Consider the following 57,671-nt stretch of genomic DNA (forward strand, 5'->3'; position numbering starts at 1 on the left):
GTTGGTGCTGTTAAACTTGTCACTTCACATTCCGCTGTGATATCTGATAAACTCACTGCATCTGGTGTTGGTGCTGTCGTATCATCGATAATCACATTCTGATCTTGTGTACTTGTATTTCCATTGCCATCGTCATAAGTCCACGTCACTATCGTTGTTGTGCCTTCGCCTGAAATTGGAAGTGTTGCATTATGACTTACAGTTACTGTACCTCCACAGTTATCTGTGGCCGTTGGTGCTGTTAAACTTGTCACTTCACATTCCGCTGTGATATCTGATAAACTCACTGCATCTGGTGTTGGTGCTGTGGTATCATCTATAATCACATTCTGATCTTGTGTGCTTGTGTTTCCGTTACCATCATCATAAGTCCAAGTTACTATCGTTGTTGTGCCTTCGCCTGAAATCGGAAGTGTTGCATTATGACTTACAGTTACTGTACCTCCGCAATTATCTGTAGCCGTTGGTGCTGTTAAACTTGTCACTTCACATTCCGCTGTGATATCTGATAAACTTACGGCATCTGGTGTTGGTGCTGTCGTATCATCTATAATCACATTTTGATCTTGTGTGCTTGTGTTTCCGTTGCCATCATCATAAGTCCAAGTCACTATCGTTGTTGTCCCTTCTCCTGAAATTGGAAGTGTTGCATTATGACTTACAGTTACTGTACCTCCACAATTATCTGTAGCCGTTGGCGCTGTTAAACTTGTCACTTCACATTCCGCTGTGATATCTGATAAACTCACTGCATCTGGTGTTGGTGCTGTCGTGTCATCTATAATCACATTCTGATCTTGTGTACTTGTATTTCCGTTACCATCATCATAAGTCCAAGTTACTATTGTGGTTGTCCCTTCTCCTGAAATTGGAAGTGTTGCATTATGACTTACAGTTACTGTGCCTCCACAGTTATCTGTGGCTGTTGGTGCTGTTAAACTTGTGACTTCACATTCTGCTGTGATATCCGATAAACTTACCGCATCTGGTGTTGGTGCTGTGGTGTCATCTATAATCACATTTTGATCTTGTGTACTTGTATTTCCATTGCCATCATCATAAGTCCAAGTCACTATCGTTGTTGTGCCTTCGCCTGAAATCGGAAGTGTTGCATTATGACTTACAGTTACTGTGCCTCCACAATTATCTGTAGCTGTTGGCGCTGTTAAACTTGTCACTTCACATTCTGCTGTGATATCCGATAAACTTACCGCATCTGGTGTTGGTGCTGTCGTGTCATCTATAATCACATTCTGATCTTGTGTGCTTGTATTTCCATTTCCATCATCATAAGTCCAAGTCACTATCGTTGTTGTCCCTTCTCCTGAAATCGGAAGTGTTGCATTATGACTTACAGTTACTGTACCTCCACAATTATCTGTAGCTGTTGGTGCTGTTAAACTTGTCACTTCACATTCTGCTGTGATATCTGATAAACTTACGGCATCTGGTGTTGGTGCTGTGGTGTCATCTATAATCACATTCTGATCTTGCGTGCTTGTGTTTCCATTGCCATCATCATAAGTCCACGTCACTATTGTTGTTGTGCCTTCTCCTGAAATCGGAAGTGTTGCATTATGACTTACAGTTACTGTGCCTCCACAGTTATCTGTAGCTGTTGGTGCTGTTAAACTTGTCACTTCACATTCCGCTGTGATATCTGATAAACTCACTGCATCTGGTGTTGGTGCTGTCGTGTCATCTATAATCACATTCTGATCTTGTGTGCTCGTATTTCCGTTACCATCATCATAAGTCCACGTTACTATTGTAGTTGTCCCTTCCCCTGAGATTGGTAATGTTGCATTATGACTTACAGTTACTGTGCCTCCACAGTTATCTGTGGCCGTTGGTGCTGTTAAACTTGTCACTTCACATTCTGCTGTGATATCCGATAAACTTACCGCATCTGGTGTTGGTGCTGTCGTGTCATCTATAATCACATTCTGATCTTGTGTGCTTGTATTTCCATTGCCATCATCATAAGTCCAAGTCACTATCGTTGTTGTCCCTTCTCCTGAAATCGGAAGTGTTGCATTATGACTTACAGTTACTGTACCTCCACAATTATCTGTAGCTGTTGGCGCTGTTAAACTTGTCACTTCACATTCTGCTGTGATATCTGATAAACTTACGGCATCTGGTGTTGGTGCTGTGGTGTCATCTATAATCACATTCTGATCTTGCGTGCTTGTGTTTCCATTGCCATCATCATAAGTCCACGTCACTATTGTTGTTGTGCCTTCTCCTGAAATCGGAAGTGTTGCATTATGACTTACAGTTACTGTGCCTCCACAGTTATCTGTAGCTGTTGGTGCTGTTAAACTTGTCACTTCACATTCTGCTGTGATATCTGATAAACTCACTGCATCTGGTGTTGGTGCTGTGGTGTCATCAATACTAAAGGTTGTGCTGTAATTCGCTCCTCCGTTGTTTGCATAATGCGTACCACTACCTGATGTATATGTAAAATCGGCATGTGTAAACACTTCAATAACATAAGTTGTATTGACACTTAGGCCTGCTAAAACATTAATATTAGCACCTGTAGTTTGCCACGTTTGATCATTACTTGTTCCTCCGCAATGCAGCGCTGTTAAATCATCACTTGTATAAAATATTTGTGTTGTAGTAAATACAGGTGGCGTTGTACCTTGTTCGTAAATTCTATAGCTTAACCAACCATTAGTGATATTATCTGTACCACATTTGTAGGTCTTATTTTCTGCACCATTTAGAATCAAAGTGCTACTACAGTCAAAAGTACCTAAAGCACTTGGCGCATTAAAATCTGGATTTGCGGTAGTGGCTTGCAAATCATAAAATACATTTCCTGAATTATCCTTATTTAAAACGAGGTAACTCTCAAAAATTCCAGATTGTGCATTTGAGGCTATATTTCCGAAGGCAAAAAGCGCAATTGCGCTCAATATTAAACGTACTCCTTTCATCGTTAATATCTTTTAATAGGTTAAGCAACACACATAACAGTATTAATCATAAAAGGATTAAACCATCATGAATGTAAATTTGGTTACTAATTTTGGGCTATTAATCAATGGAGGGATAATTAAAATTAAGGATAAGTGCATCATTTGTACTATTTATTCGCCAAAATGCCAAAATTCACTTTTAACGTTGATTTTCAGACATATAATACACAAAACAGCGGTAAAATGCCATTTAGACTTTTTTCAGTTTCCAGCGTCCTTTTTTAAACCAGATAATGGCAATTATGGAGATTAATACTTCGGCCAGAACAATGGCTAAAAAGACACCCATTGGCCCGAAATCGAAAGTCAGTGCCATGAGATAAGCAAAAGGAAGTTGAAACAACCAGAAGCAAATAAAATTAATTGCCGTTGGCGTCAAAGTATCGCCTGCACCATTAAACGAATTAATGACCACCATACCATAAGCATAGAAAATATAACCTGCTGCGATTACTCTTAAACAGAGGCTTCCATTTTCAACAACATTAGGTTCCTGCGTAAACCAAGAAATAATTTCGGGTGCAAAAACCAAATAAGCAATAGAAACGATTCCCATAAAATAAGCGCAGTACTTCCCTGTTTTCCAAACCGATTGCTCTGCACGTTCTGGCTGTCCAGCACCAAGGTTTTGTCCGACCAGTGTGGCCGCGGCATTGCTCATTCCCCAAGCAGGCATAAACGTAAACATCATCACACGAATGGCAATAGTATATCCAGCAAGTACTTCGCTACCAAATTCGCTCATAATTCGCATTAAAAACACCCACGACGATGTTCCTATAAGAAATTGGCCAATACCACCTAAAGAGACCTTGATAAGATTGAGCATAACCCCGACTCTCAGAACGATATCTTTGAGTCTGACTTTAATTTTACTCCATCCATAAAAGAGCACGAAAAGCTGGAAAATCACTGCTGATCCTCTACCAATAGTGGTTGCAATGGCGGCCCCTTCTACGCCATAAGCAGGAATTGGTCCGAAGCCAAAAATAAACATGGGATCCAATATGATGTTCAGTCCGTTAGATACAATCAAAGTCCACATAGCAATAGACGCATCACCAGCGCCTCTAAATACGGCATTGATTAAAAAGAGTAACATAATCGTCACATTTCCACCTAAAAGCACCTGAGTATAACCGTAACCTTCAGCGATAAGATCGGGTTCGCCTCCCATGAGCGCTAAAATTTCCTTCGGAAATAGGATACCCACTACACTAATAATGGCAGACACCGCGACTCCTAAAATAATCACTTGAACCGCTGCTTGTGACGCACCTTCTTTATCTTTTTCTCCTATACGACGAGCGACAATTGCAGTTGCGGCCATACTGAGACCAATGGCAACGGCATAAACAAGGGTCACTACCGATTCGGTTAGCCCAATTGTAGCGACCGCATTGACACTCACTTTAGAGACATAGAAAATATCGACTACAGCGAAAATGGATTCCATGAGCATTTCAAGAATCATAGGAATAGAAAGCATAAAGACTGCTTTTCGGATGCTTCCAGTAGTGAATTCTTGTTCTTTACCTGAAACGGCTTGTTTGAGGTAACTAAAAAATTGTTTAATTGATATGTTTGATTTTGACATGATTGTTGGTTGTAAAAGTAAATACTACCAAAAGCCTAACAGCTGATGGTTAAAAAAATCACTGATTAAGTGATGTATGGCGAAGTGTGAGCTTAAACAATCATAAGTCAAAGGTGCGGAATTATTTTTAGATTTCAAAATTTGACCTTTTAATGCTATTTCGAATAGGCTTCATGTGTTCATAAAACAGTTTTTTATCAAAAATCACATTTCGTCGAACATAAATGCGGGTCAACCCTTTACTTCTACATTTCTGGTCTGAAAGTATTGATTATCAATATGTATTTATATATATTCGTAATGCTAATTAATTCAACATGTTCAAAGCCGCCTTATTTGATATGGACGGAGTCATTGTCGATTCTGAACCATTACATCATAAAGCCTACTACCAAATGTTTGACGATGTCAACATCCAAGTCTCAGACGAGCTCTACGCCTCATTTACGGGTCAGTCTACCTTAGAGATTTGCAAACAACTCATCGCTCATTTTAAATTACCCTTGGGTCCACAAACCTTAGTAGATATAAAGCGCTATCATTTTAAACAACTGTTTGATACGGATACCTCTTTAGAATTACTAGATGGTGTTTTAGACCTTATCAAGGATTACCACAGTCATGGTATGGCATTGGTGCTCGCTTCATCGGCGTCTATGGTTAATATCAATCGTATTTTTGAACGCTTTGATCTTGATCAATACTTTGTTGCCAAAATTTCGGGTGCTGATCTTAAAAAGTCAAAACCACACCCTGAGATTTTTGAGAAAGCCGCTGAGCTTTCTGGTCATATGTCTAAAGACTGTTTTGTTATAGAAGACTCTACCAACGGTATTGCTGCGGCTAAAGCGGCAGGTATTTATTGCATTGGTTACGATAGCCTTCATAGTGAAGATCAAGATTACACTAAAGCCGATTTGGTGGTGTCTGATTTTGCTGATATCGCTTATGCTCGGTTAAAAATGATTTCTGCCACAACCAATGCTTAACTTATGTCAAAGCAAAACGCTATAGCAAAGGAGATACAAAAACTTATTGAAGCCATCCTTAAAGCCTTAGGCTATGGTAGCTCTAGAAAACGTACATGGCATCAACATGTCGTTCCTTATGAGGACGGCTGGGCTGTACGTCGAGAAGGCAATAAACGAATAACGTCTAAACACCGAAAACAAAGTACAGCTATTACTAAAGCCAAAGTTTTAGCCAAACGCCATAAGACCGATGTGATTATTCATCGCGAAAGTGGTGGGATTCGTGAGCGGTTGAGTTATGGGGATTGATGAACTTACTAATCTGAATTCAATAAAGGACATTCTTTTTTCCATTGATGAAAAAAGAAACAAAAAAATCTAGGCTGCATTTTTAGTTCTTGAAAACCTGTCTACAAGGTTTTATCATGCACATGGCAAACGCTTCGCTAGGCCATGTTCCTCTGCCCTAAACCAACCTTGTCTTGGTTTTACTACGAACTAAAACTGAGGCCATTTAAGCAACTGAATAGTAATTCTTTGATAAACAAGGCTTATGTGATTATTCATCGCGAAAGTGGTGGGATTCGTGAGCGGTTGAGTTATGGGGATTGATGAACTATTAAGAACTACAACGACAATGTCGCATTCCTAATTCTTTTGCGCGCTCAACAGTTAACTTATACACTTTTGATTTACAATTTTTAAAGGAACCATGGGATAAGGTTGGATGGTATATTTTACTTTGTCCGCAACGAAACACAGTGTCTTTAGGTTCTAACCTAACTTGTATATTGTTAGGTGTATAAAACAAACTTTCAGTCCCTACTTGAGAGTTATTAAATGAATTTGGAATGTGAGAGCTGGGAATATATTGCTTTGGCGCTACATTTTTTGATTCCCTTCCTAAAAAGAAAGAAAGGGTTATAGCCAACACCACTATAGAATATTTCATGTGCTTTTGTTTCATTTGGGATTAATAAAATTCAACAGTACTCAGAAGTTCTTCTTCAAATTGATAAATGTCATCGATAGATTTAATCGGTTTTCTAGTCTCATTCTTTTTTTCATCAAATATCCCAATATACTTCGTCCCTCCATTTAAATGTAGCCTGCATAATGGCTTTCGGTTATTGTTTTTAACTGTGTTTGGAGTTCCATATCAATTCCAATTCTCATTACAATTATTATCTCTTTCCCATTCCATTGCGGCTTGTCTTGTAGTTACATTTCCAACTTGAGTTATATGTCCATTACTCCAATAATATCTACTACCATTATAAACAGTATATCTTCCTGAGTTCCTATGCTGTTGTTCTCTAATTCTTAAAGTATTAGTAATTCCACAATGAACTTTTAAATTTCCAACTTTGAAAACATATTTATATGTATCTCTCATTTAATAAACTTGTTTTTGATTTATTTATCAAACTTATACCTATTTAAAAACAAAACCTTACGGGATTCCGTAAGGTTATATTTTCTGATTGTAAAAAACCTTCATATGATTTTCTACTTTATTTATCATATTTTATAATTTTCATAGAATTAACACAAATATTATTCCTAGAAATCGTAAATCAAAAAATGCATAACGATAGTCTATCTACAATATGCTTTATTTTAACTCTTCAATTTTTGTTTTTCCTAAATGAAATGCGATTTCAACAGTCTCAAAATCCTTAAAAAAAATGGTATTATCACTTCCGTACTTTTCCAATGAAGCGTACCATCTAATCTTACCTTTATTTATATAATAACCTATTTGGAAACCATCTTCAGTGACAAATTTATTTTCTAAATAATCGGAAATAGTATTAATATCAATTTCTGATTGCTGACTTAAATTCTTTAAAGCTTTTTGAATCTCAATTATATCCTCGTATGCAATAGATGCTGTTTTAGTATCATATTTTCCTTTCTTTGAAATTTGTAGAAAGTACTGTGCTTCATCTCCTACAATAATTTTCCTTATTTCTGATTCTGCCATGCCATAAGTTAGCCTAATATTATCTAACTTATAATTTTCAAACTTTATTATTGTGCCCTTTTTTGAAGCAAACTCTTGAATCTTGGAATTTTCTTTTTTTTGTTCTTGACCATAAGTATTAAATATCATAAGTAATGATATTATCACTATTAAACTAGTTATTTTTTTCATTTCTCTATATATTTTAATTGCTTTTTGAAGCAGCTATCATGGCCATATTCCTTGAATGCATTTCTTCCTTTTCATTCTTTTCTAGTTCTGCAATTTGATTTGTTATTAACATATTATGGGTATTAACTTTTGATGGAATATGAAACAAATCAACAATCATCCAAATACCAAATCCACCCAAAGTAAACCAATACAATAATTGCAATCCCCATTTTCCTAAATATGCATAGTGACAACCGATAAAGAACCAACATAAATAAGCTGTTCCTGTTGATTTAATTTTTGAGAGTAAATAATGCTTATTCATTTTAATTAATTTTTTATAAAATTCGTGAATATCCTTTTTTAACATATTTGTTGATATAACTATTCAATCCTTGGCCATTTTGAGCTAAGACTTTCATATTCTCAATATGATCTACTGTAGTACTTGAATAAGTATATTCGTAAGAAATATTTGAAGAAAATGTAACTACAATTCTATCTTTTCCGATTTCATAAGAACTCACTCCTGAATTACCTCCTAGATTTCTATATCTTCTCATATTTATAAATTCAATGTTTTACACTTCAAACATAAGCCCATTAAAAAACAAAACCTTACGGGATTCCGTAAAGGCTATACATCAATCTGAAGCTAATTCAATAGTTTACAATTTTACTATCCTCATATGAATCAATTGTATAATAAGTGTATTCATCATCATACTTATACCATTTATAATTTACTCTTTTGAATCGAAAATCTTCAAACCTTTGAAATATTGTTGAATGAAAATCTTTAACATTTTTATTAGCAGCAAAAACCCCTCCGACAAATTGTAAAGTAGATTTGGTCTTTCCATATATTGATACGTCAATATCACTTTCCCATAGTTTTTTATCTAATATTCTTGAAAAACTAGCTCTAATTTTAGGGAACTCTTTTATTTGCAATTGCTTTAAATTCTTAATAATATCTTTTCCCAAATCACTTATTTCTTTATTCGAATTAATCTTCGCCTCATTTCCCATTTTTCCCCATGTCAAAAAAAGAGCTACTTCAATTGTAAGTGATGATACCTCATTCTGATATTCTTTGCCATTAAATGATTTAATACTATTAAGCTCATTTGCAAGTCTCTTTATCTCTTTTTCCAGTTTCTCTCTTTCTATAGCTTCATTTGCGACGCTATCATTTATTCTTTCCTTAAATTCTTTATCTTTTAAAAGGCTATCCAATCGAGGTAATATCAATTTTACATTTGAAAAATTCTCATCTTCAATGTCAACTTTCTTAAATTCTTCAATTGCTTGCCTATAGTTTTCATTTTTATAGAAAGACATGCCATTTTCGTAATGACTTTCTTTTTTACATGAAATTAACAAGACTAAAACAGATGTAATAATTCCTTTATAAATTTTCATTTTGACGTACTTAATATTAATAATTCATCAAACCTAAAAACAAAACACATTTAATCCTTACGGCTTCCCTTAGCCACAAAAAAAAAGCACACGCTTAAGTAAGCATGTGCCTCAATTCTCCCTATTAATTAAACGAATAATTAATACAGTACAAATGTATTTTTAAAAGGCGGTTTTGAGTTACGGTTTTCCTTAATGCAGGGTTAAATTAAATCTAAGTCTTTAACGATACTTACCAAATGTGTTGCATTATTGGCCTTAAATTGAATAAAGAGTTTATTCTGTCGTTTTTCAATAGAGCTCAAGCTACTTGGAACAATACTATTTTGTTTGAATGACTCACTTATTTGCTCTTTAGAATAACCAAGGGACAATTGCTTTAATAGCTGAATATCATAGTTATCTATTTCCAAATCATTTTTAGGATGTAAGGCCTGAGTTACTTGTGGAGATAAATATTGTTCATTATTAGATACCGCTTTTATGGCTTTCTCCAATTGAGTGGAGCCATGACGATCTTTACATACATAGGCATTTACATTATACTCATTTATAAGCAATCTTACCTTTTGAAGATAGTCTTTCATAGAATACACTATAATTGGTAAAGCAGTATTGATTTTTCGTAAAGTTTCAATGAGTTCTTCTCCAGAAGATAAATTACAATCACGATGGTCTTTTTTAAAAGATAAATCTGTAATTACTAAATCAAAAGGTTCATGATCTAATTCGGCTCTTTTCACCTTTAAATAGGCATCATCACAATATTGCGAATTAATTATATTTTCAATATGAAGCGATTTAAGAACATGTAATACGCTCTTATTTATATCGTCATGATCATCAACTATTAGTACTTTTTTAAACATCATTACACAGTAAGTTTTGCCTTGAATCCTTTGTCTATTTTAGATTCAAAAGTAATGCTCCCGTTTATAGATGCCATACGGTTTTCCACATTCTGTAAACCCGATCCTTTTTTAAGATCACATCCTACACCATTGTCATTATAGTTAATTTGAATGGTCTTACGATTGTTTTTAAAAGTAAGTACTACAACTGAAGCAGCGCTATGCTTTTTCATATTGATTAAAAGCTCTTGTAAAATTTTATAAATGGCTATTCGCTTTAAATCTGAAATAGCATTCCAATTAACATCTGAAATTCCTTTTGCTATCACATTTGTTTCAGGACTATTAAAACTCAATATGAGATCGCTCAAAACATCTTCAAAATCACCTTTTAAATCTAAAACACTATGTTCCTTAGAAATATCTCTAGTCTTGTTATAGATCTCTTCTAAATCGTCAATTAATTGCTCTTTTGAATTTGGTTCTCTCTGTAATTTAGTCATAAACTGAAACACATCATTTGCGACTTCATCATGTACTTTTTTAGAAATCCGAGATTCGGCTGTAAATACTTGTTGGAGTTTGTCTTTTTTGTGTTTGGATTTTAAAAAGAAGTATAGGAATATAGATATCAAAATAAATAAAATAAGGAAATAGGTCTTACGTTCATTATTTATTTTACTTTTTTGAAGATCTCTATCTTTTTTATCGAATCGATAAGCATAGTAATTAAAATTACTCCTATCTGTATCTCTGATATCATCTATACTATCACGAACCTTTATATATTCATTGATGAATTTTTGGTCTCCAAATTCTATTTTCAACCTCAATGCACTTGTCAAAGCTTTTATGTTTCGAATTGATTTAGCCAATTCAAGTGCCTTATTGGAATAAAATTCGGTTTGTTCAAGTTCCCCTCTATCATAATAATATTTTGACAAATGCTCATAACTTGTATATATTCCGAGCGAATGATTTTTCTCTTTCTTTAACTTTAATGCATCCTCCATATTCTTTAAACCGCTCTCAATATTCAATTTAGTCTTGGTAAAACCTAAATTATCTAAAGATCTAGCAATTAAAATAACACTGTCAATTTCCAATGCTTTTCTGTAAGCTAATTGAAATTGCTGGCGAGCTAATTCATACTTTTTAAGTTTTAGGTAAACTACTCCTATATTATTTTGAATTGTGCTGATTTCATTTTTCTTAATTGACAATTTCAATACATTGTCATAAATTTTTAATGCTTCATTATAATCTTTCTTCTCTCTATAAATCTTACCCAAATCATTTAAAATTTTCACCCTTACACTTCTTGTCCATTCATCTTCATCAAGCAAATCAAGTAAATCAATGCTTTCAATATTTAATCTTTCACTATCATCTATATAAACTAGATTCTTTTGAATATCTGCAATATTAAGAGTAGCGTAAATTTCATTTTTAATTAATTTCTTATCAGCATATTCTTCTCTCTTTTTTATAAAAAAATTATATGCTTTTGCTAAATCACTGTCATTTTCAGGGTTCCGTATTACCCCAGAATAGTATGCAACGCTATCATTTGATTGGCAAAACATATTTGTCAATACCAAAGCAAAAAAGCAAAAAAAGAGGAGTGTTATCTTGGTTGATTTCATTCCTCTAAAATACTAACTATTCTTCAGTTAATAATCATCCTCCAGTAACCCCATCATCTCCTGGTGGCGGTGGTGGTGGCGGTGGTGGTATTGTCCCTTCTTCATCACAACAAGCTTGTGGTGCAATTTCGTCAATGATATTTTCAGGTGTACAAGATGTGTAATTTGCTCCAATAAATAACAGAGCCAATAAGTATGCTAATTTTCGCATGATTTTAAATTTTGCAAAAGGATGACTATCCGAGAGTTCTCAGAGAATTGTAAATGCCATCCTTTCTGGTTTTACTTCAGTTATTTTGGGAAGTGGGAAAGTGTAATACAACAGCCAAAAAATCGCTTCCCTTTCAATAATGAAGCTGTTGTTTTACGGCTTTCCGTAACAATCAATTTCGTACTTTAGTTATGTTAGCTAGCACACAACTGTAATTGATTCTGAAGCAAATGTATAATGAGGCTAGAGTTAATCTGATAAGAGAATCCGAACATTCCGAAGAATCCGAAATATTCCAAGATAATCCACTAAATTCTTGATATGAAAACCACCAAAACCTATTCTGAAGCGATAAGACTTAAGTACATATCAGATAAAAAATCTGATAAACTTAGAGGGGAAATCTATAGATTGACTCCAGCCAATATCCGTAAACTATTCCTTAATTTAATTAATAATGAATTATCAGAAGCTGATAAGATTATAATGAAGAACAATTTTGATGCAAGAAATTATGATAGCATAAGAAAAGAAATAAATTCTTATGATATTGATAAATTTAAACCCATATGTAAATTTTTAAAAAAAGAAAATGAATCCATGTCATCTCATGAATTGTTAGAGTTAACCGCAATCTTAGTAGATTTTTCTCCTAGACCATATTCGCACTACAGAAATGAAGACATTAATCTAAGCTCTAAAAACATACAAAAAAAAGAGCCTAACGAAACAATCGAAGATTTAGAAGAAAAACAGGAGAATAAGAGTGATAATGCAATCATTTTCTTACCCGATGATACCAGCAATCGTAAAACTTCTAAAAAAGAAGAAAATGAAAAAGGAAACTCTAAAGATGGAAGCGTAATTATTAATAATTATCAAAGAATAATTATTTACATAAAAAATAATACCATAAAATTAATCTTATCGACTCTTCTAATCGCTAGTATTTTTGTAATAATATCTATAAATCAAAAACGTTGGATGGTATGGCAAAATGACCATTACATAGAAGTAAAATTTGATATCGAAAAGTATGATCTTAATCAGCTTAAATTATACAAAAAAGAACGTATCTTAAATTTTAAGAAGATAACTCCAGATTGTAGCACAGATTTTTTTAAAAGTGATGGTACAGAAAATCTGTGGTATGGAAAAAACATAGATGGAAAATTAGAATATTTCACTGATTTAGGTTTACATCCAGAAACTGGAACTACTTTAAAAAAAATAACAAACCATATGATTAAAAAGTATATTTGTGATACATATTAAACCATATGCCAAAATCCAAAGAACAGAAACCCAAAAAACCAGACCAGGTCGTCTTTAATGAAGACACGCAACGTTATGATGCGGCTTTAAAACCTTACGCCACAAATGTTGGCTCACCAGCGATTCAGGTTACTGATAATTCGACATGGAAAAATAGAAATATCAATAAGGCCAATAAACAAATTGAAGCCAAGTATTTAGAGCTTAAAGCCGAGTACGATAAAATGATACAGGAGCTAGAGTACAACAACTTGGTCTATAATTCACGCTATAATTTTGAACCGCTTGTTGGTGAAACTTATCACCTCTATCGCGATAAAGATGAAAAGCCTTTTTTGTCAATTATTGCGCCATCCGATTGTAATTTTGACTTTATTGGTAGCTTTACTTTGAATAGTGAGTTTGTTTGGAAAAAGGTTGATGATTAATTTTTTTATTCTATTTTCTTTTTTCCATTGATGAAAAAAGAAACAAAAAAATCTAGCCTCAACTTTAAATCTTACCTAATACCGAATTAAAAGCTAAACAAAAAGAACTCAATTTTGCTACTCGCAAAACCTCAAACAGCTTTTTGCTTTTAACGTTTTCTGCTTCGATTGGGTCCCAAGTTTTAAACTTAGGGCACTTTTTAGATTGTTAGACTTTTAAAACAACCGTTTTCAGAAATAGTGAGCAAATAAATAAGCTAAATTAGATTGCACTAGGAAATCTTTCCTACAGAAATATTGACACGCTATCTATTAATCAAATAAAAGCGAGCGTCACGCAGTGATTTCCTAATAAACGGTTTTGATCTTTTGATTCGTTTATTCTTATGCTCATATTTTATAGAACTCATGATGTGCTTCGCAGTTTGTATCAAGACAAAATGAATGAATAAAAAGAAAAACTACTTCCCTTTCAACAACGCATTTTGCTCCTCCATTAAATCGGTAAGTTTCGACAATAACTCAATATCTTTAGGTGTCGCCACGACCTCATCTTTAGGATCTTGAGCTCTTGTTCTTAGTTTATTCATTGCTTTTACCACAAGAAACACGGTTAAACCTACAATAAGAAAATCTAAAGCTGTTTCAAATAAAACGCCATATTCTATAGCAACCTCCTGCGCTGTCACCTCACCTTGCCCATTGGTTATCGCATCTCTTAGAACAAACTTCTGATCCTGAAAATTAAGTCCGTCGGTCATTAACGACAATGGCGGCATAAACACTTTTTTTACAAGTACATCAATCACTTTATTAAATGCGGCTCCTATGATAATACCTATGGCCATATCCATCATATTGCCTTTAACTGCAAACTCTTTAAACTCCTTTAAAATCTTCATCCTTTTGTATTTTTGGTTACTCGATGTCAAAGGTATTTGAATTAGGTATGAGATACAATACCTCAATGTGCTTTGTAAAACAAAAGTGTTAATTCATAGGATACGTTTCCATTTTAAACTTATAGTTGTATTTTTAAATTGCAGTTTCTCAAGATTAGTTAATGGCAACAAAGCAACAGTTTTTAAAACGACTCAACCAATTCCTTCTATGGTATGTCATAGGCGTCATTATCTTAATCATTTTTGTAGTGATTGTCATTCTTATCAATGATATTGAACGTGGCAAACAGACCAGCGTTTTTTTTCAAATACTAGGACGCTTTTTTAAATTCATACCCACATATTTTGCACTTGTTATTCCTTATCTTTTATTCCTCCTCATACGTTCTATAGTTAGAGATTTTAAAAAACGTAGGTTCTTAGGGTTATTAAAAGGTGTAGGCTTAAAGATTGTACTTCCTGTTTTAATATTTTGGATGGGAAAGGCAGGCATTGATCACTACCGATTAACAGAAAACTTCGATTATACTTGGGATTACAGCATTGAAAACAAAGATTCTAGTGTTAGAAATTTATATGCTAAAGACAAGAAACAACGCGGATTTCATATTTTCGGAAGTTCAAATGATTCTATTTCGTTTGAAATTTTAAAAACTAACAATGTCGAATGGCTTACCTATGTTCCTTTTATATCTCAGGAACACTACGATAAACCTACATTAAGAAAACGATCTGTGCTTGATGACTCTACGGGAAGGTACCAGCATTGGAAACACAGAAAGGAACGTGCCCAAGCCTACGGATTTAAAATCATGCTTAAACCACATATCTGGCTTCAAAACAGAGAGAATGGTGCTTGGCGCTCAGATATTAATATGGCTACTGAAGACGAATGGGATCAATGGTTTGAAGATTATAGTCAATATATATTGGACTATGCTGTTCTTGCTGAAACTTTAAACATTGAACTATTTTGCATTGGTACCGAATTACACAAAACTGTTTTAGAGCAGCCCGAACGCTGGGAAAGGCTTATTTCTGAAATTAGAAACGTCTACTCTGGAAAGCTAACATATGGTGCCAATTGGAATCAAGAGGTTGATGACATCCCTTTTTGGGATGCGCTAGATTTTATTGGCATTCAGGCGTATTATCCTATTGCAACAAATGAAAACCCTGAATTATTAGAGCTCGAAAACGGCTGGAATCAGCATATAGCTTATTTAGAGGAACTTCATAAAAAATATCAGAAGCCTATTCTATTTACCGAATTAGGCTATAAGTCAACCGCAGATGCTGGTATCAAACCTTGGGAATGGAATAACTTAAGCAATTCATTTCATAAAAAGATTTCCAAACGTACACAAGCCTTATGTTACCAGGCATTTTTTAATACAATATGGCAAAAGCCTTGGTTTGAAGGTGCGCATTTGTGGGAATGGCAATCATCTAGAAATGATAGTGATGGTAACAATAATGCTTTTGTGGTACAAGGTAAACCAGCACTTAATGTCATTGCCAAAGGGTTTAAAAAAGTAACCGATTAATAAATCGACATTAGACTATACCACGACCTTACTTTCTATAATACTTCGCATATTTAAGATAAGCTAGAAATCCAAGAACTGCTATTATTCCTAAGGCGATAGCAATATATTGGTAGCTCAAAATCTGCTGACCAGACTGATACGAATGTAATCCTGAAAGGTAAAAATTCACACCAAAATAGGTAAATAGAATGCTCGCAAACGCAATGATTGATGCAAAGTTAAATCCGTAACGACCACGAAGCCCAGGAATTAATCGCATATGAATCACGAAAGCATAAACCATAATACTAATGAGTGCCCAAGTTTCTTTAGGATCCCAACCCCAATAACGTCCCCAACTTTCATTAGCCCACATACCACCAAGGAAATTCCCTATAGTAAGCATCACTAAACCAACCGTTAATGCCATTTCGTTAATCACAGTAAGTTCTTTAATATTGAGTAGCATTTTATCCTTGTTTTTGCTTGTTGTAAATGTCATAAGCAATAACACAGTTATTCCTAAAATCATACCTAGAGCGAATGGTCCATAACTCGCTACAATTACAGCAACATGAATCATAAGCCAATAACTATCTAATACAGGTTGTAGGTTGGCAATAGCAGGATCCATCCAGTTCCAATGTGCAACCATTAAAATCATAGAGGTTACAAAAGCTCCTGCAGCAGTAGTTAAATATGAAGTGCTCTTCCCTCCTAGTATTCCTGATATAATTGATAGGATGTTTGAACTTATAGAATTGGAAAGTAATAGTCCAAAAAGCATCGTTGCCCAAGCCACATAAATCATAGATTCATAAGCATCACTCCAAGGTGCATGACCAGAAATGTACCAACGTACAACTAGACCAGCAGTATGCAATAAAAACAGTCCTAAAATCACATATCCCAAAACCTTGACACTTACATCGACAAACTTACTCTTACTACTAAATATCTGCACGATTAACAGGATAAACAACACCGTTCCTGCGTACATATACCAGCTAAAGAGTTTTTTAAAGATATCGTACTTATTATAGAGGATTTCAGTTTTTATCTTATCGTCGCTAAGCATCACTTCGCTACCTAACTTGGCTTGACTACTTTTAAATCCGTTTAATAACTTATTGGCCAATTCATAATTTCCTGTTTCTTTGGCTTTATACAGTTCGCTTAAATAGAAGCCAAAACTACTCTGAATAAACTTTCCGTAGATAGAATCTTTAATTTGAGGTTTATAAGATTCGTTATACTCTACAGGAGAAATCCATGTGTTCTTTTCATCGTTAGGCACAGGGAATATTTTAATAGAACGACCATCCAAAGTATTAAATAACAAACTCATACGATCATAAGCCTCTTTAAATTCCTTCTGAAAACCATTAGGTATTTCGGCAGCATAGGCTTCCTCTAGGTAAGGGCCTAACTTATTACGACCATCATCTGTTAGAAAATCTGTGATAGATACATATTTTTTATCTTTTGAAACACCAATAATTTTTCGAATGGAATCTCCTTTTCGTTTTGGTAAATAAATGATAGGAACGTTATACCAAAATAAAGGGCTCTCCTGCATTGAGAGTAATACCTGATTGGCATCAAATTCTTCGTAATGATCCTGTTTACTTAGCTTACGTAATACTTCTGAAGCAAACGTATTCATTGGCATCATTCGTCCGCTATAATCTTGTATCACCAACTCTCCAAACTGATCGGAATGTGCTTTGGGTGTAATATTAGCACGAATCACAGAGTCGATTGTCGTTTTTGACGGACGCTCGATTTTTACTTTCGGACTGCTCGTATGATCATGTCCATCGTGTTCAGAATGTTCCTCTTGAGCAAAACCAAATAACCCAAAACATAATAAGACTACAGTGAGTGCTTTTGATTTCTTATCCTTTAATTTTTTCAGCATCCTTTTTAAATCTGCAAATCGCGTATTACGATCAAATAAAATGGCCATTAAACCTAAGTATAAAAGCATATATCCGAAATAGGTTACCCAAGTTCCCCATTGATCGTGATTTACAGAAAGTTTAGTTCCCTTTTCGTCAGGATAGAAACTTGCCTGAAAGAAACGATAGCCACTTTCATCTAAAATATTATTCATAAAAATGCGATAATCGTAGGCTTCTTCATTAGGTTTTATAACAGTAACTTCACTCGCAAATGCCGAAAAATTATCTTCTGTACCTGGATAACGTTCAGCAATAAAATCGTTGAGTTTTATACTAAATGGCAATTCTTTAACGATAGAACCATACTTAACTGCAATATCTAAACCGCCAACATTAATTTGTTCAAATCGCCCATTAACGTACTGTCCTCCTAAAAGATTAACTGTTTTAGTTTCACCATTAACAGTGACATTAGCTTCAATACCATCTTCCCTACTTCTTAGTAATTGCGATTTTTTAACAACACCAAAAGTTCCTTGCATAACAGGCTTAGGAAATACCATAGCCATGTTGCCAATTTGATATCTAGAGCGCAACGCTAAGGGCTGAATGGAATCTTTAACCAATACTCCAGTGGCCTGTGTTGCCATGGTCATATAATCCCCTTCAAATGGAGATTCTATAAATAACTGACGTTCTTTTGTAGTAATATTTATCGCGCCCTTTTTAGGATTGTTAAGTGTAAAAACTATATTGTGAATAAGGGCTTCTTGTCCATCTTTTATAAAATGACTGTGAGATCCATCATCACCAGCTTCAACCAATTTTAAATAACGATCACCTTTGTCACCAGGAATAATATCGAGTTCGGCGTCCTTTACAAACTTCTTAACTTCTATCGAAACAGGAGTTCCGTTATATTCGGTATTAATTTTAAAATCGTTGTCTAGGCGTTCAGAAAAATCTACACGTTTTTGAACCACGCGACGTTGCTGCTCACCATTAACAACTAAATCGCCATCAATAAAAGCCGTCACATAAATATCTCTAGTGAGATAGGTATTTTGAGTTTCTCCCTCACGAATAGGCATCCAACCCTCAAAACCTATGTAGCGCGTAATTCCGGCACCTATAAGAATAAAAATGAAAGCTAAGTGTAAAATAAGCGTTGCCCATTTTTCTTTTCTGAGCAATCTATATCTGAAGATATTTCCGATGAAATTAATCATAAAAAGGATCATAATGGCTTCAAACCACCAAGCGTTATAGATGTAATGTCTTGTGTAAGGTGTTGGCGAAGTTTCTTGACCAGCGTCCAAAAACGTACCCGTTATCATCGCAATAGCGTAAACAATAAATAAAATACCAGTAAGACGTGTAGAAAAGAGAAAGTTAGCAAGTTTCTTTTGCATAGCAAGAAGGCTTATTTTTTTGTTGTGCAAAGATAACCAATTTAGTTTGTTTAGACTTGGACATTTTACATCAAAATGTGTTAAATAGCATCAACAGCGCATACGGTTCGATTTAATTATGAAAAACAACCGTTAATTAGCCTGTCTGGCTTCAAAAATTTTAAGGTACATAAAGGTTCCCATCTTACGAGATCTACGTTTAGCATTTTCAGTAACCTCACCGCTAAATAATTCATCTAAAGTTTCATACCAAAGGTTAAGCCATAGCCCAAAATGCAATTCTGTTATGCTATTATCAAACTGTCTATCAACCTTTACATGTGCCTCTAGCGGATTGCCATAGTATTTTTGCTCAAGTTTTCTGGTCATAAACAAACTGGTTTCCCAAAACGTCGTTAAACGTTGTAAATGCGCATCCCAGTCTTTAATGGTCTCATTAAAAAAAGGGCCTAAAATATCATGAGCTCTTACTTTGGCGTAGAAGTTACTTACCAGTAAAAAGATATCGTCTCTATGTTGAATATCATGTTTCATTATAATCAAAGATACTATTTATCACAAAGGATATGTGGCAATTAATAAAATGTTAGTGACTAAGCTAATAATAAGCAAATTGAACACCCATTGTTTCTTTAATTGTGCCATGATAGAGGCATTATAAAACATGCATACAATAGTACATAGGGTTACCCTAATGAACGAACTTGTGCTATAAGGCAATTCTGTTAAATAAAAAATAGAGATAGAGCCCAAACAACTCTGCAAAATGATGCTAAGCGGCACATACAGGATAAAGTGCTTTTTAAAATCTGCCAACCATTTATTATAAAGTGTCATAATTAAGTGCTTAAAATTTCTGACACAAAATTGTTACAATTATCTTTGTTCTTTTATGATTCAAATCATAAGCCTATGATTCCTATAGAACTGTTAGAAACTTATAATGCCAAACTCAGGACATACGATAAAAACACTACTGTTTTTGAAGAATTAGACACGCCCAGATTTTATTATCAAATTGCATCGGGTAGCGTTAAAATGATTAATATTTCCGAAGATGGAAAAGAATTCGCACAAGGTATTTTCTATGATGGTAATGCTTTTGGAGAACCACCATTATTTGGAGATTCTAAATATCCAGCCACAGCGCTTTGCGTTCAGGATTCTAGTATTTACATTTTGCCCAAATCGGTTTTTTTTGATTTGCTTCTAGCACATCCTGATCTTCATTTGAAGTTTACAAAATTATTAAGCAAGCGTATGATTTACAAAGCTAAAATAATGAAAGAGGTTTCTATTCATCCACCAGAACATCGCATAATGACACTACTCCAGCATTTAAAAATTAACTTTGGAACAGCAACCGATGAATATGAAGTTGCCTTAACGAGACAAGAGATTTCTAACCTCACTGGATTGCGGGTTGAAACGGTAATCAGGTCTATAAAAAATTTAGAAAAAAACAACAAATTAAGTATTAGAGATCGAAAAGTATATCTCTAAATAATCCTTATTTTAGCAGCATGATTTCAGTAGTGATTTTAGGAGCCGGTAATGTTGCTCATCATTTATATAAAGCATTTTCTTCTTCGGAAAAAGTAACAATTAAACAATGGTATAATAGAAGTCTCTCGACTATCGAGTCATTTAAAAATGAAGTCGATATCACAGATGACATTAATAATCTTGTGCAAGCCGACATCTATCTCATTGCAGTAAGCGATGACGCAATAGGAGAACTTTCTAGTCAACTGCCATTTGAAAATCGCTTTGTAGTTCATACCTCGGGAAGCGTAAGTGCTTATGATCTTGACAAAAAAAATAGACGCGGCGTATTTTATCCGTTACAAACCTTTTCTAAGTCGGCAACAGTAGATTTTTCTCAAGTTCCAATTTGCTTAGAAACCTTAATGAGAAAAGACTATTCCCAGTTAAAAGAGGTAGCCACAGCAATAAGCTCGATAACAAAACGTGTAAATAGTGACCAACGTGCTGCATTACATTTAGCAGCTGTTTTTGTAAATAATTTCACCAATCAATTGTATCGTGTAGCTCATGAAATCACCGAATCTCAAGGTGCAGAATTTGATTTACTTAAACCACTAATTCTAGAAACAGCAAACAAAGTACAAGAACACTCACCTTACAAGGCGCAAACTGGTCCTGCAAAACGAAACGATAAAAAAACGATCAAACGTCATTTAAAGTTACTTGATAACGATCACCATAAAGAACTATACAAGTTATTAACCTCATCAATAAAAAACACACATGGACGATAAAAGCTATAAAGAGTACCTAGAACATATTAGTACCTTCATTTTTGATGTTGATGGTGTTCTTACGGACGGAACAGTAACCGTTATGACCAATGGAGATATGCTACGACGTATGAACATTAAAGATGGTTATGCCCTCAAAACTGCTAAAGATGCTGGTTTTAATATTTGCATTATATCTGGAGGCAGCAATTTAGGTGTTCAGAAACGTCTGGAAGGTTTAGGAATTACAGACATTTATTTAGGTGCACATCAAAAGGTAAACCAATTTAATGAATACTTGTCTCATAACAATATCGATGCTAAAAATGTGTTGTATATGGGAGATGATATTCCTGATATTCCAGTTATGAAATTAGTTGGTCTTCCTTGTTGCCCTCAAGATGCGGCAATCGAGGTAAAAGCAACGAGTAAATACATTTCGCATAAAGATGGTGGAAAAGGAGCTGTACGTGATATCATTGAACAAATTATGAAAGTTCAAGGAAAATGGGAAGGGAATTTCGACGCAAAATACGATTAATAACACGGCAACATAAGCTCAACTAACTATAACTATACTCTGAAATGCAACCCTTTTTTAATCTCATTCGTTGGAAAAACTTGGTCATGATTATCATCGCGCAAGTTTTAATTAAATATGCCTTTTTTGAGCACTTTCAGACCTTTACAACCTTAAGTAACTTAGGATTTCTCTTTTTAATATTGGCCACAGTATGTCTTGCTGTAGCTGGAAATATCATCAACGACATTTACGATGTAGAAACCGACACCATTAATAAGCCTGACCGCGTTTTAATTGGAAAACAGATCTCAGAAAAAGCAGCATATAATCTGTTTTTTGCTTTTAATATTATTGGAATAATCCTCGGGTTTTGCTTGTCTTATATGATAGGAAAAAGTTCATATTTTACTATTTTTGTTTTCATCTCCATTTCGCTTTATATCTATGCCTCATACTTAAAAGGCACTGTTCTTTTTGGTAATATTCTTATTTCTCTTTTAGTTGCCATGAGCTTACTTATTGTGGCGATATTTGATTTGTTACCAGTTATGATTACAGAGAATAGAGCCTTTCAACTTGTCTTTTTTGATAAAATTTTTGACTATGCCATATTCGCATTTTTGATTAATTTAGTTAGAGAGGTGATCAAAGACATTCAAGATGTAGATGGTGACTATAAAGCAGGAATGCATACACTGCCAATTGTATTAGGTCGAGAACGTGCTACTAAAATTGCCTTTGCCCTTAGTATGATTCCTATTGGAGCAGTCATTTATTTTATGGCAACTTATTTGTATCAAGATGTATTGGCTATTAGCTATTTTTTACTCTGTATTATAGCTCCATTAATTTATGCCACAATTAAAATCTTTGGAGCCGAACATATGAAGGACTACAAGCACATAAGTTCTATTTACAAACTCATTATGTTCTTAGGTATCTTATCTTTGTTACTCTATCCTTTCATATTTAAACTAAGTACAAATGTTTAACACCAAACTAAATAACTTTAATATCATCTTGGCTTCAGGATCTCCTAGACGTCAACAATTTTTTAAAGATTTAGGGTTAACATTTGAGATTAGACTAAAACCTGTTAAAGAGGAATATCCAAATAGGTTACATCATTTTGAGATTAGCGATTATTTAGCTCAATTGAAATCTTTACCTTTTAAAGACGAATTAACCGATAACGATATTCTTATCACTAGTGATACCATTGTTTGGCATGATAACAAAGCACTAGGTAAACCAACAGATTACGATGATGCGTTTAACATGTTGTCGTCTATGAGTGGTAAAACGCACGAAGTGATTACCTCCGTTTGTTTTACAAGAAAGATGTCGCAAAAAACCGTGAATGCCATTACCCAGGTCACATTCAAAACACTAAGTGAAACAGAAATCAACTACTATATAGATACCTGCAAACCATTTGATAAAGCTGGAGCCTATGGTATTCAAGAATGGATTGGTCAAATTGCAATTACCAATATTAATGGCTCTTATACCAATGTTGTAGGCTTACCTACACACCTCGTTTATAAAACGTTAAACAGTATGGTTTTATAAAATTTCGGTTGTAATTTTATATAAAATTAGAGCCATGATTAAGATATCCAATTTCAAACGTCTCACAATAGTATCTGTTTTTTTCTTCGGACTATTACTGTCTTGCAATGAATCTCAAACAGATAAACACCAAGTTTTACATACCAATACAGATATAGCATTAAAAGAAAATAAGGTTTTAAAACCATCTTTTAAGCAATCTGAAGATTTTAAAAACTACTGGTATTCTGGAACTGCCGAAATTACATCATATCAACTGGAGCAAGCGCGTTATGGAGAGCTTCGTGATGGTCATGCTGTTTTAGTATTTGTAACCGAAGATTTTCTTCCAGAAAAACAAGTTAAGGCAGATAACTACAATAAAGCAAACACGTCCATTTTAAAACTAAATGCTACCAAAACATTTAATACTGGAGTCTACCCCTATTCTATTATGCAATCAACGTTCTATCCTGTTAGTAATACTGAGCATGCGATAAAATTAAGTTGCTCGGTTCAAGAATGGTGTGGTCATGTGTACTCTCAATTGAACAATAGAGATCAGTTTGAAATTACCTCTCACAGTTATTTTGAACGTGAGGCCGATCAGGATTTAAAGTTGGATAAAGCTATTCTTGAAAATGAACTATGGCCTCAACTTAGGCTCGATCCAAAAAGTTTACCTGTAGGTGATTTGGAAATTATTCCTTCGCTAGAATATGTGCGATTAAAACATATTGAACTTAAAGCGTATCCTGCAAACGCACAACTTGAAAACGGTGTATATACTATTACATATCCAGATTTAAATAGACAAATTGCCATTCATTTTAATGCTCAATTTCCTTTTGATATTTCTGGTTGGGAAGAAACTTATAAAGATGGTTATGGCATTAACGCTAAAACCTTAACCACCAAGGCAACGAAGCTCAAAACGATCAAATCGCCTTACTGGAGTAAAAATTCAAATGATGATGAAGTTCTTAGAAAAGAACTTGGTTTAGAATAGTAATTACCATTTTAACTATTATATCTTTGTATTGGTAAAACAAGAATTATGTCAGAGTTTTTTTCTACCTACCATACTCAAATCATAAACTCCACTATTGTATTTGGAGTGTTCTTTGTTATTCAATTAATAGCAAGGCTTATCGTTAGGATTATTGGAAATTCTAAAAAAATTCATGTTGGACGTGCTAAAATAGTAGGACGCTATGTTACCATTACATTTTTATTTTTAGCAGCTTTGATAGAGGCCTTTATTTTAGGTGTTAGCACTAGTGATTTAGCCTTAGTTTTTTCTTCTGTATTTGCTGTAATAGGAATTGCCCTATTCGCCATTTGGTCTATCTTAAGTAATGTAACATCAGGAATAATAATGTTCTTCTCATTTCCGTATAAAATTGGAGATAAGATTAAAATACATGACAAAGATTATGAAATTGAAGCCGTTATCGAAGATATTCGTTCTTTTCAAATTCATTTAAGAAAAGATAATGGTAACCTCGTCACTTACCCTAATAATTTACTTTTACAAAAAGCCATTACTTTAGTTCAGAAGGATGCTTTTGAAACTATAGAAGACAGTTGAAATAATTTTATATTAAAATCGATGCAGCCACAAAACAACCACATTAACTATATCGAATTCAAAGCCAATGACTTAGAACTAGTAAAGGCGTTTTATATTAATACGTTTGGTTGGCAATTTACAGATTATGGTCCTGGCTATACTGCATTTTCAGATAGCGGACTTGAAGGTGGTTTTGAAAAAACAGATGACAACATCACAAATGGAGTCTTAGTGGTTCTATACCATAATAATCTAGAAGTTATACAAACTAAAGTTGAAGCGTTTGGCGGACGTATTTCTAAGGAGATTTTCTCGTTTCCTGGCGGACGCCGATTTCAGTTTATCGATCCCTCAGGAAATGAGCTAGCGGTCTGGTGTGAAACTCATCCTGAATGATATGGCAACTATTGATTTCAACAATAAGACATTTTCATTAATAGATAATTCGGAAAACGGTAAAGTTAATGCTGATACTATTTTTGAATATAAACAACAAGGGCATGTTGTTACTGCCGATTATTATGGAGGCACTGTGACCTATGGAAAAATAATAGCCATACTTAAAGGTGATATTCTTGATATGCGTTACCAGTGCATTACAAGTGATAATCAATTAAAAACAGGTAAGGCTATTGCTACTATTTCCACTTTGGAGAATGGTAAAATAAAACTCGCCCTCAATTGGGAATGGTTAGACGACAGTAATGCCAAAGGAACTTCTGTGTATTTAGAACATTAAAAATGAAGGCTCAAGCTCAAATAGGTGTTTTAGGTATTGGAGCTATTGGAACTGTAATTGCATATCATTTACAGCGTAATAACTCAAATGTATTGTCCTATTTCAGTAGGACCAAAAAATCAAACTTACAATTAGTTTCTGAAGGCCAAAGCATTCAACTTCCTATAGCGGTAAAAACAAGCATAACCTACCCTATTGCTTTAGATTGGTTAGTTATATGCCTTAAAGAACATCAATTTAAGAATGCAACACCTTGGTTTTCTAAACTCATAGATAAGCAAACGCAAATTGTCGTCATTAGAAACGGACTTCAACTGAAGAAGCCCCTTTTAGAGTTTGCAGAAGACCATCGCATTTTAGAATGCCTCATTGATTGTCCTACGCAATGCAATGACAACGGGTTTTACCAGTGTTATGACACACCAAAACTTAGTGTAGCAAAAAGTGAATTGGCAACTCGTTTTACTTCCTTATTGTCTCATACAAACATTGTGATTAATCAAGTGGCTGATTTTAAAACCGAAAGTTGGAAAAAACTATGCGAAAGTGCTACACTTGGCGCCATATTATGTTTGCATGATGATACGTGCAAAATTTTTAAAAATCAGGACATTGTAGCACACTATAAAGCGCTTCTAACCGAAAGCATTGGGGTTGCAAGAGCAGACGGAGCTCTTATAGAACCAGGTTTTACTGATAAAATGTTAGACAAGTTATTGAACTATCCAGAAACTAAAGGGAGCTCTATGCTTTTTGATATGCGCCAAGGAAAACCTTTAGAACTAGGTGCAAAAAATAAGGTTATCTCTAAACTTGGAAAACAATACCAACTGCATACACCTCTTAATGATTTCATAATTAATCGACTTGACTAAATTTATCACAGTTATAGGCTTTTAAGCACTAGCCATTTTAATTTTGATTGTAACAATAATTTTGTTGATATTGTATGCTCATTTAATACTAGTAACACCATAGAATGTTTGGATTATTTAAAAAGAACAAGCCCAATCGGAAAGAAAGAACAGAACAGTTTCTAAAAAAGAAAGGCATAAAAATAAATTACAATCTGCCGCATATTGAATCTGATGAAGACACTACAATAAAAACACCTAGAGAAATTGCCCAGAGGGTTACAGTTTTAGCAATCACTAATTTTGTAGCATTTAATGGAATGTCTGGAGATCAAGCCATAGATTATCTCAAAAAATATAATTTATGGGACTACGTCACTCCAGATGAAGTTGATTTTTTGAATGATCCTACCGACGAGAAAAAAAACAGTGAATCTTGGAAATGTGAATGTATTTGGGTGTTGTTATGGTCTTTAAATATTATAGAAGATCTCGAATTTCCAAAGGACATGTGCGACCTAAACCAAATTCCGTTAGAAAAATATCCCGTTCAACCTAGTATTGATCCGAACACATTTATTAATGCGACTAAAACGTCGCGATCTAAAACCGAAATCTTAGATGCTAATGATCTGTATTATCGATTAGATTGGACATGTACTGATGCCAGAATAAATGGTTATGTCATAAAAAACATGCATCCTGGTGTGGTGTATGAAAGGCATTATGCCTTAAATTGGCTTATTAATTATATGAATCAAGATTGGGATGATATCTCTTGTGATACCTAAAAACTAAATACTATTTATAGATGAAAATTATTGCTTACATTTTCGGAGCATTGCTCTTAATGATTATCATTAGAAGATTTTCTAAAAAGGGAACCTCTGAAACCACAGAAGAGCAACCTGAAAGAAAAACGATAGCGTCCAATCCAAATATTGAAGACGACATACGCAAGGAGTTGGCACACGAAGACAAAAAAAAGATTATGCTTTGTGAGGTTAAGACCTATATGACGGGACACCAAGGAGCCGATAATTACAATGCCTTTAAAGCAGCTGGAATAGAAGACGAACAATTAATTAAAACCATTTTAAAAGATTATACTTGGCACTATTTAGATGACATTGATGAGAACTTACAATGTACTATGCAACTTGTACTCACTGAAGTTTTAGAACAAACGAAACCATTTACAGACAGTAGAGCTATTTATGAAGAAATTATGGGACTAACCTATAAAGGTTTTGATTTATAAACATTTAAACTGGTTCAATACCAAATTGTTACAATAAAACACTTTATCATAAGTTATAGTTAAGACTTAACTAACCACTAATGATAAAAAAAGGCATTGCATTACTATTTGTTTTAACGTTATTATCGTTTATCACTACACTGAGTTTTAAAGAAGCACAATTAAAATATCCTAGAGTCAAAAAAGCATATTCCGACCGATTCAAATGTGTGGACCAATTACTCAAGACGTCCGACATAAAAACTCTAGACGTCTATTTGAGAGCTTTCAAACTTGAAGAGCAATTAGAGGTTTGGGGAAAAAACAAGAACGATTCAACTTATAAATTAATTACATCATATCCGTTTTGCTTTAGTTCAGGAAACTTAGGCCCTAAAAGAAGACGAGGCGATTATCAGATTCCAGAAGGTTTTTATCAAATAGACCGGTTTAATCCAGAAAGTAAGTTCCATTTATCATTAGGAATAAACTACCCCAACCAATCAGACAAAATAAAATCCAAACACAGTAATTTAGGAGGAGATATTTTCATTCATGGTTCTTGTTACTCTATTGGATGTATTCCTATTACGGATGATTGGATTGAAGAATTATATATTTTTGCCGTAGAAGCTATAAACAATGGACAATTGGCAATTCCTGTTCATATTTTCCCATCACATCTCGATACTGAGACCTATGAAAACATCATCAAAGATTCCACCTTCACCATCAACAATTCAAAATTTTGGAAGAATCTAAAAGAAGGATATGACTATTTCGAAGCACATCAAAAACTTCCAAGAATTGATATTTCCGAAGAAGGGAATTATATTTTCAACTAATCAAAAAAGATATTATCTAGAATAATTTGGAGCTTCTTTGGTAATGGTTACATCATGAGGATGACTCTCATTAATACCAGATGATGTGATTTTCACGAAGCGTCCTGTATCCTTTAAAGTCTCAATGTCTTTGGCTCCACAATAACCCATTCCTGCTCTTAATCCACCAACAAATTGGTGAATACTTTCAAATAATTCGCCTTTATATGGAACACGACCTACAATACCTTCAGGGACTAATTTTTTGATATCATCTTCAACATCCTGAAAATAACGATCCTTACTTCCTTGTTTCATCGCTTCTACAGATCCCATTCCGCGATACGACTTAAATTTACGACCTTCATATATAATCGTTTCTCCAGGGCTTTCTTTTGTTCCTGCCAATAATGACCCAAGCATAACACTATCTGCTCCAGCTGCAATAGCTTTTGGAATATCTCCTGTATAGCGAATACCTCCATCTGCAATCACCGGAACACCAGAGCCTTTAATCGCTGCTGCCACTTCTAGCACTGCCGAAAATTGTGGGAATCCAACACCTGCAACGACTCTAGTTGTACAAATAGATCCAGGACCAATTCCAACTTTTACCGCATCTGCTCCAGCTTCAACTAAATATTTAGCTGCTTCTCCAGTTGCAATATTCCCAACGATAACTTCGAGATTTGGGAATTTTTCTTTGATCGACTTCAACACCATAACTACGCCTTTTGTATGTCCGTGAGCAGTATCTATAATCACAGCGTCCACTCCTGCTTTAACTAAGGCTGAAGCCCTTTCTACAGCATCACCTGTAACCCCAATTGCTGCAGCTACACGCAATCTTCCGTAAGTATCTTTATTAGCTATTGGTTTTTGAGTGACTTTGGTAATATCTCTAAACGTAATAAGTCCAACTAATTTATAGTCATCATCTACGATTAATAATTTTTCAATTTTATTCTTTTGAAGAATCTCTTCAGCATCCTTCAAAGATGTCCCAACAGCAGAAGTTACTAAGTTTTCACTCGTCATTACCTCAACAATTGGTCTTTCGTTAGCATGTTCAAAACGTAAATCACGATTGGTAACAATTCCTTTTAATGTGCCACTATCATCTACAATAGGAATACCTCCAATTTTGTGCTCGGCCATACTCTGTTTTGCATCTATAACTTTGGCCGTTAATGGTAAGGTTACTGGATCGATAATCATACCGCTTTCGGCACGTTTTACGCGACGTACCTTTTTGGCTTGTTGCTCAATGGTCATGTTTTTATGAAGTACACCAATACCGCCTTCTTGCGCCATAGCAATAGCCATTTTACTTTCGGTAACCGTATCCATAGCAGCAGAAACCACAGGGATATTAATTGTAATGTTACGCGTGAATTTGGTTTGAATATTTACTTCTCTAGGTAAAACCTCTGAAAATGCTGGAACTAATAGTACGTCGTCATAAGTAAGACCTTCTCCAACAATTTTATTTTCGTGTGCTGTCATGATGCAATTACAGTTATAATTGCATGCAAATATACAACTTAAATAGAGAATTATATTAAGACTTTATTAAATCTTAATGAAAAGTACTTCAATTATATTCTAGGGCAACGTCTGCAGTTTGTTTTGCCCTTTTTCTTATACTTTTTACAGCATTTTGATTTCTTATTAACCTCACAATACATGATACATGAAGTGATAATAATAGGAGAACTATCTATAGTTAATTCGTCTTGCATTATTTTAATTTATTCTAAATAAATACAAAATTACAAAAAAAAGACGCCTAAAAAGGCATCTCATTTCATTAAGTTATTAACAGATAGTGCTATTCATTTTCTTGAGCAGCAGCGATGGCATTTATATCGCGATCAAACAGATAATGGCCAGATTTATCATTACCAATAATATTAAGTTTATCGAGCAAAGTTCTTGCCATAGCCTCCTCTTCAAGCTGTTCAGTAACATACCATTGCATAAAATTATGAACGTTATAATCTTTATGCTGTAGACATTCGTAAATAACGTGATTGATTTGCTCGGTTACAAACATTTCACTCTTTAAAAATTGCTCGAAAAGTTCGTTGAGTCCATCATAAGATGCTTTAGGAACATCCAGTGCCGGAATAATGACATTGCCACTTCTTTCATTGACAAATTTCACAAGTTTGGTCATGTGTACGCGTTCTTCTTCAGATTGACTGTAAAAGAAATCTGCTACACCATTATAACCTTTAGCATCTGCCCAAGATGCCATTGCTAAATATTGCATTGAAGCCTGCGCTTCGTATTTAATTTGATTGTTTAATAAGTTTTCTATCGTCGTATTCATTTTGAAAGCTATTTTTTACGAAGATAGCTATTTAAGTTTGAAGTACGGACTTAGATCTGGCCAACTGATAAAGAATAATTAATACTGAAACGCTAAATGTTAATGTCATGAGGGTTCCAGAAATCATAACAATATATTTCATCCATATAATGTCTTTCCATAAAAAATAAAGACCTCCAAATGTTAGCACGACAGAAATAAAAGGTTCCACAATTAAGAACATTTTTAATCGTTTTGACAATTTTGCAGTACTCAAAATGAGACCAAGTAAAAAGAAAATAATGGACATTGATAAAATATGGCCATGTACAAGTGTTAGCATTTGCTGTTCATTCTTTTTGAACTTCATCACAGTGGCATCATCATCATCTTCATTACCCAAATACTGTTCTTCAATACCATTGGGATTTGCAGACGATGTTTCTCCAACAAACAACAATCCTGTATAGAAACCAATACTTAACACCACAACAAACGCAGTAATAAGTAATTTAATTTCTTTTGGAAAAGTTGAAAGTATTCCGTTGAGTTGCATTAAAGAATATTTTTAGATTGAAGAATATGTAATGAGCGTAACAAATCGTTAATTGCAGATGTCATTGATCGAACAGAAATAGTGGCTCCAGAAATGGCTACAATATCTTGTTCATATTTTAATTCGTCTTTTGGCGTTTTACCAACAAATTGTCTTAGCCAACGTTTACTTCCAATCTCTCCGCCATATTCTTCTCTATAGATAAGAACTTTAGCTTTTTTTACTGTTAAATCAGGATCTAATAAAATAAGATAATCAAATTGAGCCGTTTTACTTGGCGCTTTTGCTACATAAGCATAGCCAACTATTTTAGCGTCTGATGTAATTGTAAAAAAATTGTCGTCTTCAAATTTCGACGGCAATTCTTTTGCAACCGCTTCATCAATTTGAAATGGTGTAAACTCAAACGTCTCAACATCATAGGTTGACTTTATTTGTTTAAACACCTTTTTTTGAATTTTTTCAGATAATCCAAAAGACAAAAAAAGTGTTGCACATAGCACTATAAAAACCTGTCTCAATTTCATTCTACAAAAGTATTAATTATATATTCTATTTAAGCAACTAAAATGCCAAATAGCTAATGCGAAAAAAGTTTTCGGCATTAGCTATTAGACACTCAAATATTATGTTCTATTTAGAACCATACTCCAATTCCGAAGTTAAGTCTGTTATCAACATCACTATTATCTAAAGCGTTACTTCTAAATTGGTAATCTCCTTTTAATACGACTCCTGGTGCAATATGATAGCTTAAACCAGTTGTTATATCTGTTCTATTGTAAGCATCATTTCTTACCAAATCACCATCTGTATCAGCATGCGTATCATAGTTTTCATAACGAGCAAAAGCAAATAAACGCTGTGCCTTTGTTAAAGGCAATAAGTTATAGGCTACTTCTGCATAATATCCCATCAAAGCACTTCCTAAATCTTTATTTGTTAAGTTGTTATAATCTTCAGTATCACTTAAAGACGCGTAGATAAATTGTCCTCTTGCCGCAAATCTCTTAAACGCATAACGTGCATCAAAACCAACCATGCTTATTCCGATGTTGGTTCCGTCAATATCCTCTATGTCATCTTCAGCTTGTGTTTTCCCAAAGTATCCAGATAAACCAAGACGTAAACCAGGTAAACCATAGTATTCAATTTTAGTAGATAATGTTGGACTATCTACTGTAGATTTGATTGCTTTTTGACGACCTCCACGTAAACCATTACTTCCTTTTAAGAAGCCTGTTACTTCCCCATCACTATTAACTGTAGATTTAAATCCATTAAAAATATATGCCTGATAAGTTAAAGATTGCTCTGGTAAACGTCCAGTAACACCAACACCAATCTCTCTCCATGTTGTTGGAACAATAGCATTGTCTACGGCAGGGCGTTCAACACCGTTATATGTTGTAGGTTCATGATATTCATTAACAATTCCCATTGGTACTAGCATTAAACCTCCTCGTAAACTAACATTATCACCAACAGCATAATTTACAAAGGCCTGCTCTATAAAAACTTCTTCAACATGCTCAAATTCTACTTCTGTAACAAACTGTGTTTTATCGTTGAATCTATATCCAAATAATAATACAAGGCGTTGTACATCTAATTCTCCATTATCGCCTTCTGGTTGATTGTATGTTATTTCACCATAAGCCCCTACTGTAACCGCTTTTCCGTAGTTACCAGATAAAATACGTTGTGCCGCATTTAATTGTTGTTGAGGGTTAAAAGTAATACTATCTTGCGACGTAGGTGTCACCTGAGCTATTGCAGTTGCACTGATTAAAATTGCAAAAAGGGTAAATAGTTTATTCATTTGTTTTTATTTAGACTTGATATAAATAGTTATTGATTTCTGGATGCAAAAATAGAACAGATTTTTACTTACACAAAGTTTATTTAGATTAAATTTAAATAAATTTTATTTTGATAAAATTTCATTTAAAATATTGTCAAAATCTAAATGAAAAAGTGTTCCTTTTAACAAATCGTGAATCCCTCTCAACTCTGTTTTATTTATTGCGAAACTCACTTCGGGACACGGTGTTTGCAGAACAATTGGCCTACATAAGCCATTAGCCTCGCAACCAGAGTATTGCGAAAATTCTTTAAACGCACTATTAATACAATGCGAAAAAGAAATGAGTTCTTCATACCTAAAGTATAAGCCCGTATTTCTAAAAACGAGTTGAATTTTATTAACATCCTTGGCAGCACATCGCTTCCATTGAAAGGCAATTCCGAAATTGTTATAATAAATAGTATTTATATCTTCCATTGGTTATATGATATACTGTTTAAAGCCTGTTGGCTAGTTCAAAAATTTATTAAGGATTGTTCTAATCTCGTCATTGGTGGCATCGTTATCTAAAGCAAATAAATATTGATATAATCGTTTATCATCAACTTTATTTTTTAGTTCAACTTTGCTATTTTCAGCAAAAATAGTGTCCCATTCTTGTCTCACTTTCTTCCAAAGTCTTGTATTTTCTTTCCACCAATCTCTGGCTATTTTACATTCATCATCTGCTACTTTTTTATAGATATTATAACCTTTCTCTTGTACTAATAGTTCATCCTCTTTTCCTATTTCTCGAATAACCTTATCGTTATCTTGTTCATGCAACCAGCCATAATTTGTAAGCTGTACATTATTCCCTCTAACCATGATATTATAATCATCTCGTTTTGAATATTCGCGTCTTGGAAGCGGAGCATCTATTTTATTTTCCCAGTAATGTTTTCCATCTGCATGAATCCAAGTCGCGGAGCCAGAGTATCGAGGGCTATCATCTACTTGATACACCTTTTGTGTCCATTGTCCCTTAACTTGATCCTTAGAAAGATCTGTCATACTCCAGGTATTTTTAGATTCATAGTTGAAAACTCTTTTATTCTCGAACTCCCAATCTTGGCGCCAATGTTTAACGACCATTGTATCATTAACAATGAGTAAATGCTGAATGCTAACTTTGTCATTTTTATCTTCTACTAACTCCGCCCATTCTAAGGCAGAAGCCCTATAATCATAAGCCTTTTCATAGGCTATATCTGGAGAAAATGTCTCGGCGTACTTAAATTTTATTTCATAACAGCCGCACATTTCTTTAATGGCTTGCTTGTCTTTCTTCTTCTTGCTTTGAGCATTTGCTTGTAACGAAAATGCAATACTTAATAGTGTAAAAATGGCTAATTGTTTCATTTTTAAAGTGTTTGTTTTTGTGATTAAAAAAAAATTGAAATATTCTTATTCTTATTTAGATTGAATTAAAATAACTTATATATTTGCGACAAATTTAATTAAGAATGATTCTAAATAAAAAATATTTCAGCATTTATTTTTCACTTTTTTTTATAACTCAAATGTTTTCTCAGGAAACAAAAGACACATCACAAGATTCACTGAAAGTAGAAACACTAAATGAAGTCTTCATTTCTGCTACTAGAACTCTTAGGCAATTATCATCACTCCCTCTACCCGCTCAAGTTGTAAGCAAAAAGGACATAGAGCGATCTAATTCTATACGTTTAAATGACATTTTAAATGAGCAAACAGGTCTAATAACTGTTCCTGATTTTGGAGGTGGTGAAGGCATACAGTTACAAGGTTTAGACGCGCAATACACTTTAATACTAATAGATGGTGTCCCACTAATTGGTCGATCTGCAGGAACCTTAGATTTAAGCAGGATCTCAGTTGGTAACATCAAACAAATTGAGATCGTAAAAGGGGCATCATCTAGTTTGTATGGCAACGAAGCACTTGGAGGTGTCATCAATATCATTACCGAAAAGCCACGTACTGGTTTTAATGGTTCTATAAATAACCGTTTCGGTAGCTTCAATACAAACGACTTAAGTACGTCTATAAATTATAAAAAGAACAAACTCGGTATTTCAGCTTTCATCAATAGATACAGCAGTGGTGGTTATGATCTCATTGAAAATGATAATCTCAATACTGTCGATCCTTTTCATAACTATACATTCAATACGAAATTAACTTATGACTTTTCTGATGCAATTAACATGTTCGTTTCTGGCAGGTATTACACCCAAAATCAAGATGTTATTGCAACAGAAACTTTGAGAGGAAAAAGTACTATTAAAGAATGGAATACGCATCTTCAGTTAAATCAAACTTACAGTGAAAAATGGAACGGCTACTTGGAGTTCTATGCATCTCGTTATAAAGCCAATGAATATCTCAATGAAAATGATGGCTCTAGATTTAGCAATAGTTTCTTCAATCAATTAATGCTTAGACCTGAATATAGAATAGCATACAATATAAATGAAAATAATGGCTTTATTGCAGGTATAGGCATAACACATGAAAGCTTAAACCGTACTGATTTTACAGAAGCACCTATTTTTAATTCTCCTTATGCTTATCTTCAGTATGATACCAACTTAACAAAACAATTAAACCTCCTTCTTGGCGCTCGATTTGACAATCACAACAAGTACAAATCACAATTTAGTCCGAAAGGAGCAATAAGGTATGTGTTTAACGAGAAACTTGCCTTTAAAGGTTCTATTGGGTATGGTTTTAAAGCACCCGATTTTAGGCAATTATATTTTGACTTTACCAATGCCACAGTAGGATATACCGTACTTGGTTATAATGCTGTTCCAGCTACCATAACTGCATTAGAAGCTCAAGGCCAAATTGCGAATATCATTGTTCCTATTTCCGAATTTAATAATCAAATCAACCCAGAAAATTCCACGTCTATAAATATTGGAGTGGACTATAAAATTTCGGCCTCAATTACAAGCAATATAAATATGTTTAGGAATAACATTGATAACTTAATAGACACACGAATTATTGCTAATAAAACCAACGGTCAAAATGTCTTTAGCTATTATAATATTAACGAGGTTTACACCCAGGGACTAGAGTTTAACACACATTGGAAACCTAGTAATTTACTAAAAGTATCGGCAGGTTACCAATTGCTTTACGCTAAAGATATTGAAGCTGAAAAGGCCTTTAAAAATGGCGAGGTATTCGCTAGAGATTCACCCACTTCCCCAGCCTTTCAATTAAACAAAAGTGACTATTTCGGTTTATATAATCGCTCTAGGCATATGGCCAATATCAAGCTATTTTATACCATTCCGAAATGGAATTTAGAATCTAATATCAGAACAACTTACAGAAGTAAGTATGGTTTGTTTGATACTAATGGAAATGGGTATTTAGACGATTACGACGACTTTGTCTCTGGGTATACCATTGTAGACCTAGCCTTTAACAAGACGTTCTATAAAAACTTTAAACTAGGTCTTGGCATAGACAATCTACTAAACTTCACAGACACTCAAAACATCAGCAATATTGCTGGTCGAATTATATACGGAAAACTTAATATTCAATTTTAATACATAAACAACATGAAAACCATGAACTATTCAAACCAAAACCACCAAATGAACATCATTACTATGAAAAACACATCTATTAGATTTTTAATCTTACTTGCCTTATGTATAGGCATGTCATCATGTAATAGCGATGACGAAAACGGAATGCCTCTATTAGAAATAGAAGCTCAAACAATCACTAATTTACATGCGCCTCAATCTGGTGGACAAGGACAACCTATAACTGGAGAATTTACCAAATTTGATTTCTCAACAGGGCAAACAACAAATAGTAATACAAATTGGGATATAGCATTTAGAGGAACTACAATCATTGTAAATGGAGGTTCATCTTTAGGTACAACTGATGAGCCAACCAGAACAGGTAATGCCGCAGCCTATATTGTAGATGGGACTTTCCCTTCTATCACTGAAGTAGACACGAACTTGTTCATTCAAGATTCTGAATCTGGTTACGCTATAGCTACAGGTAGCGAAAATGGTTGGTATTTTTATAATCCTCAAGCATTTTTAATTACACCAATTGCTGGAAAAATATTAGTCTTTAGAACGCGAGATGGAAAATATGCCAAAGTAGAAATATTAAGCTATTACAAAGATGCTCCCGCTAATCCAAATGCAATGACTGATGAAGGTAGATATTTTACGTTTAACTATGTATATCAACCAAATCTAAATACAATAACGTTCTAATTATGGCCAAATCAATTCGTATTTTATATATCATCTTACGCTTAGTTTTAGGTGGTTTTATGATCTATGGTGGTTTTAAAAAATTTGAAACCCCCAATCCACAACCTGTTGAAGTTGTTCAAAAAGCCCAAAAGTTTACAGCAGCAGGGCATCATAGTACATTACAAAAAGTACTTTATATAAATGGAGCCAAGCAAACCGGTTATTTTTGGCAAGTATTAGGTATATGCGAACTTCTCTTCGGATTCTTATTAATTGCGCAAGGAACTGGTTTTATAGGTGCTTTATTTTTATTACCAATTACATTACATATTTTCTTGTTTCATCTGTTTTTAGAGTCAGATGACATCGGAGAGTTGTTACAAACAGGGTTTTTATTTTTAACAAACGTTGTTTTGGTACTCAAAGAAAAAGATAAATGGAAACATTTACTTTGGATAAAGCCCTTATAATTTAAGCCCTTGCATAACTGCGAGGGTATATGTTTTAATGATAAGCCGTAAAAATTTTCGTCGCTTCGTTATAAGCACTTTCAAAACTCATTGCATTTAAGTCATTGTTCTTTTTTGAAGTAAAATAAGACAATACTTTTTCGGTTGGCATATTACCTGTAAGCTCATCTTTTGCCATAGGACAACCTCCAAAGCCTTGAATAGCGCCATCAAATCGTCTACATCCTGCTTTGTAAGCCGCATCAACCTTTTCAAACCAGGTCGTTGGTGTTGTATGTAAATGTGCTCCAAACTCAATGTCTGGATATTTCGGAATTAAATTTGAAAACAGATAGTCAATACTTTCTGGATTAGAACTACCAATTGTATCACTAAGTGACAAAATCTTAACACCCATATTACTTAAACGCTCAGTCCATTCTCCTACGATATCAACATTCCATGGGTCACCATAAGGATTACCAAATCCCATAGAAATATAAACAACAACTTCTTTATTGTGAGCATTCGCCAAATCTAAAATTTCTGAAAGTGTCACCACAGATTGCGCAATTGTTTTATGTGTATTACGCATTTGAAAGTTTTCTGATATTGAAAACGGATAACCCAAATAATCAATTTCTGAATGTTTACATGCGTCATTTGCTCCTCTAGTATTTGCAATAATGGCGAGCAGTTTACTCTTGGTTTGGCTTAAGTCTAATTGTGACAAAACTTCTGCCGTATCAACCATTTGAGGAATGGCCTTAGGTGAAACAAAACTTCCAAAATCGATTGTGTCAAAACCTACACGTAAAAGAGATTGAATGTATTGTATTTTCTTTTCCGTTGGAATAAAATCCTTAATACCCTGCATGGCATCACGAGGGCATTCAATTATTTTTACTGCTTTGTTCATTTAGCCCAAAGATACTAATTAAGATGGTTTTGAACTTGTTATTTTTCCGAAGTAAAAATGATGATAGCAATACCAACAAACACAACAATTTGCAACCATTTAAGATAGAAGCCAACCCGTTGATGCTTTTTGATATATTCTGAAATTGAACCTGCCAAAAGCGCTATTCCAGAAAAAATTATTGCAGAAACAAACATAAAAAGTAAGCCCAAAACGTAAAATTGTACTACTGTACTCATCGTTTCACTAAATAAAAATCCAGGAAAGAAGGCCAAAAAGAAAATAGATACCTTAGGATTGAGTACATTCATTATGAACCCTTGCTTAAATAACTGCGTCATACTTTTCTTCGGAATATTATCGGAGCTCAAACTCAGTTCATCGCTAGACATAAATACCTTATAGGCAAAGTAGATTAAATAGAGAGCTCCTAATAATTTGATTATGAAAAACAAATAATCGTTTTCTTTGATAATTGCCGACACTCCAAAAGCCACCAAAGTTGTATGTACCAAGCATCCTGAGATTAATCCAGCAACCGTTGCCAATCCATATTTTTTGCCATTTACGATACTTTGCATGAGTACATAAATATTATCTGGTCCAGGTGATATTGCCAGCGCAGAAGTGGCTAACATAAATGATATAAGAAGGTCGTAGTTCAGCTTAAGAAAATTTTTATAAAAATAATTAAAATTTAGTGTAAGTAATGGGCATATATTTCCGACTTAACGATATAAATAAAAAACTACATCACTATGAAAAAAATTACTTTAGCTTTAAAATCTTTATGCACACTATCTTTATTGCTCGTCACTTCGGCTGTTTTTGCACAGTCAACAGCGAGCTATAATATTACGTTTAGCAGTAATTGGGCAACTGAAACCGCAGATCCTGTTAAAGGGAATAGTACAACAGCCATTCCAGGAAATGCGCACTGGTCTAATTTAGTTGGCGCAACTCACAACAGCAACTATACTATGGTTGAAATGGGAACTCTAGCTTCTGTTGGTATTAAAAATGTTGCCGAATTTGGGGCTAATACCGCTTTAATGACAGAAGTTAATAATGAACCAAATGCAAATCAATGGCTACAACAAGGATTTTCTCCTTTTGCTGCTATAAGTTCTGCTACATTAAGCAACGTTGTTGTAAGTTCAGATTATCCACTTTTGAGTTTAGTATCTATGATTGCTCCAAGCCCAGATTGGATGATTGCTATAAATAGCATCAATCTTAGAGATGGCAATACTTGGAGAAACGAAATCATTTTGGATTTATTCCCATATGATGCTGGTACTGATAGTGGAGCTACCTATACAGCTGGTGACCAACCAACAACACCAAGTTTTGTACCTGTATCTTCATTAATAAATGTGAGCCCGTTTAATGATAAACCTATCGGAACGATGACTATCACTTTAAATCAGGTTCTAAGTGTTGATGAGGCAGATATCAATCAAGTGGTTTTATTTCCTAATCCGTCTAGTGATGGTATCTTTAATATCAACACAAAACGTAGCAATGCCTTGAAAGAAGCTACCGTCTATGATATATTAGGTAAGAGCGTATCTCACATAGAAAATAAAAATTCTGACGATCAGGTTCGTATGGATCTAAGTGAATTAAACAATGGAATTTATTTGGTACGATTGGTTCTTGAAGATGGTTCAGAATCTACAAAGAAAGTAGTGATCAACTAAAAGACAAACTGCATTTCATCGGTTAATTTTGGTGTTTTGTCGATTTTTTGATATGTTTACCGCATATTTAACCTACTAATTTTGTTATGAAAAAGGGAGTCCCAATTAAAAAGTCACTTTTACTTTTAACTTTGTTCTGTTGTATTTTTAACGCAATGGCGCAACACGATGAACAATGTGGAACGGTATTTACCGCAGAATCAGAATCTTATTTTAAAAAGCTATTACCAGAAGTAAGACAGTACGAAGCTGAATATTTCCAAAAAGTAGCTCAAGGGCGTTCGTCCACAGCTATAAGTTCTGTGCCAATCAAAGCACATATTATTAGAAATACCGATGGTACTGGCGGACTTACAGCAGCTCAGTTAAATGCTGCAATAGCCAACATGAATGCGTTTTACGCCAATGCCTTATTAGAATTCTTTTTATGTGATGGTATTAACTATATAGACGATTCGAATTATTTCGACTACGAAACAAATCAGGAAGCCGCACTTACAGGTGCAAATAATGTTAGCAATGTTATTAATATTTATTTTGCTAATACCGTTGTAAGCAGTCAATCTGGAGGAGGATTATGTGGTTATGCCTATTTCCCTGGTGGTCCAGAGACGATTTTAATGAATAACAATTGTGCCACTAATGGTAGTACTTTACCTCATGAAATGGGTCATTTCTTTGCCTTATCTCATACACATGGACCAACGAATGGTGCACAAACTACAGAACTCGTAGATGGTTCGAATTGCGATACCGATGGCGACTTTATTTGTGATACACCAGCAGATCCTCAATTGGGTTATGGAAACGTCACCTCTTCATGTAACTATGTTGGAGGTGCAACAGATGCCAATGGAGATTCTTTTGTTCCTGCCCCAAGAAACATAATGTCTTACTCTCGTAAAGAGTGTCGTGACGAGTTCTCTCCGCAGCAATATGCCCGTATATATGGAATTTATCAAGCCTCGCGAGCGGCTATGGCTTGTCCTAGTTTTAATGTTGATATTGCCTCAACCTTTACAAGAGATTGTAGCAGTACTTTAGATGTAGATTTTACAGACAATAGTATTGGTGCAACCTCATGGGAATGGGATGTTGATGGTGATGACATCGTAGATTATACAACTCAAAATCCATCACACATGTATACCAATGCTGGCGCATATGATGTAACACTTACAATTTCAAATGGATCAAGTTCTTTAACAAAAGTCTATCAAGAATATATAGAAGTTGGAGGCGAAGACATATCTACCACAGAAATCGTCTTAACGCTAGTCACAGATGATTGGCCAGCCGAAACTTCATGGAATTTAAAAGATAGTAATGGAATCGCGTTATACTCCAGTCCAACATATACTGAAGGCATAGATGATTTCCAAACATTCACTGAAAACTTCGTTGTGGCCACAAATGAATGTTATACATTTGAAATCATTGATAGTTATGGTGATGGTATTTGTTGTGCCTCTGGTGCAGGATCATATACATTAACAACTTTAGAAGGTAGTACAATTATTACTGGAGGTGCTTATGGCTCTGGAGAACTTACCTATATGGCAAACAATGCTTTAAGTGTAGACGATTACTTTGATAACAACAAAGTGTCGGTATATCCAAATCCTACAACTAATGTCTTAAATATAGAATTAGCAAACACTAATAATTTACCCGATGCTTACACAATTTACAATGTGTTAGGGCAAGTAGTGACCACTAAAGCAATTGCTCAAATGGATGATTTAAGAATTCCAACTGAACGTTTTAGTGAAGGTGTATATTACTTAAAAATAACTAAAGGCACAAGTTCTAATACGATTCCTTTTATTAAAAACTAAGGGATAACTCAACTATAAAAAAAGCGAATTGATTGGTTTCAATTCGCTTTTTTTATGAGTGCTTTATTTATCTTCTTTATCAACCTAGGGCCTTCGTATATAAAGCCTGTATAGATTTGTACCAAATCTGCTCCTGCCTCAATTTTATCGAGTGCATCTTGTGCAGAATGAATACCTCCTACTCCAATTATAGGAAATGCTTTTTGGCTTTTTTCAGACAAATACTTTATAACTTGCGTAGATTTTGCTTTAATAGGCTGCCCGCTTAATCCTCCGTTTCCAATTTCAGTAAGTCGTTCATTAGACGCTTTTAAACCCGATCTGTCTATAGACGTATTGCTCGTAATAACTCCATCTAATTTGGTTTCATTTACAAGTGCTATGATTTCGTCTAGTTGATTATTATTTAAATCTGGAGCAATTTTTAGTAAGATGGGTTTTTGTTTGTCAAATTTGACATTTGCTTTTTGCACTTCGGAAATAAGTTCTAGTAAGTAATCCTTGTCATTTAATTTGGCATGACTTCCAACATTTGGACAACTTACATTAAGAACAAAATAATCTACATAAGGATGTAACCCATTAAAACACTCTAAGTAATCCTCTGTATAATCTTCAGGTTTTGTATTTGTGTTTTTGCCAATATTTCCACCAATAATGAGCTTACCTTTATTCTTCTTTAATTGAGAGACAGCGGCCTCTAATCCTTCATTGTTAAAGCCCATTCTATTGATGATTCCTTGATCATCCTTTAACCGAAAGAGTCGTTTTTTAGGGTTGCCTACTTGACCTTTAGGCGTTACTGTTCCTATTTCAATAAAACCAAAACCAAAATTGGCGAGCTCGTTGTACAACACGGCATTTTTATCAAATCCGGCAGCAAGTCCTACAGGGTTTTTAAATTTCAAGTCAAATAATTCGCGTTCTAAACGTTTATCACTAACGACATACAAACTTCTAAAAATCGACGTCATGCCAGGGATTTTGGAAAAATTTCGAATTAATGAAAAGGTAAAATGGTGTACTTTTTCTGGATCAAAAGAAAATAATAGTGGTCTTAGCAAAAGCTTATACATAGGAAATCTTTTCTGGTGCAAAAATACTACAGATTTTGAATATAATCGCTAACTTTCGCTTGATTAATTATGCATCAGTATTTTAATCAACATTTAAACTTATTTTAAACTATATGATTACCAAAGAAGATATTACGAAACGTTTTATTAGTTACGTTACTGTAGATACCGAATCTGATCCAAAAAGTGACACCACACCAAGTACTGCCAAACAATGGGATTTAGCTAATGCATTGGTTAAAGAACTCATTTCTATAGGAATGACAGATGTGAATATAGACGACAATGCTTATATTATGGCAACTTTGCCAAGTAACGTTGAACACGAAGTACCAACCATAGGTTTTATTTCTCATTTTGATACATCTCCAGATTTTACTGGTGCCAATGTTAAACCAAGGGTTATAGAAAACTATGATGGCAAAGATATTCTCCTTAATGAAGAAGCTAATATTGTACTCTCTCCAAGTTATTTTGAAGATTTATTACTCTATGTTGGTCAGACTTTAATTGTGACTGATGGTACAACACTTTTAGGCGCTGATGATAAAGCTGGAATTACAGAAATTGTCTCGGCGATGGAATATTTAATTCAACATCCAGAAATTAAACATGGTGACATAAAGGTTGGGTTTACGCCAGACGAGGAAATAGGTCGTGGGGCTCATAAATTTGATGTTGAAAAGTTTGGGGCAGATTGGGCTTATACGATGGATGGTAGTGAAATTGGAGAATTGGAATATGAAAACTTCAATGCTGCTGGAGCAAAAGTAACTGTTAAAGGTAAAATTGTACATCCTGGATACGCCAAAGGAAAAATGGTAAATTCTATGTATATAGCTACAGAATTTATTAACGCTCTGCCAAGAATGGAAACACCAGAACACACGGAAGGTTATCAAGGTTTTTTTCATTTATATAGTATTGAAGGTAAGGTTGAAGAAACCGTTTTACAGTACATTATTAGAGACCATGACAAAGCGCATTTTGAAGCAAGAAAAGAAGTTATGGAAAAACTAACTTACGATATTAACACGCAATACGAGCGTGAGGTTGTTACTATAGATATTAAAGATCAATACTTTAATATGAAAGAAAAGGTAGAACCAGTAATGCATATTGTTGATATTGCTGAAGAAGCTATGAAACAACTACATATTGAACCATTAATTAAACCCATTAGAGGCGGAACAGATGGTTCTCAATTGAGTTATATGGGATTACCTTGCCCTAATATTTTTGCAGGCGGTCATAATTTCCATGGGCGTTATGAATACGTTCCAGTAGAAAGTATGATTAAGGCAACCGAAGTCATATGCAAAATTGCAGAGTTAACTGCCGAAAAGGCGAGATAAATAATAATTTTATTTTGGTATGAATTCGGAACAATTAGTAAACATCTGGTTTGAAAAATGGAATTCTGGTGATTTTATGAACCTACCAATTACATATAGTTTTGAGCATACTAGCCCTTTTGGAATAGTAAAAGGGAAAAAGGCATATATTGATTTAATAAAGGAAAAGGAAAAGGAAAATGAAACTAAATTCTTGGGGTATTCTTTTGAATTGCAAGACACTTTATATAAATTAGAAAGTGCCTGCGTACATTATACGGCAAGACAAGGACCTGATTTTTGTTTGGACGTTAGCGAATGGTATTATTTTAAGAATAACCTTATAGATAAGGTCATTGCCTACTATCATATTGGAGACATTCGAGAAGAAAGATTATATAAAAGCTAAGCACTATGAAAAAAATTCATTCGGTAGAAGAGTATATAGAAGAGAATCCGCACTTTGCAGAAGAACTTACGATACTTCGTAACATCATTAATGATACAGAGCTTGAAGAAACGGTTAAATGGAGCATGCCCACTTATTGTCTTAGTGGAAAAAACGTTTTGGGTATTGGTGCCTTTAAAAATCATTTCTGCTTATGGTTTCACCAAGGGGTCTTTTTAAAAGACGAGCATAACCTCCTTATCAATGCTCAAGAGAATAAAACCAAAGCGTTGCGACAAATGCGATTTGATTCTAAAACAGACATTAATAAAGCTGCCGTTTTAAACTATGTAAAAGAGTCTATTGAAAACCAACGTTTAGGAAAAGAAATAAAGCCAGTACGCAAAGCTAAAGACGTGATTATTCCTACGGAATTAGAGGTGGCATTTAAAGGAAATTCTCAATTGGACTCCAGTTTTAAAACCTTAACGCCAGGAAAACAGCGAGAATATTGCGAATACATAGCCGAAGCTAAAAGAGAGGCGACTAAACAATCGCGATTAGAAAAAATAACACCAATGATTATTCAAGGTGTTGGGCTCAATGACAAGTATAAAAACTGCTAAGAATAAATAAAAAAACTCCGAAAGTAACTTTCGGAGTTTTTTTATTGTTGTAATAGTATATTCTATTTTGTGGTTGCTGGAGCGTTTAGTTTTCTACTAATTTCCATTGAAATTGCAGAACGTTCAAACTTAATTTTACCAGCCAATGTTTCGATAACACAGCTATTGTCCTTATCGTTAAGGTCAACTACTTTACCATGCATACCGCTTTTTGTTACAACCTTATCACCTCTTTTTAATCCTGCAGCAAACGCTTTTTCTTGTTTTGCTCGTTTCATTTGCGGTGCAATCATAAAAAAGTACACCACAGCAAACATTAAAATAAAAGGTAAAAAATCTCCAATTGATCCCATAAATTATTTCCCTACAGGTTTAATTGATGCAGAACCAGCTTTTTTAGATGCTGCGTTTGGATCTGGTTGAACAAAAGCCTTAATCTTAACTATTTCAGAACCCTTTTCAGTGTTTGTAGTTAATGTAATTGATTTTTGCACTTGGTTTGTTCCTTTTCCGTTAAACTTAACAGTAAATTCAGCAGATTCACCTGGTGCTAAAGGATCTCTGTTCCAATCTGATGGTACAGTACATCCACAAGTACTTTTGATATTACTTACAACTAAAGGTGTTTTACCTGTGTTAGTGTATTTAAATTTCGTTTCAACTGCAGTACCATTAACTATTGTACCAAAGTCATGTTCAGTTTCATCAAAAGAAATTACTGGATAATCTTGAGAGCTTGCATCTCTTTCGGCAGCAGCAGCTACATTATCAGAATTAATCTTTGCTGTTGCATCTTCTTTACAAGATGTGAACGCTACTAAACATAATGCGCTTAACGCTAAAATTGTTTTTTTCATTGCTATGATTTTTAAATTATTGTTGATTCGAGAAGCCAAATGTACTAATTATTTCATCTAATTAAAATTTTTAGTGCATTTTCAAACAAAACATTAACAGTCTATTGCCTATAAAACCTAGAAAGTTAGAGTAGACCTCGCCCAACTTTGTTAAGTTTTCCTTCTAATGTATACTCTTTAATAATTTTATCTAAAATTCCATTAATAAAGTTACTACTCTTTGGTGTTGAATATTCTTTAGCTATTTCCAAATACTCATTAATAGTTACTTTTACAGGTATAGACGGGAACTTTTGAAATTCACAAATGGCCATTTGCATTAATACTGTATCTATTTGAGTGATACGCTCAGCATCCCAATTTTTCGTTTTTGTAGCGATTTCATCATTAAAACCAGACTGGTTTAAAGTCGTTTTCTTTAACAATTCTAGTCCAAAATCGCGATCTTCTAAATCCTTGAATAATTTAGGGGAAAAGAATTTTCCTTCTGAAGACCTCTTTACTTTCTTAAGTAACTTTAAAATCGCTGTGTTGACCACAGGGAGATCATCGAGCCAAGTAATACGTTTATCTTCAAAATAGTCATATAACTTGTCGTTTGGAGCAACTATTTCTGTAAACATGTCTATAATGAAATTCTTGTCCTCATTAAATGTAGACGTTTTGGTAGACATATAATCTTTATATAAATCACTATCTAAAATAGTTTTAAAGATGACATCTATATATTCAAAATCTAAATACCATGGATTTTCCTTTTGATTTTCAATACGTTCATTTAAGATCTCATTGGCTCCTAAAATAGCCAACACTTCATTGTTAACAAATTTGGCATTAGGATTTTTCTCTTCGTGAGTAGCGAGTAACTTTTGTTGTGTTTTCTCTAATCGATCTTTCGATTTTTTATGAACTTCAATAAGTAATGATAGCTGAGCTAAAAACAGATCATACATGCTATCTAGACTTTTCAGAAGAAATTTTTCATTGGATTTGATGTTATCACTTTCGCTACCTTTTGAAGCGTAAAGTGTTTGCATAACTTTAATACGAATGTGTCGTCTATTTAACATGGTTCCAAAGAGCTAAAAATTAACAAAGCGAAAGAAATATATCTTTCGCTTTGCAAAAATACTATTATTTTAAATTTAGAGAAATATTTAAACAGGGATTTAAACTATTTTCTTTGTTCTTTTTTTCTTGTAGCTATACGTTCTTTCGCTATAGTTAATGCTGATACATTTGTTGTCACATTATTTTGTCTAGCACCTTCAAAAATTTCTAAAGTCGTATTATAGATATTTTCAGTTTTACGTATAATTTCTTGTTTTCCGTAGTTTTCTAACTCGGCATAAACATTAATGATTCCTCCTGCATTAATCAAAAAGTCTGGTGCATATAAAATTCCTCTTTCTTGGAGTAATATTCCATGTTTTGACTCATCTGCTAATTGATTATTGGCTGCTCCAGCGATAATATCGGCTTGTAATTTATTAATAGTACTATCATTAATTGTTGCTCCCAATGCACAAGGTGCATAAATATCCATAGCTTCACTATAAATATCATCTCCTCTGTAAATGGTAACATCATATTTTGAACGTACTTCTTCTAAACGTTCTTCATTAATATCTGCTATTGTTACTTTAGCGCCTTCATTTGTTAAATGTTCTACCAGAGACTCTCCTACGTGTCCTATACCTTGAACAAATACAGACTTATCTTCTAGAATTTCACTTCCATATTTAAATTTGGCCGCAGCTTTCATTCCCATAAAAACTCCATAGGCTGTAATTGGGGACGGGTTTCCTGCTCCTCCTTTACTTTCTGAAATCCCAGTAACATAAGGCGTTACTTCTCTTACTGTATCCATATCGGCTGTAGTCATCCCTACATCCTCTGCTGTGATATATCGGCCACTTAATGAATGTACAAACTCACCAAATTTCTTCATTAATTCTGGTGTTTTTTGGGTCTTGGCATCACCAATAATAACCGCTTTTCCTCCACCTAGATTGAGTCCGGTTATTGCCGATTTAAATGTCATCCCTCTAGACAATCGCAATACATCATTTAGGGCCTCCCACTCGTTATTATAAGCCCACATTCTTGTTCCTCCAAGTGCAGGTCCCAAAACTGTATTATGTATACCAATTATTGCTTTTAATCCAGTATCTTTGTCGTTGCAAAAAACAATTTGCTCGTGATTATCGAAAGATAATTGTCCAAAAACTGGATCTATTTTAGAAAGTTCCTTTGAACTTATAACGTCTGATGTCATTTGAATTGTAGATTAAATCTATTTTAAATTATACGTAAAATAGCGTGCAAAAATAACTCAATATTGGAGTATTAGCAAAAATTAAGACGTTAAAATGTCAAATTCCTAAAAATCAAGGGTCAAAATAAGAGATGAAAGAACTCAAACATATTAATAAGTACTTCTATAAGTATCGTAGTAGACTCCTATTAGGTATATTAATTACTATTGGTGCAAAAATATTTGCGCTCTTTATCCCTCAACTTTTGGGTAAAGCCATTACTATTATTTCCAAAACTTCTAAAGGAGAAATTAGCCAAGAGGCTTTCAAAGCAGAACTAACCCCTATTATTTTATATATCATTGGTGCAGCTGTTATAACTGGTTTGTTTACGTTTTTAATGCGCCAAACAATTATTAATGTCTCGAGATATATTGAATACGATTTAAAAAACGAAGTATATCAACAGTATCAAAACTTGTCATTAAATTTTTATAAAGCCAACAGAACTGGAGATTTAATGAATAGAATTAGTGAAGATGTTGGTAAGGTACGTATGTATTGTGGACCAGCGATTATGTATACTATAAATACAGTTACATTGTTTATAGTTGCCCTTATTTATATGCTTAGTGTAGCTCCAAAACTCACGCTATATACCATTTTACCATTACCAATTTTGTCGTTTATTATATATAAACTCAGTAAAGTTATCAATAAGCGCAGTCGTATTGTTCAAGAATATTTATCACATTTATCTACATATACACAAGAATCATTTAGTGGTATTTCTGTAATTAAGTCTTACGGTCTCGAAAAAAGTAATTACGACGAATTTAATACACTTTCCGAAGAGAGTAAACGAAAGCAAATTGATTTAACTAAAGTTCAATCTTTATTCTTTCCATCTATGATTTTACTTATTGGTGTGAGTAACATTTTGGTGGCTTATGTTGGTGGTATGCAATATATAAATGGAGAAATTAAAGACATAGGTACTATAGCAGAATTTCTTATCTATGTAAATATGCTTACCTGGCCTGTGGCAACTGTTGGTTGGGTAACCAATTTGGTGCAACAAGCAGAAGCCTCTCAAAAGCGTATTAATGAATTTTTAAAGCAAGAGCCTGAAATAAAAAATAAAAACACAATGGCCTCTCATATTAAAGGAGATATTGTATTTAATAATGTGACGTATACATTTCCAGACACAAATATTAGGGCACTCGATAAGGTGAGTTTTACAATCAAAAAAGGTGAAACCCTCGCCATATTAGGAAAAACCGGTTCGGGAAAATCAACTATTCTTGATTTGATTGGAAGGTTATATGATGTCCAAGAAGGATCAATCTCTATTGACGGTATAACCATAGATCAAATACACCTAAATAGTTTAAGAGATCATATAGGATACGTCCCTCAGGATGCTTTTTTATTTTCAGACACCATTGAAAACAACATCAAATTTGGAAAAGAAAACGCTAGCAAAGAAGAAATGATTGCTGCGGCCAAACATGCTGATGTTCATAAAAATATTTTAAATTTCACCGAAGGCTATCAAACCAAGCTAGGTGAGCGTGGTATTACATTATCTGGTGGGCAAAAACAGCGTATCTCAATTGCAAGAGCAATTATTAAGGCTCCTGAAATTATGTTATTTGATGATTGTTTGTCGGCGGTTGATACAGAAACTGAAGAAAAAATTCTTAATAGTCTTCGTAAAATATCTGAAGGTAAAACAACCATAATTGTGAGTCATCGCGTGTCTTCTGCTAAAGATGCAGATAAGATTATCGTTCTTGAAGATGGTAAAATTATTCAAAACGGAACTCATGAATCGTTAGTAAACACAGATGGTTACTACAAAGAGCTCTACTTAAAACAACTCAGCACAAAAGAATTATAATTTTTGTTGTTTACTAATCTTTTTTTTTAGATTTTTGATGCACAATCAAACAAAAAAATAAAAAATTAGCTATGAGTGATCACGGAATGATGGAAAAAGAGGAAATTTTTTCAAAAGTATTACGAGCAGGAAGAAGAACCTACTTTTTTGATGTTAGAGCAACTAAAGCTGGAGATTATTACCTTACCATCACAGAAAGTAAAAAATTTACTAACGATGACGGGTCGTTTCACTACAAAAAACACAAAATCTATCTGTACAAAGAAGACTTTTCTGAGTTTAATGAGATTTTGAGAGAAATGACCGATTACATAATCGCTGAGAAGGGAGACGAAGTGATTAGTGAACGCCATCAAAAAGATTTTAAAAAAGAAGACTATTCGTCATCTAACAATGATGCAATAGAAAGTAATGAGTCTTCAACAGATTCGGATTCTGCCGAAAAGTTTACAGACATCAATTTTGAGGACATATAAGAGCCTCTTTTGTTAAATTATACTAAACCACTACTTTATCAGTAGTGGTTTTTTTATTTTTATGGTCTATCTAATCAATACCTAAATATGAGACTAACTATTCTGCTAATTGTATTAAGCTGTTTTCAACTTAATGCACAATCGAAACCCGATTTATCATATTACCTTCCACAAAACACAAGCTATAACCAAGCGATTCCAACCCCAGAATCTGTGATTGGTCATCAGGTTGGAGAATGGCATATTACTCATGACAAGTTAGTTCAGTATATGCAAAAGTTAGCAGCAGCCTCAGATAGAGTTAGTATTGAAAATCGAGGCACTACTTTTGAAGGACGACCTCTGCTCCTTCTCACGATTACATCGCCATCAAATCAAAATAATTTAGACGTCATAAGACGTGAGCATATAACTGCTACCGAAAGTAATTCTGTAGACACAAGTAACATGCCTATTGTTGTGTATCAAGGTTTTTCAATTCATGGTAATGAAGCTAGTGGTTCAAATGCTTCTATGCTGGTTGCTTATTATTTGGCGGCAGCCGAAAGCAAAGATGTCAAAGACTTACTAGACAATACTGTTATTTTATTTGATCCATCATTGAACCCAGACGGCTTACAGCGTTTCGCCTATTGGGCAAACACTAATAAAAGTAAAAATCTGAATCCAGATCCTAACGACAGAGAATATAGAGAAGTTTGGCCAGGTGGAAGAACAAATCATTATTGGTTTGATATGAACCGAGATTGGCTCCCTGTTCAACTGCCAGAATCTCAAGCACGTATTGCAAGCTTCCATAAATGGTTACCAAATATATTGACTGATCATCATGAGATGGGTACAAATGCTAGTTTCTTTTTTCAGCCAGGAATACCATCTCGAACGCACCCTTTAACTCCAAAATTAAATCAAGAATTAACGAAAAGTATTGGTAATTTTCATGCAAAGGCTTTTGATAAGATAGGGTCTCTGTATTATACAGAAGAAAGTTTTGATGATTTTTACTACGGAAAAGGATCAACATTTCCTGATATTAACGGAAGTATCGGAATTTTATTCGAACAAGCCAGCTCTCGTGGTCATATTCAGGAAAGTGACAATGGGATTTTAACCTTCCCATTTACCATTAAAAATCAATTCACTGCAGCTTTATCAACACTCGAAGCTGGAAAGAACATGAGACGTGAAATCCTTCAATATCAGCACGATTTTTACAAAAATGCCAGAAATGAAGCATCTAAGGAGAATGGTAAAGGCATTGTATTTGGTGATGAGAAAGATGGGGCTAAAACCTATCATTTAGCTGAAATATTGAAGAGACACCACATCGAATTTCATGACCTCAAAGCAGACTTTGACAGTAACGGAAAACACTTTAAGAAGGGATACGCCTATATAGTTCCTAAAAATCAAAAAAACACGCGTTTAATTAATGCCATGTTTGAAACGCGCACTAAATTTCAGGATAGTTTATTTTATGATGTCTCTGCATGGACATTTCCTCTGGCTTTTGGATTAGATTATTCTGAAGATATTTCTACCTCAAACGCAGGTGCAAGAATTGACATTCTTAACCAAAATGAAGGCTCTGTATCTGGGAAAAGTAATTATGCATATCTCATGGAATGGCATGAATATTATGCGCCTAAAGCTCTCAACAAAATTTTGGAAAGTGGACTACGTGCTAAAGTAGGCATGAAACAATTTTCAATGAATGGAAAAACATATGACTATGGAACAATTTTAATTCCTGTTCAAAACCAAAATAAATCTATAGATGATCTCTACGCTTTTTTACAGCGTGTTGCTAAAGACAGCCACATCCATATAGATGCAGTGAGTACAGGATTAACTGAAGGCATCGATTTAGGAAGCAATCAATTTAGAGCATTAACTCAGCCCAAAGTTGCGATTATAGTTGGTGATGGTATTAGAAGCTATGATGCTGGTGAAATATGGCATTTATTCGATCAACGTTATGACATGAGACTAACTAAACTAGATACGAGATCATTAAATCGTGTAAACTTAAGTAGGTACAATACCATCATTTTACCTAGCGGTTCTATTGATGCTACAAAAAAACTTAAAGAATGGGTTCAAAACGGCGGAACACTAATTGGCTATAGAAGTGCTCTAAATTGGCTCAAGAGAAACGAATTTATCAAACTGGATTTTAAAAAGATGGAACGACAAGCCACAGATATTTCTTTTGAACAACGTGGAAACTATAATGGTGCTCAAGTTGTTGGTGGAGCAATTTTTGAAGCTGAACAAGACCGCTCTCACCCTATAAATTTTGGTTATAAAAATGATAAAATTGCTTTATTTAGAAACAATACCATGTTTATGAAAGCTGATAAGCAAAGCTATAATAATCCAATACAATATACTAAAAACCCGTTGCTAAGTGGTTATATATCAAAACCGAATTTAGATAGTCTATCACTAACTGTGCCTTTTAAAGTAAAACGATTAGGTAACGGAAACGTTGTGGTATTTACGGATAACACCAACTTTAGAGCGTTTTGGTATGGTACTAACAAACTTTTGATGAATGCCATATTCTTTAGAGAAGAACTATAGTTTGATCGAAATTAGCGCTAAGGCAAGGACAATTATTAAATAGAGTAATGCAATTTGAAACTGCATTAACAATGTGAGTATTAGCATTATGACTATGATAAAAATAGGCACTAATGTTATAGCTATGGCAAATCTAAACGTTGCTGTAAATTCTATTTCTTTAATTTTTGGTTGCGCCACTTTTTTCCATATAAAATAAGGTAGAAACAAACATAGTATTAGCAAAAACTTGGACAGCACTTTTAACGGGCTGTCCTTTTTTAATTGTCCTTTCTCACAAGAGCTAAAATTATTAGCAATACAAGAATTTACGCGTTCTGGTTTCAAAAAATCAACATTCATAACCTCTAGTGCTTCTAAAGTTTGTTCATAGTTTTCGGTTTCAATATGTGTTGTTAATTTACATAGTTGATCGAATACTTTCGATTTAAGCTCTAAAACGCGCGCGCTTTTATCTTCAATAGAACACGTATCTATAGACATCACATTTCCGAAGTTAATTAAAGTAGAATCTCCAAATTTGGTAGCGTTTTTAAAGTTCAATCCAACAGGAACTAAATGAATTATTGTATCAGGATACGCTTCTAATGTTTCAAAAATAATTCTGGTAAACCCTTTACTCAATGGACGTACTGTTCTACGTAGATTATGACTACCTTCTGGAAAAATGGTAATCGCATGCCCTTCACTAAGCAGTTTTGAACTCTTCGAAAAGACCCTATTATTCTTGGTTAAATTTGACCAACCATCTCTAATGCGGTATACGGGAAGCATTAATAAACTTTTAAGAACCTTACTTATTAACGGTTTACTAAAAACACTCGCTCTTGTTAAAAAATAGGAAAACCTACCATTTTTTGTTGCAATTAATAACGCATCAAGTAAGGCGTTTTGGTGGTTTCCAAGAAATAAAACAGCTCCACTTTTCGGAATTCGATTGGCATGTTTCACCTCTATCTTTTTAAAATAAAAAAACAGACCTAGGCGTAAATAAGCCCTCATGCTATGTAACCATATTTGTCTCAAACGTCTACAACTTTAGGCGATTTACAACTCCATAAAACCGAAATCATCAAGCCTGAAATGATATGCCAAATACCCCAAAATGCTGCCATAATTGCCATGCCTCCTAACCCACTAAAAAATGTAAAAATAAGAAGTAAGCCTAATCCAGAATTTTGAATACCGGTTTCAATAGCCAGAGTTTTTTGATTCTTAAAAGACAACCTAAAGGTCTTAGCCACAGAGAAACCTAATAATATGGCCAGAAAATTATGACCTATTCCAATAAGCAGAACATAATGAATATAGTTATTAAACACATCCATATTTTTAGAGAACGCAATAATTACGATCGCCACAAATACCACAATAGATAAGGGTTTTAAAACCTTTGAAATCTTGCTTGCAATACGTTCATTTTTATACCTCACATACATACCTATTAATAGAGGAACGCCTAAAATAAGTAATACCAGTTTTACAAGTTCAAAGGGTTGCAGTTCTACACTTTTTAAAAGATGTCTAGTTGGCTCATATAAATTCCCATATAGTTGAAAGTTTAAGGGCGTTACTAAAATTGCCAATAAGGTTCCAAAAGCTGTTAAACTTACCGACAAAGCTGTATTTCCATTGGCCAAATGTGTCATGAAATTAGATATATTCCCGCCTGGACAAGCCGCCACCATCATCATGCCTAATGCAATGCTTGGTTGTGGCTTAAGGACGACTATAATCAAGAACGTAAGTAATGGCAAAAGCACAAATTGTGATAGTACTCCAACCAATACGGGCTTGGGCTGCCTTAGCAATGATTTAAAGTCGTTTATAGAAATCCCTAACGCCACACCAAACATTACAACAGCCAAAGCGATATTTAATACCCAAAGGCCATTACTATCAAAGTTAATTTTTACATGGTCTAACTGCTCCATCTATTATGCTACTGTTGAGCCATTTTTAACGCGTTGTTGCGGATTTAAAAGTATCACGTCTTTACCATCAACTGCACCAAGAATTAGGCATTCACTCATAAACTTTGCTATTTGCTTTTTTGGAAAATTGACAACAGCAACTATTTGACGTTGCATCAAATCGTCTTTTTTGTAAAGTGTCGTAATTTGAGCAGAAGATTTCTTAATTCCCAGATCACCAAAATCAATGGTAAGCTGGTATGCTGGGTTTCTAGCTTCAGGAAAATCATGCACCTCAATAATAGTTCCAACGCGCAAATCAACCTTTGTAAAGTCTTCGAAAGTTATTATATTATCCATTCCTTAAACATACAAATTAATCTTAACATTTACATTATGGCTTTGACTCCTTCAAACATGTTGCCTCTTGGAACGAAAGCTCCAAATTTTGAATTAATAAACACGGTAGATAATAGTTTAGTATCACTAGAAAATGCACGAGGAGTAGAAGGTACCATTATCATGTTTATTTGTAACCATTGTCCGTTTGTAAAACATGTAAATGATGAACTATCAAAATTAGCTAAAGATTATAGTTCTAAAGGAATCAATACTATTGCTATTTCTAGTAATGATGTTGTCAATTATCCTGACGACGCTCCGCATCTCATGAAAGAAAACGCCATAACAAACGATTTCATATTCCCGTATTTATATGATGAAACACAAGAGGTTGCAAGAGCTTATGATGCCGCTTGCACTCCTGATTTCTATGTATTTGACAAACACCTTAACCTTGTGTATCGAGGACAACTTGATGATTCGAGACCTGGAAACGGGAAACCTGTTACCGGAAAAAACATGAGAGAAACACTCGATAATCTTCTTAAAAACAATCCCATTTCTGAAGTACAAAAACCAAGCATTGGTTGTAATATTAAATGGAAATAGATAAGGTTTTCCTAATGTTACGTTAAAGAAAAACTAAAAACAACTCTTGCGCTAGTAGACTTCATTATATTTGGTTTTAGCTAACTATTTTATAATGAAAACAAGACTACGTTTACTCTTTTTACTGCTCTTTTCTACATCGCTAATTATAGCGCAACAACCTAAAAAACCAACAGCTTCAGATATTCATGAATCTATAAAAAAGTTAAACTTTTTAGGGTCGGTTCTCTATGTTGCTGCACATCCTGATGATGAAAATACACGCCTCATTTCTTATATGTCTAATGAAGTTAAAGCTAGAACTGCTTACCTATCATTAACACGTGGAGATGGTGGGCAAAACCTAATTGGTCCAGAAATTAGAGAACTTTTAGGTGTCATTAGAACACAAGAATTATTGGCAGCAAGACGTACAGATGGAGGAGAACAGCGATTCACTAGAGCTAACGATTTTGGCTACTCAAAACATCCTGATGAAACTTTAGCCATTTGGAATAAAGAACAGGTATTAAGTGATGTGGTTTTAGCTATCAGGCAATTCAAACCAGATGTAATTATCAATCGTTTTAATCACAGAAATCCAGGAACAACACATGG

General features: G+C 34.1%; 62 protein-coding genes (1 of these 62 running past the window's edge). 31 read left to right on the forward strand and 31 right to left on the reverse strand.

What is annotated here, in order from left to right; translation table 11 throughout:
* Nucleotides 1-2,951, reverse strand: a 2,951-nt coding sequence (locus tag Q0893_RS18085) for a hypothetical protein (protein ID WP_299278356.1), incomplete at its 3' end; no start/stop codon positions are given.
* Nucleotides 2,952-3,183: 232 nt separating this feature from the next.
* The gene (locus Q0893_RS18090) at nucleotides 3,184-4,590 is read right to left on the reverse strand and encodes an MATE family efflux transporter (protein ID WP_298904518.1); all 1,407 of its coding nucleotides are present in this window, start codon (nucleotides 4,588-4,590) and stop codon (nucleotides 3,184-3,186) included.
* 317 nt (nucleotides 4,591-4,907) lie between these two features.
* Here Q0893_RS18090 and Q0893_RS18095 point away from each other — a divergent pair, with 317 nt between their 5' ends.
* The gene (locus tag Q0893_RS18095) at nucleotides 4,908-5,579 is read left to right on the forward strand and encodes an HAD family phosphatase (protein ID WP_299278361.1); all 672 of its coding nucleotides are present in this window, start codon (nucleotides 4,908-4,910) and stop codon (nucleotides 5,577-5,579) included.
* Nucleotides 5,580-5,582: 3 nt separating this feature from the next.
* Nucleotides 5,583-5,870: a DUF2188 domain-containing protein gene (locus Q0893_RS18100; protein ID WP_299278364.1), complete on the forward strand. Its 288-nt coding sequence runs from the start codon at nucleotides 5,583-5,585 to the stop codon at nucleotides 5,868-5,870.
* Nucleotides 5,871-6,180: 310 nt separating this feature from the next.
* Here Q0893_RS18100 and Q0893_RS18105 read toward each other — a convergent pair whose 3' ends face one another.
* From Q0893_RS18105 to Q0893_RS18145, 9 genes are all read right to left on the reverse strand, one after another.
* Nucleotides 6,181-6,513 (reverse strand): hypothetical protein, encoded by a 333-nt coding sequence (locus Q0893_RS18105; RefSeq protein ID WP_299278367.1) that lies wholly within the window; start codon nucleotides 6,511-6,513, stop codon nucleotides 6,181-6,183.
* A gap of 207 nt (nucleotides 6,514-6,720) precedes the next feature.
* Nucleotides 6,721-6,957, reverse strand: coding sequence for a hypothetical protein (locus Q0893_RS18110; protein WP_299278370.1), 237 nt, complete (start codon nucleotides 6,955-6,957; stop codon nucleotides 6,721-6,723).
* A gap of 219 nt (nucleotides 6,958-7,176) precedes the next feature.
* Nucleotides 7,177-7,677 (reverse strand): hypothetical protein, encoded by a 501-nt coding sequence (locus tag Q0893_RS18115; RefSeq protein ID WP_299278373.1) that lies wholly within the window; start codon nucleotides 7,675-7,677, stop codon nucleotides 7,177-7,179.
* 55 nt (nucleotides 7,678-7,732) lie between these two features.
* The gene (locus tag Q0893_RS18120; protein ID WP_299278376.1) at nucleotides 7,733-8,026 is read right to left on the reverse strand and encodes a TM2 domain-containing protein; all 294 of its coding nucleotides are present in this window, start codon (nucleotides 8,024-8,026) and stop codon (nucleotides 7,733-7,735) included.
* Nucleotides 8,027-8,039: 13 nt separating this feature from the next.
* The gene (locus tag Q0893_RS18125; protein ID WP_299278379.1) at nucleotides 8,040-8,264 is read right to left on the reverse strand and encodes a hypothetical protein; all 225 of its coding nucleotides are present in this window, start codon (nucleotides 8,262-8,264) and stop codon (nucleotides 8,040-8,042) included.
* A 97-nt stretch (nucleotides 8,265-8,361) separates the two neighbouring features.
* On the reverse strand, nucleotides 8,362-9,126 hold the full coding sequence (locus Q0893_RS18130; protein WP_299278382.1) for a hypothetical protein: 765 nt from the start codon (nucleotides 9,124-9,126) through the stop codon (nucleotides 8,362-8,364).
* 203 nt (nucleotides 9,127-9,329) lie between these two features.
* On the reverse strand, nucleotides 9,330-9,998 hold the full coding sequence (locus Q0893_RS18135; protein WP_299278385.1) for a DUF5932 domain-containing protein: 669 nt from the start codon (nucleotides 9,996-9,998) through the stop codon (nucleotides 9,330-9,332).
* Nucleotides 9,998-11,623, reverse strand: a complete 1,626-nt coding sequence (locus Q0893_RS18140) for a tetratricopeptide repeat-containing sensor histidine kinase (protein WP_299278388.1) — start codon at nucleotides 11,621-11,623, stop codon at nucleotides 9,998-10,000. The genes Q0893_RS18135 and Q0893_RS18140 overlap by 1 nt, the downstream gene beginning before the upstream one ends.
* A gap of 34 nt (nucleotides 11,624-11,657) precedes the next feature.
* Nucleotides 11,658-11,834 carry a hypothetical protein gene (locus Q0893_RS18145; RefSeq protein ID WP_299278391.1) on the reverse strand — a complete coding sequence of 59 codons (177 nt, stop codon included), beginning with the start codon at nucleotides 11,832-11,834 and terminating at the stop codon, nucleotides 11,658-11,660.
* Between the two features lie 321 nt (nucleotides 11,835-12,155).
* Between Q0893_RS18145 and Q0893_RS18150 the strand changes: the two genes are divergently transcribed.
* A complete protein-coding gene (locus Q0893_RS18150) occupies nucleotides 12,156-13,109 on the forward strand; it encodes a hypothetical protein (RefSeq protein WP_299278394.1) in 954 nt (317 codons plus the stop codon).
* Between the two features lie 5 nt (nucleotides 13,110-13,114).
* Entirely contained in the window at nucleotides 13,115-13,537 is a 423-nt protein-coding gene (locus Q0893_RS18155; protein WP_299278398.1) for a DUF2452 domain-containing protein, read from the forward strand.
* 461 nt (nucleotides 13,538-13,998) lie between these two features.
* Here Q0893_RS18155 and mscL read toward each other — a convergent pair whose 3' ends face one another.
* Nucleotides 13,999-14,439 carry a large conductance mechanosensitive channel protein MscL gene (gene mscL / locus Q0893_RS18160; protein WP_298904524.1) on the reverse strand — a complete coding sequence of 147 codons (441 nt, stop codon included), beginning with the start codon at nucleotides 14,437-14,439 and terminating at the stop codon, nucleotides 13,999-14,001.
* 161 nt (nucleotides 14,440-14,600) lie between these two features.
* Here mscL and Q0893_RS18165 point away from each other — a divergent pair, with 161 nt between their 5' ends.
* Entirely contained in the window at nucleotides 14,601-15,986 is a 1,386-nt protein-coding gene (locus Q0893_RS18165) for a hypothetical protein (RefSeq protein ID WP_299278403.1), read from the forward strand.
* A 28-nt stretch (nucleotides 15,987-16,014) separates the two neighbouring features.
* Here Q0893_RS18165 and ccsA read toward each other — a convergent pair whose 3' ends face one another.
* Both ccsA and Q0893_RS18175 read right to left on the reverse strand, forming a co-directional pair.
* Entirely contained in the window at nucleotides 16,015-19,284 is a 3,270-nt protein-coding gene (gene ccsA, locus Q0893_RS18170; RefSeq protein WP_299278406.1) for a cytochrome c biogenesis protein CcsA, read from the reverse strand.
* Between the two features lie 132 nt (nucleotides 19,285-19,416).
* Entirely contained in the window at nucleotides 19,417-19,818 is a 402-nt protein-coding gene (locus Q0893_RS18175) for a group III truncated hemoglobin (RefSeq protein WP_298904527.1), read from the reverse strand.
* Between the two features lie 378 nt (nucleotides 19,819-20,196).
* Here Q0893_RS18175 and Q0893_RS18180 point away from each other — a divergent pair, with 378 nt between their 5' ends.
* From Q0893_RS18180 to Q0893_RS18240, 13 genes are all read left to right on the forward strand, one after another.
* Nucleotides 20,197-20,787, forward strand: a complete 591-nt coding sequence (locus Q0893_RS18180; protein WP_299278411.1) for a Crp/Fnr family transcriptional regulator — start codon at nucleotides 20,197-20,199, stop codon at nucleotides 20,785-20,787.
* Nucleotides 20,788-20,807: 20 nt separating this feature from the next.
* Nucleotides 20,808-21,566: a Rossmann-like and DUF2520 domain-containing protein gene (locus tag Q0893_RS18185; protein ID WP_298904529.1), complete on the forward strand. Its 759-nt coding sequence runs from the start codon at nucleotides 20,808-20,810 to the stop codon at nucleotides 21,564-21,566.
* Nucleotides 21,556-22,086: an HAD family hydrolase gene (locus Q0893_RS18190; protein WP_299278414.1), complete on the forward strand. Its 531-nt coding sequence runs from the start codon at nucleotides 21,556-21,558 to the stop codon at nucleotides 22,084-22,086. The genes Q0893_RS18185 and Q0893_RS18190 overlap by 11 nt, the downstream gene beginning before the upstream one ends.
* A gap of 44 nt (nucleotides 22,087-22,130) precedes the next feature.
* Complete coding sequence (locus tag Q0893_RS18195) at nucleotides 22,131-23,060, forward strand: geranylgeranylglycerol-phosphate geranylgeranyltransferase (RefSeq protein WP_299278417.1); 930 nt, start codon at nucleotides 22,131-22,133, stop codon at nucleotides 23,058-23,060.
* On the forward strand, nucleotides 23,053-23,640 hold the full coding sequence (locus Q0893_RS18200) for a Maf-like protein (protein WP_298904532.1): 588 nt from the start codon (nucleotides 23,053-23,055) through the stop codon (nucleotides 23,638-23,640). Before Q0893_RS18195 ends, Q0893_RS18200 begins: the two co-directional genes overlap by 8 nt.
* A 34-nt stretch (nucleotides 23,641-23,674) precedes the next feature.
* Nucleotides 23,675-24,628, forward strand: coding sequence for a septum formation inhibitor Maf (locus Q0893_RS18205; RefSeq protein ID WP_299278421.1), 954 nt, complete (start codon nucleotides 23,675-23,677; stop codon nucleotides 24,626-24,628).
* Between the two features lie 48 nt (nucleotides 24,629-24,676).
* Nucleotides 24,677-25,210, forward strand: coding sequence for a mechanosensitive ion channel domain-containing protein (locus Q0893_RS18210; protein ID WP_298904535.1), 534 nt, complete (start codon nucleotides 24,677-24,679; stop codon nucleotides 25,208-25,210).
* A gap of 21 nt (nucleotides 25,211-25,231) precedes the next feature.
* Nucleotides 25,232-25,588, forward strand: a complete 357-nt coding sequence (locus Q0893_RS18215) for a VOC family protein (protein ID WP_299278425.1) — start codon at nucleotides 25,232-25,234, stop codon at nucleotides 25,586-25,588.
* Nucleotide 25,589: 1 nt separating this feature from the next.
* Nucleotides 25,590-25,931, forward strand: a complete 342-nt coding sequence (locus Q0893_RS18220; protein ID WP_299278428.1) for a n-acetylglutamate synthase — start codon at nucleotides 25,590-25,592, stop codon at nucleotides 25,929-25,931.
* A 2-nt stretch (nucleotides 25,932-25,933) separates the two neighbouring features.
* Nucleotides 25,934-26,806 (forward strand): 2-dehydropantoate 2-reductase N-terminal domain-containing protein, encoded by an 873-nt coding sequence (locus Q0893_RS18225; protein WP_299278431.1) that lies wholly within the window; start codon nucleotides 25,934-25,936, stop codon nucleotides 26,804-26,806.
* Between the two features lie 104 nt (nucleotides 26,807-26,910).
* Nucleotides 26,911-27,576 carry a DUF4272 domain-containing protein gene (locus Q0893_RS18230; RefSeq protein WP_299278434.1) on the forward strand — a complete coding sequence of 222 codons (666 nt, stop codon included), beginning with the start codon at nucleotides 26,911-26,913 and terminating at the stop codon, nucleotides 27,574-27,576.
* Between the two features lie 20 nt (nucleotides 27,577-27,596).
* Entirely contained in the window at nucleotides 27,597-28,046 is a 450-nt protein-coding gene (locus tag Q0893_RS18235; protein ID WP_299278437.1) for an HNH endonuclease, read from the forward strand.
* An 80-nt stretch (nucleotides 28,047-28,126) separates the two neighbouring features.
* The gene (locus tag Q0893_RS18240; protein WP_299278441.1) at nucleotides 28,127-28,870 is read left to right on the forward strand and encodes a L,D-transpeptidase family protein; all 744 of its coding nucleotides are present in this window, start codon (nucleotides 28,127-28,129) and stop codon (nucleotides 28,868-28,870) included.
* A 12-nt stretch (nucleotides 28,871-28,882) separates the two neighbouring features.
* Here the strand turns inward: Q0893_RS18240 and guaB are convergent, their stop codons facing one another.
* The 7 genes from guaB to Q0893_RS18275 form a co-directional block, all read right to left on the reverse strand.
* Entirely contained in the window at nucleotides 28,883-30,355 is a 1,473-nt protein-coding gene (guaB, locus tag Q0893_RS18245; RefSeq protein ID WP_298904553.1) for an IMP dehydrogenase, read from the reverse strand.
* 325 nt (nucleotides 30,356-30,680) lie between these two features.
* Nucleotides 30,681-31,184 carry a ferritin gene (locus Q0893_RS18250; protein WP_298904555.1) on the reverse strand — a complete coding sequence of 168 codons (504 nt, stop codon included), beginning with the start codon at nucleotides 31,182-31,184 and terminating at the stop codon, nucleotides 30,681-30,683.
* 31 nt (nucleotides 31,185-31,215) lie between these two features.
* The gene (locus Q0893_RS18255) at nucleotides 31,216-31,719 is read right to left on the reverse strand and encodes a hypothetical protein (RefSeq protein WP_299278446.1); all 504 of its coding nucleotides are present in this window, start codon (nucleotides 31,717-31,719) and stop codon (nucleotides 31,216-31,218) included.
* Complete coding sequence (locus Q0893_RS18260) at nucleotides 31,719-32,246, reverse strand: FMN-binding protein (RefSeq protein ID WP_298904559.1); 528 nt, start codon at nucleotides 32,244-32,246, stop codon at nucleotides 31,719-31,721. Before Q0893_RS18260 ends, Q0893_RS18255 begins: the two co-directional genes overlap by 1 nt.
* A 110-nt stretch (nucleotides 32,247-32,356) precedes the next feature.
* Nucleotides 32,357-33,541, reverse strand: coding sequence for a hypothetical protein (locus Q0893_RS18265; protein WP_298904561.1), 1,185 nt, complete (start codon nucleotides 33,539-33,541; stop codon nucleotides 32,357-32,359).
* Between the two features lie 105 nt (nucleotides 33,542-33,646).
* On the reverse strand, nucleotides 33,647-34,003 hold the full coding sequence (locus Q0893_RS18270; protein WP_298904563.1) for a hypothetical protein: 357 nt from the start codon (nucleotides 34,001-34,003) through the stop codon (nucleotides 33,647-33,649).
* A 33-nt stretch (nucleotides 34,004-34,036) separates the two neighbouring features.
* Nucleotides 34,037-34,927, reverse strand: a complete 891-nt coding sequence (locus tag Q0893_RS18275; RefSeq protein ID WP_299278451.1) for a DUF6607 family protein — start codon at nucleotides 34,925-34,927, stop codon at nucleotides 34,037-34,039.
* Between the two features lie 161 nt (nucleotides 34,928-35,088).
* On the opposite strand from Q0893_RS18275, the gene Q0893_RS18280 reads away from it, so the two are divergent.
* The 3 genes from Q0893_RS18280 to Q0893_RS18290 are packed head-to-tail and all read left to right on the forward strand — an operon-like array spanning nucleotide 35,089 to nucleotide 38,264.
* Nucleotides 35,089-37,116 (forward strand): TonB-dependent receptor, encoded by a 2,028-nt coding sequence (locus Q0893_RS18280; protein WP_299278454.1) that lies wholly within the window; start codon nucleotides 35,089-35,091, stop codon nucleotides 37,114-37,116.
* A gap of 48 nt (nucleotides 37,117-37,164) precedes the next feature.
* Nucleotides 37,165-37,812: an HmuY family protein gene (locus tag Q0893_RS18285; RefSeq protein WP_299278457.1), complete on the forward strand. Its 648-nt coding sequence runs from the start codon at nucleotides 37,165-37,167 to the stop codon at nucleotides 37,810-37,812.
* Nucleotides 37,813-37,814: 2 nt separating this feature from the next.
* The gene (locus tag Q0893_RS18290; protein ID WP_299278460.1) at nucleotides 37,815-38,264 is read left to right on the forward strand and encodes a DoxX family membrane protein; all 450 of its coding nucleotides are present in this window, start codon (nucleotides 37,815-37,817) and stop codon (nucleotides 38,262-38,264) included.
* A gap of 34 nt (nucleotides 38,265-38,298) precedes the next feature.
* Here Q0893_RS18290 and Q0893_RS18295 read toward each other — a convergent pair whose 3' ends face one another.
* Entirely contained in the window at nucleotides 38,299-39,162 is an 864-nt protein-coding gene (locus Q0893_RS18295; protein ID WP_298904578.1) for a hydroxymethylglutaryl-CoA lyase, read from the reverse strand.
* 38 nt (nucleotides 39,163-39,200) lie between these two features.
* Nucleotides 39,201-39,800, reverse strand: coding sequence for a LysE family translocator (locus Q0893_RS18300; RefSeq protein WP_299278464.1), 600 nt, complete (start codon nucleotides 39,798-39,800; stop codon nucleotides 39,201-39,203).
* 120 nt (nucleotides 39,801-39,920) lie between these two features.
* Between Q0893_RS18300 and Q0893_RS18305 the strand changes: the two genes are divergently transcribed.
* Nucleotides 39,921-40,865 (forward strand): spondin domain-containing protein, encoded by a 945-nt coding sequence (locus Q0893_RS18305; RefSeq protein WP_298904584.1) that lies wholly within the window; start codon nucleotides 39,921-39,923, stop codon nucleotides 40,863-40,865.
* 86 nt (nucleotides 40,866-40,951) lie between these two features.
* The gene (locus Q0893_RS18310; RefSeq protein WP_299278469.1) at nucleotides 40,952-42,703 is read left to right on the forward strand and encodes a T9SS type A sorting domain-containing protein; all 1,752 of its coding nucleotides are present in this window, start codon (nucleotides 40,952-40,954) and stop codon (nucleotides 42,701-42,703) included.
* 38 nt (nucleotides 42,704-42,741) lie between these two features.
* On the opposite strand, the gene Q0893_RS18315 is transcribed toward Q0893_RS18310, so the two are convergent.
* A complete protein-coding gene (locus Q0893_RS18315; protein WP_299278472.1) occupies nucleotides 42,742-43,779 on the reverse strand; it encodes a quinone-dependent dihydroorotate dehydrogenase in 1,038 nt (345 codons plus the stop codon).
* Between the two features lie 113 nt (nucleotides 43,780-43,892).
* On the opposite strand from Q0893_RS18315, the gene pepT reads away from it, so the two are divergent.
* From pepT to Q0893_RS18330, 3 genes are read left to right on the forward strand one after another with little or no spacing between them, the layout of a single operon-like run.
* Nucleotides 43,893-45,134 carry a peptidase T gene (pepT, locus tag Q0893_RS18320; protein WP_299278475.1) on the forward strand — a complete coding sequence of 414 codons (1,242 nt, stop codon included), beginning with the start codon at nucleotides 43,893-43,895 and terminating at the stop codon, nucleotides 45,132-45,134.
* 19 nt (nucleotides 45,135-45,153) lie between these two features.
* A complete protein-coding gene (locus tag Q0893_RS18325) occupies nucleotides 45,154-45,522 on the forward strand; it encodes a hypothetical protein (RefSeq protein ID WP_299278478.1) in 369 nt (122 codons plus the stop codon).
* Between the two features lie 5 nt (nucleotides 45,523-45,527).
* Nucleotides 45,528-46,127 carry a DUF1801 domain-containing protein gene (locus Q0893_RS18330; RefSeq protein ID WP_299278481.1) on the forward strand — a complete coding sequence of 200 codons (600 nt, stop codon included), beginning with the start codon at nucleotides 45,528-45,530 and terminating at the stop codon, nucleotides 46,125-46,127.
* Nucleotides 46,128-46,189: 62 nt separating this feature from the next.
* Here Q0893_RS18330 and yajC read toward each other — a convergent pair whose 3' ends face one another.
* The 4 genes from yajC to Q0893_RS18350 form a co-directional block, all read right to left on the reverse strand.
* Entirely contained in the window at nucleotides 46,190-46,480 is a 291-nt protein-coding gene (gene yajC / locus Q0893_RS18335) for a preprotein translocase subunit YajC (RefSeq protein ID WP_298904602.1), read from the reverse strand.
* 3 nt (nucleotides 46,481-46,483) lie between these two features.
* Nucleotides 46,484-46,984 carry a DUF1573 domain-containing protein gene (locus tag Q0893_RS18340; RefSeq protein WP_298904605.1) on the reverse strand — a complete coding sequence of 167 codons (501 nt, stop codon included), beginning with the start codon at nucleotides 46,982-46,984 and terminating at the stop codon, nucleotides 46,484-46,486.
* A gap of 125 nt (nucleotides 46,985-47,109) precedes the next feature.
* A complete protein-coding gene (gene nusB, locus Q0893_RS18345; RefSeq protein WP_298904606.1) occupies nucleotides 47,110-48,021 on the reverse strand; it encodes a transcription antitermination factor NusB in 912 nt (303 codons plus the stop codon).
* Nucleotides 48,022-48,158: 137 nt separating this feature from the next.
* Nucleotides 48,159-49,262, reverse strand: coding sequence for a Glu/Leu/Phe/Val dehydrogenase (locus Q0893_RS18350; RefSeq protein WP_298904609.1), 1,104 nt, complete (start codon nucleotides 49,260-49,262; stop codon nucleotides 48,159-48,161).
* A 131-nt stretch (nucleotides 49,263-49,393) separates the two neighbouring features.
* Here Q0893_RS18350 and Q0893_RS18355 point away from each other — a divergent pair, with 131 nt between their 5' ends.
* The 3 genes from Q0893_RS18355 to Q0893_RS18365 all read left to right on the forward strand — a co-directional run bounded on the left by Q0893_RS18355 (nucleotide 49,394) and on the right by Q0893_RS18365 (nucleotide 54,210).
* Nucleotides 49,394-51,148 (forward strand): ABC transporter ATP-binding protein, encoded by a 1,755-nt coding sequence (locus Q0893_RS18355; RefSeq protein ID WP_299278488.1) that lies wholly within the window; start codon nucleotides 49,394-49,396, stop codon nucleotides 51,146-51,148.
* 71 nt (nucleotides 51,149-51,219) lie between these two features.
* On the forward strand, nucleotides 51,220-51,624 hold the full coding sequence (locus Q0893_RS18360) for a PUR family DNA/RNA-binding protein (RefSeq protein ID WP_298904614.1): 405 nt from the start codon (nucleotides 51,220-51,222) through the stop codon (nucleotides 51,622-51,624).
* Nucleotides 51,625-51,711: 87 nt separating this feature from the next.
* The gene (locus Q0893_RS18365) at nucleotides 51,712-54,210 is read left to right on the forward strand and encodes a M14 family metallopeptidase (protein ID WP_299278491.1); all 2,499 of its coding nucleotides are present in this window, start codon (nucleotides 51,712-51,714) and stop codon (nucleotides 54,208-54,210) included.
* Here the strand turns inward: Q0893_RS18365 and Q0893_RS18370 are convergent.
* The 3 genes from Q0893_RS18370 to Q0893_RS18380 all read right to left on the reverse strand — a co-directional run bounded on the left by Q0893_RS18370 (nucleotide 54,205) and on the right by Q0893_RS18380 (nucleotide 56,483).
* Complete coding sequence (locus Q0893_RS18370; RefSeq protein ID WP_299278494.1) at nucleotides 54,205-55,161, reverse strand: 1-acyl-sn-glycerol-3-phosphate acyltransferase; 957 nt, start codon at nucleotides 55,159-55,161, stop codon at nucleotides 54,205-54,207. The two genes, Q0893_RS18365 and Q0893_RS18370, sit on opposite strands and share 6 nt — an antisense overlap.
* A 71-nt stretch (nucleotides 55,162-55,232) precedes the next feature.
* Nucleotides 55,233-56,144, reverse strand: coding sequence for a bile acid:sodium symporter family protein (locus Q0893_RS18375; RefSeq protein WP_298904620.1), 912 nt, complete (start codon nucleotides 56,142-56,144; stop codon nucleotides 55,233-55,235).
* A 3-nt stretch (nucleotides 56,145-56,147) separates the two neighbouring features.
* The gene (locus Q0893_RS18380; protein ID WP_299278499.1) at nucleotides 56,148-56,483 is read right to left on the reverse strand and encodes a tRNA-binding protein; all 336 of its coding nucleotides are present in this window, start codon (nucleotides 56,481-56,483) and stop codon (nucleotides 56,148-56,150) included.
* 36 nt (nucleotides 56,484-56,519) lie between these two features.
* Here Q0893_RS18380 and Q0893_RS18385 point away from each other — a divergent pair, with 36 nt between their 5' ends.
* Together Q0893_RS18385 and Q0893_RS18390 are read left to right on the forward strand one after the other, a co-directional pair.
* The gene (locus Q0893_RS18385; RefSeq protein WP_299278502.1) at nucleotides 56,520-57,074 is read left to right on the forward strand and encodes a thioredoxin family protein; all 555 of its coding nucleotides are present in this window, start codon (nucleotides 56,520-56,522) and stop codon (nucleotides 57,072-57,074) included.
* Between the two features lie 94 nt (nucleotides 57,075-57,168).
* On the forward strand, nucleotides 57,169-57,671 hold the beginning of the coding sequence (locus Q0893_RS18390; RefSeq protein ID WP_299278505.1) for a PIG-L family deacetylase. It continues 2,023 nt past the right edge of the window; 503 of the gene's 2,526 nt are visible here — the first part of the coding sequence; it begins with the start codon at nucleotides 57,169-57,171; its stop codon lies beyond the right edge, outside the window.

The organism is uncultured Psychroserpens sp., assembly GCF_947494225.1.
Taxonomy (GTDB): Bacteria; Bacteroidota; Bacteroidia; order Flavobacteriales; family Flavobacteriaceae; genus Psychroserpens.

Bases quoted from the DNA above. Each gene is read 5' to 3' on its own strand.
- Q0893_RS18090 (WP_298904518.1), bottom strand. From the start codon at position 4,590: ATGTCAAAATCAAACATATCAATTAAACAATTTTTTAGTTACCTCAAA.
- Q0893_RS18095 (WP_299278361.1), top strand. From the start codon at position 4,908: ATGTTCAAAGCCGCCTTATTTGATATGGACGGAGTCATTGTCGATTCT.
- Q0893_RS18100 (WP_299278364.1), top strand. From the start codon at position 5,583: ATGTCAAAGCAAAACGCTATAGCAAAGGAGATACAAAAACTTATTGAA.
- Q0893_RS18105 (WP_299278367.1), bottom strand. From the start codon at position 6,513: ATGAAATATTCTATAGTGGTGTTGGCTATAACCCTTTCTTTCTTTTTA.
- Q0893_RS18110 (WP_299278370.1), bottom strand. From the start codon at position 6,957: ATGAGAGATACATATAAATATGTTTTCAAAGTTGGAAATTTAAAAGTT.
- Q0893_RS18115 (WP_299278373.1), bottom strand. From the start codon at position 7,677: ATGATATTTAATACTTATGGTCAAGAACAAAAAAAAGAAAATTCCAAG.
- Q0893_RS18120 (WP_299278376.1), bottom strand. From the start codon at position 8,026: ATGAATAAGCATTATTTACTCTCAAAAATTAAATCAACAGGAACAGCT.
- Q0893_RS18125 (WP_299278379.1), bottom strand. From the start codon at position 8,264: ATGAGAAGATATAGAAATCTAGGAGGTAATTCAGGAGTGAGTTCTTAT.
- Q0893_RS18130 (WP_299278382.1), bottom strand. From the start codon at position 9,126: ATGAAAATTTATAAAGGAATTATTACATCTGTTTTAGTCTTGTTAATT.
- Q0893_RS18135 (WP_299278385.1), bottom strand. From the start codon at position 9,998: ATGATGTTTAAAAAAGTACTAATAGTTGATGATCATGACGATATAAAT.
- Q0893_RS18140 (WP_299278388.1), bottom strand. From the start codon at position 11,623: ATGAAATCAACCAAGATAACACTCCTCTTTTTTTGCTTTTTTGCTTTG.
- Q0893_RS18145 (WP_299278391.1), bottom strand. From the start codon at position 11,834: ATGCGAAAATTAGCATACTTATTGGCTCTGTTATTTATTGGAGCAAAT.
- Q0893_RS18150 (WP_299278394.1), top strand. From the start codon at position 12,156: ATGAAAACCACCAAAACCTATTCTGAAGCGATAAGACTTAAGTACATA.
- Q0893_RS18155 (WP_299278398.1), top strand. From the start codon at position 13,115: ATGCCAAAATCCAAAGAACAGAAACCCAAAAAACCAGACCAGGTCGTC.
- mscL (WP_298904524.1), bottom strand. From the start codon at position 14,439: ATGAAGATTTTAAAGGAGTTTAAAGAGTTTGCAGTTAAAGGCAATATG.
- Q0893_RS18165 (WP_299278403.1), top strand. From the start codon at position 14,601: ATGGCAACAAAGCAACAGTTTTTAAAACGACTCAACCAATTCCTTCTA.
- ccsA (WP_299278406.1), bottom strand. From the start codon at position 19,284: ATGCAAAAGAAACTTGCTAACTTTCTCTTTTCTACACGTCTTACTGGT.
- Q0893_RS18175 (WP_298904527.1), bottom strand. From the start codon at position 19,818: ATGAAACATGATATTCAACATAGAGACGATATCTTTTTACTGGTAAGT.
- Q0893_RS18180 (WP_299278411.1), top strand. From the start codon at position 20,197: ATGATTCCTATAGAACTGTTAGAAACTTATAATGCCAAACTCAGGACA.
- Q0893_RS18185 (WP_298904529.1), top strand. From the start codon at position 20,808: ATGATTTCAGTAGTGATTTTAGGAGCCGGTAATGTTGCTCATCATTTA.
- Q0893_RS18190 (WP_299278414.1), top strand. From the start codon at position 21,556: ATGGACGATAAAAGCTATAAAGAGTACCTAGAACATATTAGTACCTTC.
- Q0893_RS18195 (WP_299278417.1), top strand. From the start codon at position 22,131: ATGCAACCCTTTTTTAATCTCATTCGTTGGAAAAACTTGGTCATGATT.
- Q0893_RS18200 (WP_298904532.1), top strand. From the start codon at position 23,053: ATGTTTAACACCAAACTAAATAACTTTAATATCATCTTGGCTTCAGGA.
- Q0893_RS18205 (WP_299278421.1), top strand. From the start codon at position 23,675: ATGATTAAGATATCCAATTTCAAACGTCTCACAATAGTATCTGTTTTT.
- Q0893_RS18210 (WP_298904535.1), top strand. From the start codon at position 24,677: ATGTCAGAGTTTTTTTCTACCTACCATACTCAAATCATAAACTCCACT.
- Q0893_RS18215 (WP_299278425.1), top strand. From the start codon at position 25,232: ATGCAGCCACAAAACAACCACATTAACTATATCGAATTCAAAGCCAAT.
- Q0893_RS18220 (WP_299278428.1), top strand. From the start codon at position 25,590: ATGGCAACTATTGATTTCAACAATAAGACATTTTCATTAATAGATAAT.
- Q0893_RS18225 (WP_299278431.1), top strand. From the start codon at position 25,934: ATGAAGGCTCAAGCTCAAATAGGTGTTTTAGGTATTGGAGCTATTGGA.
- Q0893_RS18230 (WP_299278434.1), top strand. From the start codon at position 26,911: ATGTTTGGATTATTTAAAAAGAACAAGCCCAATCGGAAAGAAAGAACA.
- Q0893_RS18235 (WP_299278437.1), top strand. From the start codon at position 27,597: ATGAAAATTATTGCTTACATTTTCGGAGCATTGCTCTTAATGATTATC.
- Q0893_RS18240 (WP_299278441.1), top strand. From the start codon at position 28,127: ATGATAAAAAAAGGCATTGCATTACTATTTGTTTTAACGTTATTATCG.
- guaB (WP_298904553.1), bottom strand. From the start codon at position 30,355: ATGACAGCACACGAAAATAAAATTGTTGGAGAAGGTCTTACTTATGAC.
- Q0893_RS18250 (WP_298904555.1), bottom strand. From the start codon at position 31,184: ATGAATACGACGATAGAAAACTTATTAAACAATCAAATTAAATACGAA.
- Q0893_RS18255 (WP_299278446.1), bottom strand. From the start codon at position 31,719: ATGCAACTCAACGGAATACTTTCAACTTTTCCAAAAGAAATTAAATTA.
- Q0893_RS18260 (WP_298904559.1), bottom strand. From the start codon at position 32,246: ATGAAATTGAGACAGGTTTTTATAGTGCTATGTGCAACACTTTTTTTG.
- Q0893_RS18265 (WP_298904561.1), bottom strand. From the start codon at position 33,541: ATGAATAAACTATTTACCCTTTTTGCAATTTTAATCAGTGCAACTGCA.
- Q0893_RS18270 (WP_298904563.1), bottom strand. From the start codon at position 34,003: ATGGAAGATATAAATACTATTTATTATAACAATTTCGGAATTGCCTTT.
- Q0893_RS18275 (WP_299278451.1), bottom strand. From the start codon at position 34,927: ATGAAACAATTAGCCATTTTTACACTATTAAGTATTGCATTTTCGTTA.
- Q0893_RS18280 (WP_299278454.1), top strand. From the start codon at position 35,089: ATGTTTTCTCAGGAAACAAAAGACACATCACAAGATTCACTGAAAGTA.
- Q0893_RS18285 (WP_299278457.1), top strand. From the start codon at position 37,165: ATGAACATCATTACTATGAAAAACACATCTATTAGATTTTTAATCTTA.
- Q0893_RS18290 (WP_299278460.1), top strand. From the start codon at position 37,815: ATGGCCAAATCAATTCGTATTTTATATATCATCTTACGCTTAGTTTTA.
- Q0893_RS18295 (WP_298904578.1), bottom strand. From the start codon at position 39,162: ATGAACAAAGCAGTAAAAATAATTGAATGCCCTCGTGATGCCATGCAG.
- Q0893_RS18300 (WP_299278464.1), bottom strand. From the start codon at position 39,800: ATGTTAGCCACTTCTGCGCTGGCAATATCACCTGGACCAGATAATATT.
- Q0893_RS18305 (WP_298904584.1), top strand. From the start codon at position 39,921: ATGAAAAAAATTACTTTAGCTTTAAAATCTTTATGCACACTATCTTTA.
- Q0893_RS18310 (WP_299278469.1), top strand. From the start codon at position 40,952: ATGAAAAAGGGAGTCCCAATTAAAAAGTCACTTTTACTTTTAACTTTG.
- Q0893_RS18315 (WP_299278472.1), bottom strand. From the start codon at position 43,779: ATGTATAAGCTTTTGCTAAGACCACTATTATTTTCTTTTGATCCAGAA.
- pepT (WP_299278475.1), top strand. From the start codon at position 43,893: ATGATTACCAAAGAAGATATTACGAAACGTTTTATTAGTTACGTTACT.
- Q0893_RS18325 (WP_299278478.1), top strand. From the start codon at position 45,154: ATGAATTCGGAACAATTAGTAAACATCTGGTTTGAAAAATGGAATTCT.
- Q0893_RS18330 (WP_299278481.1), top strand. From the start codon at position 45,528: ATGAAAAAAATTCATTCGGTAGAAGAGTATATAGAAGAGAATCCGCAC.
- yajC (WP_298904602.1), bottom strand. From the start codon at position 46,480: ATGGGATCAATTGGAGATTTTTTACCTTTTATTTTAATGTTTGCTGTG.
- Q0893_RS18340 (WP_298904605.1), bottom strand. From the start codon at position 46,984: ATGAAAAAAACAATTTTAGCGTTAAGCGCATTATGTTTAGTAGCGTTC.
- nusB (WP_298904606.1), bottom strand. From the start codon at position 48,021: ATGCAAACACTTTACGCTTCAAAAGGTAGCGAAAGTGATAACATCAAA.
- Q0893_RS18350 (WP_298904609.1), bottom strand. From the start codon at position 49,262: ATGACATCAGACGTTATAAGTTCAAAGGAACTTTCTAAAATAGATCCA.
- Q0893_RS18355 (WP_299278488.1), top strand. From the start codon at position 49,394: ATGAAAGAACTCAAACATATTAATAAGTACTTCTATAAGTATCGTAGT.
- Q0893_RS18360 (WP_298904614.1), top strand. From the start codon at position 51,220: ATGAGTGATCACGGAATGATGGAAAAAGAGGAAATTTTTTCAAAAGTA.
- Q0893_RS18365 (WP_299278491.1), top strand. From the start codon at position 51,712: ATGAGACTAACTATTCTGCTAATTGTATTAAGCTGTTTTCAACTTAAT.
- Q0893_RS18375 (WP_298904620.1), bottom strand. From the start codon at position 56,144: ATGGAGCAGTTAGACCATGTAAAAATTAACTTTGATAGTAATGGCCTT.
- Q0893_RS18380 (WP_299278499.1), bottom strand. From the start codon at position 56,483: ATGGATAATATAATAACTTTCGAAGACTTTACAAAGGTTGATTTGCGC.
- Q0893_RS18385 (WP_299278502.1), top strand. From the start codon at position 56,520: ATGGCTTTGACTCCTTCAAACATGTTGCCTCTTGGAACGAAAGCTCCA.